54 protein-coding genes (2 of these 54 only partly in view) are annotated in these 55,750 nt (G+C 69.7%); 14 read left to right on the top strand and 40 right to left on the bottom strand.

The genetic code is table 11. The features are described from left to right. The 5 genes from ACWHMB_RS04750 to ACWHMB_RS04730 all read right to left on the bottom strand — a co-directional run. On the bottom strand, positions 1–865 hold the beginning of the coding sequence (locus tag ACWHMB_RS04750; RefSeq protein WP_377482719.1) for a 2-oxoacid:acceptor oxidoreductase subunit alpha. 965 nt of this gene lie to the left of the window's left edge; only the first 865 of its 1,830 coding nucleotides appear in the window; its start codon is at positions 863–865; its stop codon lies beyond the left edge, outside the window. Then, positions 862–2,694 carry an FAD-dependent oxidoreductase gene (locus tag ACWHMB_RS04745; protein WP_377482717.1) on the bottom strand — a complete coding sequence of 611 codons (1,833 nt, stop codon included), beginning with the start codon at positions 2,692–2,694 and terminating at the stop codon, positions 862–864. Before ACWHMB_RS04745 ends, ACWHMB_RS04750 begins: the two co-directional genes overlap by 4 nt. 129 nt (positions 2,695–2,823) lie before the next feature. After that, positions 2,824–3,300 carry a VOC family protein gene (locus ACWHMB_RS04740; protein WP_293219791.1) on the bottom strand — a complete coding sequence of 159 codons (477 nt, stop codon included), beginning with the start codon at positions 3,298–3,300 and terminating at the stop codon, positions 2,824–2,826. Positions 3,301–3,387: 87 nt separating this feature from the next. Beyond that, positions 3,388–4,665, bottom strand: coding sequence for an acyl-CoA dehydrogenase family protein (locus tag ACWHMB_RS04735; protein ID WP_377482715.1), 1,278 nt, complete (start codon positions 4,663–4,665; stop codon positions 3,388–3,390). 130 nt (positions 4,666–4,795) lie between these two features. Next, positions 4,796–5,707, bottom strand: coding sequence for an NAD-dependent epimerase/dehydratase family protein (locus ACWHMB_RS04730; protein ID WP_447648456.1), 912 nt, complete (start codon positions 5,705–5,707; stop codon positions 4,796–4,798). Between the two features lie 47 nt (positions 5,708–5,754). Here ACWHMB_RS04730 and ACWHMB_RS04725 point away from each other — a divergent pair, with 47 nt between their 5' ends. Both ACWHMB_RS04725 and ACWHMB_RS04720 read left to right on the top strand, forming a co-directional pair. Further along, positions 5,755–6,801 (top strand): CDP-6-deoxy-delta-3,4-glucoseen reductase, encoded by a 1,047-nt coding sequence (locus tag ACWHMB_RS04725; RefSeq protein ID WP_377482711.1) that lies wholly within the window; start codon positions 5,755–5,757, stop codon positions 6,799–6,801. Positions 6,802–6,974: 173 nt separating this feature from the next. Further along, positions 6,975–7,946 carry a Bug family tripartite tricarboxylate transporter substrate binding protein gene (locus ACWHMB_RS04720; protein WP_377482708.1) on the top strand — a complete coding sequence of 324 codons (972 nt, stop codon included), beginning with the start codon at positions 6,975–6,977 and terminating at the stop codon, positions 7,944–7,946. Here the strand turns inward: ACWHMB_RS04720 and ACWHMB_RS04715 are convergent. From ACWHMB_RS04715 to ACWHMB_RS04665, 11 genes are all read right to left on the bottom strand, one after another. Continuing rightward, complete coding sequence (locus tag ACWHMB_RS04715; protein ID WP_377482706.1) at positions 7,904–9,205, bottom strand: NnrS family protein; 1,302 nt, start codon at positions 9,203–9,205, stop codon at positions 7,904–7,906. The two genes, ACWHMB_RS04720 and ACWHMB_RS04715, sit on opposite strands and share 43 nt — an antisense overlap. Further along, positions 9,202–10,053, bottom strand: a complete 852-nt coding sequence (locus tag ACWHMB_RS04710) for an ABC transporter ATP-binding protein (RefSeq protein ID WP_377482703.1) — start codon at positions 10,051–10,053, stop codon at positions 9,202–9,204. The genes ACWHMB_RS04715 and ACWHMB_RS04710 overlap by 4 nt, the downstream gene beginning before the upstream one ends. Beyond that, complete coding sequence (locus tag ACWHMB_RS04705) at positions 10,050–10,862, bottom strand: ABC transporter permease (RefSeq protein WP_377482701.1); 813 nt, start codon at positions 10,860–10,862, stop codon at positions 10,050–10,052. The genes ACWHMB_RS04710 and ACWHMB_RS04705 overlap by 4 nt, the downstream gene beginning before the upstream one ends. Before the next feature lie 3 nt (positions 10,863–10,865). Further along, on the bottom strand, positions 10,866–11,900 hold the full coding sequence (locus ACWHMB_RS04700) for an ABC transporter substrate-binding protein (protein ID WP_447648455.1): 1,035 nt from the start codon (positions 11,898–11,900) through the stop codon (positions 10,866–10,868). 146 nt (positions 11,901–12,046) lie between these two features. Further along, entirely contained in the window at positions 12,047–12,757 is a 711-nt protein-coding gene (locus ACWHMB_RS04695) for an ABC transporter ATP-binding protein (protein WP_293226903.1), read from the bottom strand. Beyond that, positions 12,754–13,497 carry an ABC transporter ATP-binding protein gene (locus tag ACWHMB_RS04690; protein ID WP_293226860.1) on the bottom strand — a complete coding sequence of 248 codons (744 nt, stop codon included), beginning with the start codon at positions 13,495–13,497 and terminating at the stop codon, positions 12,754–12,756. Before ACWHMB_RS04690 ends, ACWHMB_RS04695 begins: the two co-directional genes overlap by 4 nt. Continuing rightward, on the bottom strand, positions 13,497–14,459 hold the full coding sequence (locus ACWHMB_RS04685) for a branched-chain amino acid ABC transporter permease (RefSeq protein WP_447648454.1): 963 nt from the start codon (positions 14,457–14,459) through the stop codon (positions 13,497–13,499). Before ACWHMB_RS04685 ends, ACWHMB_RS04690 begins: the two co-directional genes overlap by 1 nt. Before the next feature lie 6 nt (positions 14,460–14,465). Continuing rightward, a complete protein-coding gene (locus ACWHMB_RS04680) occupies positions 14,466–15,383 on the bottom strand; it encodes a branched-chain amino acid ABC transporter permease (RefSeq protein ID WP_293226864.1) in 918 nt (305 codons plus the stop codon). Positions 15,384–15,403: 20 nt separating this feature from the next. Beyond that, positions 15,404–16,564, bottom strand: coding sequence for an ABC transporter substrate-binding protein (locus tag ACWHMB_RS04675; protein ID WP_293226866.1), 1,161 nt, complete (start codon positions 16,562–16,564; stop codon positions 15,404–15,406). Positions 16,565–16,636: 72 nt separating this feature from the next. Beyond that, complete coding sequence (locus ACWHMB_RS04670; RefSeq protein ID WP_293226905.1) at positions 16,637–17,314, bottom strand: class II aldolase/adducin family protein; 678 nt, start codon at positions 17,312–17,314, stop codon at positions 16,637–16,639. A gap of 23 nt (positions 17,315–17,337) precedes the next feature. Continuing rightward, positions 17,338–18,201: a VOC family protein gene (locus tag ACWHMB_RS04665; RefSeq protein WP_293226868.1), complete on the bottom strand. Its 864-nt coding sequence runs from the start codon at positions 18,199–18,201 to the stop codon at positions 17,338–17,340. 166 nt (positions 18,202–18,367) lie between these two features. Here ACWHMB_RS04665 and ACWHMB_RS04660 point away from each other — a divergent pair, with 166 nt between their 5' ends. Continuing rightward, positions 18,368–19,303: a LysR family transcriptional regulator gene (locus ACWHMB_RS04660; RefSeq protein ID WP_293226870.1), complete on the top strand. Its 936-nt coding sequence runs from the start codon at positions 18,368–18,370 to the stop codon at positions 19,301–19,303. Positions 19,304–19,314: 11 nt separating this feature from the next. On the opposite strand, the gene ACWHMB_RS04655 is transcribed toward ACWHMB_RS04660, so the two are convergent. Next, positions 19,315–20,226, bottom strand: a complete 912-nt coding sequence (locus ACWHMB_RS04655; protein ID WP_377482695.1) for a LysR family transcriptional regulator — start codon at positions 20,224–20,226, stop codon at positions 19,315–19,317. A 150-nt stretch (positions 20,227–20,376) separates the two neighbouring features. Between ACWHMB_RS04655 and hmgA the strand changes: the two genes are divergently transcribed. The 3 genes from hmgA to ACWHMB_RS04640 are packed head-to-tail and all read left to right on the top strand — an operon-like array spanning position 20,377 to position 24,387. Continuing rightward, positions 20,377–21,672 (top strand): homogentisate 1,2-dioxygenase, encoded by a 1,296-nt coding sequence (hmgA, locus tag ACWHMB_RS04650; protein WP_293226874.1) that lies wholly within the window; start codon positions 20,377–20,379, stop codon positions 21,670–21,672. A 9-nt stretch (positions 21,673–21,681) separates the two neighbouring features. Further along, positions 21,682–23,010, top strand: a complete 1,329-nt coding sequence (fahA, locus tag ACWHMB_RS04645) for a fumarylacetoacetase (protein WP_447648453.1) — start codon at positions 21,682–21,684, stop codon at positions 23,008–23,010. 18 nt (positions 23,011–23,028) lie between these two features. Beyond that, a complete protein-coding gene (locus ACWHMB_RS04640; RefSeq protein ID WP_293226877.1) occupies positions 23,029–24,387 on the top strand; it encodes an MFS transporter in 1,359 nt (452 codons plus the stop codon). Positions 24,388–24,449: 62 nt separating this feature from the next. Here the strand turns inward: ACWHMB_RS04640 and ACWHMB_RS04635 are convergent, their stop codons facing one another. From ACWHMB_RS04635 to ACWHMB_RS04590, 10 genes are all read right to left on the bottom strand, one after another. Next, positions 24,450–24,647: a YgaP family membrane protein gene (locus ACWHMB_RS04635; protein WP_293226878.1), complete on the bottom strand. Its 198-nt coding sequence runs from the start codon at positions 24,645–24,647 to the stop codon at positions 24,450–24,452. Positions 24,648–24,687: 40 nt separating this feature from the next. Further along, positions 24,688–25,023, bottom strand: a complete 336-nt coding sequence (locus tag ACWHMB_RS04630; protein ID WP_293226880.1) for a hypothetical protein — start codon at positions 25,021–25,023, stop codon at positions 24,688–24,690. An 18-nt stretch (positions 25,024–25,041) separates the two neighbouring features. Then, on the bottom strand, positions 25,042–26,382 hold the full coding sequence (locus ACWHMB_RS04625) for an NAD(P)/FAD-dependent oxidoreductase (protein WP_293226882.1): 1,341 nt from the start codon (positions 26,380–26,382) through the stop codon (positions 25,042–25,044). Then, positions 26,379–26,636 carry a hypothetical protein gene (locus tag ACWHMB_RS04620; protein WP_377482690.1) on the bottom strand — a complete coding sequence of 86 codons (258 nt, stop codon included), beginning with the start codon at positions 26,634–26,636 and terminating at the stop codon, positions 26,379–26,381. The genes ACWHMB_RS04625 and ACWHMB_RS04620 overlap by 4 nt, the downstream gene beginning before the upstream one ends. Continuing rightward, positions 26,633–28,018, bottom strand: a complete 1,386-nt coding sequence (locus ACWHMB_RS04615) for a TolC family protein (RefSeq protein ID WP_293226884.1) — start codon at positions 28,016–28,018, stop codon at positions 26,633–26,635. Before ACWHMB_RS04615 ends, ACWHMB_RS04620 begins: the two co-directional genes overlap by 4 nt. Continuing rightward, positions 28,015–28,371, bottom strand: a complete 357-nt coding sequence (locus ACWHMB_RS04610; protein WP_293226886.1) for a carboxymuconolactone decarboxylase family protein — start codon at positions 28,369–28,371, stop codon at positions 28,015–28,017. The genes ACWHMB_RS04615 and ACWHMB_RS04610 overlap by 4 nt, the downstream gene beginning before the upstream one ends. An 11-nt stretch (positions 28,372–28,382) precedes the next feature. Continuing rightward, positions 28,383–28,607, bottom strand: a complete 225-nt coding sequence (locus tag ACWHMB_RS04605) for a YgaP family membrane protein (RefSeq protein WP_293226888.1) — start codon at positions 28,605–28,607, stop codon at positions 28,383–28,385. 65 nt (positions 28,608–28,672) lie between these two features. After that, positions 28,673–29,959, bottom strand: a complete 1,287-nt coding sequence (locus tag ACWHMB_RS04600; RefSeq protein WP_377482687.1) for an NAD(P)/FAD-dependent oxidoreductase — start codon at positions 29,957–29,959, stop codon at positions 28,673–28,675. Between the two features lie 13 nt (positions 29,960–29,972). Further along, a complete protein-coding gene (locus ACWHMB_RS04595) occupies positions 29,973–33,263 on the bottom strand; it encodes an efflux RND transporter permease subunit (RefSeq protein WP_377482685.1) in 3,291 nt (1,096 codons plus the stop codon). Further along, complete coding sequence (locus tag ACWHMB_RS04590) at positions 33,263–34,354, bottom strand: efflux RND transporter periplasmic adaptor subunit (RefSeq protein WP_377482683.1); 1,092 nt, start codon at positions 34,352–34,354, stop codon at positions 33,263–33,265. The genes ACWHMB_RS04595 and ACWHMB_RS04590 overlap by 1 nt, the downstream gene beginning before the upstream one ends. Before the next feature lie 108 nt (positions 34,355–34,462). Between ACWHMB_RS04590 and ACWHMB_RS04585 the strand changes: the two genes are divergently transcribed. Continuing rightward, a complete protein-coding gene (locus ACWHMB_RS04585; RefSeq protein WP_377482681.1) occupies positions 34,463–34,837 on the top strand; it encodes an ArsR/SmtB family transcription factor in 375 nt (124 codons plus the stop codon). A gap of 4 nt (positions 34,838–34,841) precedes the next feature. Here the strand turns inward: ACWHMB_RS04585 and ACWHMB_RS04580 are convergent, their stop codons facing one another. Together ACWHMB_RS04580 and ACWHMB_RS04575 are read right to left on the bottom strand one after the other, a co-directional pair. Further along, the gene (locus ACWHMB_RS04580) at positions 34,842–35,306 is read right to left on the bottom strand and encodes a universal stress protein (protein ID WP_293226896.1); all 465 of its coding nucleotides are present in this window, start codon (positions 35,304–35,306) and stop codon (positions 34,842–34,844) included. 69 nt (positions 35,307–35,375) lie between these two features. Then, entirely contained in the window at positions 35,376–36,113 is a 738-nt protein-coding gene (locus ACWHMB_RS04575) for a 2OG-Fe dioxygenase family protein (RefSeq protein WP_377482679.1), read from the bottom strand. 68 nt (positions 36,114–36,181) lie between these two features. On the opposite strand from ACWHMB_RS04575, the gene ACWHMB_RS04570 reads away from it, so the two are divergent. After that, positions 36,182–36,805 (top strand): hypothetical protein, encoded by a 624-nt coding sequence (locus ACWHMB_RS04570; RefSeq protein WP_377482677.1) that lies wholly within the window; start codon positions 36,182–36,184, stop codon positions 36,803–36,805. Between the two features lie 6 nt (positions 36,806–36,811). Here the strand turns inward: ACWHMB_RS04570 and ACWHMB_RS04565 are convergent, their stop codons facing one another. From ACWHMB_RS04565 to ACWHMB_RS04540, 6 genes are all read right to left on the bottom strand, one after another. Then, positions 36,812–38,500, bottom strand: a complete 1,689-nt coding sequence (locus ACWHMB_RS04565) for a long-chain fatty acid--CoA ligase (protein ID WP_447648452.1) — start codon at positions 38,498–38,500, stop codon at positions 36,812–36,814. 114 nt (positions 38,501–38,614) lie between these two features. Further along, on the bottom strand, positions 38,615–39,835 hold the full coding sequence (locus ACWHMB_RS04560) for an ABC transporter substrate-binding protein (protein WP_377482672.1): 1,221 nt from the start codon (positions 39,833–39,835) through the stop codon (positions 38,615–38,617). A 246-nt stretch (positions 39,836–40,081) separates the two neighbouring features. Further along, a complete protein-coding gene (locus ACWHMB_RS04555) occupies positions 40,082–40,420 on the bottom strand; it encodes a P-II family nitrogen regulator (RefSeq protein WP_293225318.1) in 339 nt (112 codons plus the stop codon). A 20-nt stretch (positions 40,421–40,440) separates the two neighbouring features. After that, positions 40,441–42,105 carry an NAD+ synthase gene (locus ACWHMB_RS04550; RefSeq protein ID WP_447648451.1) on the bottom strand — a complete coding sequence of 555 codons (1,665 nt, stop codon included), beginning with the start codon at positions 42,103–42,105 and terminating at the stop codon, positions 40,441–40,443. Between the two features lie 88 nt (positions 42,106–42,193). Continuing rightward, positions 42,194–42,520: a type II toxin-antitoxin system PemK/MazF family toxin gene (locus ACWHMB_RS04545; RefSeq protein ID WP_377482665.1), complete on the bottom strand. Its 327-nt coding sequence runs from the start codon at positions 42,518–42,520 to the stop codon at positions 42,194–42,196. After that, on the bottom strand, positions 42,517–42,741 hold the full coding sequence (locus ACWHMB_RS04540; protein ID WP_377482663.1) for an antitoxin MazE family protein: 225 nt from the start codon (positions 42,739–42,741) through the stop codon (positions 42,517–42,519). The genes ACWHMB_RS04545 and ACWHMB_RS04540 overlap by 4 nt, the downstream gene beginning before the upstream one ends. Before the next feature lie 71 nt (positions 42,742–42,812). Here ACWHMB_RS04540 and ACWHMB_RS04535 point away from each other — a divergent pair, with 71 nt between their 5' ends. Continuing rightward, positions 42,813–44,165, top strand: a complete 1,353-nt coding sequence (locus ACWHMB_RS04535; protein ID WP_447648450.1) for a GNAT family N-acetyltransferase — start codon at positions 42,813–42,815, stop codon at positions 44,163–44,165. On the opposite strand, the gene ACWHMB_RS04530 is transcribed toward ACWHMB_RS04535, so the two are convergent. From ACWHMB_RS04530 to ACWHMB_RS04515, 4 genes are read right to left on the bottom strand one after another with little or no spacing between them, the layout of a single operon-like run. Continuing rightward, positions 44,162–44,485 (bottom strand): hypothetical protein, encoded by a 324-nt coding sequence (locus tag ACWHMB_RS04530; protein WP_447648449.1) that lies wholly within the window; start codon positions 44,483–44,485, stop codon positions 44,162–44,164. The genes ACWHMB_RS04535 and ACWHMB_RS04530 overlap by 4 nt on opposite strands. A 38-nt stretch (positions 44,486–44,523) precedes the next feature. Next, the gene (locus ACWHMB_RS04525; RefSeq protein ID WP_377482657.1) at positions 44,524–46,020 is read right to left on the bottom strand and encodes a M20 family peptidase; all 1,497 of its coding nucleotides are present in this window, start codon (positions 46,018–46,020) and stop codon (positions 44,524–44,526) included. Further along, the gene (locus ACWHMB_RS04520) at positions 46,017–47,438 is read right to left on the bottom strand and encodes a DUF3482 domain-containing protein (protein ID WP_293225305.1); all 1,422 of its coding nucleotides are present in this window, start codon (positions 47,436–47,438) and stop codon (positions 46,017–46,019) included. Before ACWHMB_RS04520 ends, ACWHMB_RS04525 begins: the two co-directional genes overlap by 4 nt. Further along, positions 47,431–48,882 (bottom strand): DUF2868 domain-containing protein, encoded by a 1,452-nt coding sequence (locus ACWHMB_RS04515; RefSeq protein ID WP_377482655.1) that lies wholly within the window; start codon positions 48,880–48,882, stop codon positions 47,431–47,433. The genes ACWHMB_RS04520 and ACWHMB_RS04515 overlap by 8 nt, the downstream gene beginning before the upstream one ends. A 191-nt stretch (positions 48,883–49,073) precedes the next feature. Here ACWHMB_RS04515 and ACWHMB_RS04510 point away from each other — a divergent pair, with 191 nt between their 5' ends. Then, complete coding sequence (locus ACWHMB_RS04510) at positions 49,074–50,015, top strand: DMT family transporter (protein ID WP_377482653.1); 942 nt, start codon at positions 49,074–49,076, stop codon at positions 50,013–50,015. A 168-nt stretch (positions 50,016–50,183) separates the two neighbouring features. Here ACWHMB_RS04510 and ppa read toward each other — a convergent pair whose 3' ends face one another. After that, positions 50,184–50,711: an inorganic diphosphatase gene (gene ppa, locus ACWHMB_RS04505; protein WP_377482651.1), complete on the bottom strand. Its 528-nt coding sequence runs from the start codon at positions 50,709–50,711 to the stop codon at positions 50,184–50,186. Between the two features lie 226 nt (positions 50,712–50,937). Here ppa and ACWHMB_RS04500 point away from each other — a divergent pair, with 226 nt between their 5' ends. The 4 genes from ACWHMB_RS04500 to ACWHMB_RS04485 all read left to right on the top strand — a co-directional run. Next, positions 50,938–53,115, top strand: a complete 2,178-nt coding sequence (locus ACWHMB_RS04500; protein WP_377482649.1) for a sodium-translocating pyrophosphatase — start codon at positions 50,938–50,940, stop codon at positions 53,113–53,115. A 134-nt stretch (positions 53,116–53,249) separates the two neighbouring features. Beyond that, positions 53,250–54,719 (top strand): TolC family protein, encoded by a 1,470-nt coding sequence (locus tag ACWHMB_RS04495; RefSeq protein WP_377482647.1) that lies wholly within the window; start codon positions 53,250–53,252, stop codon positions 54,717–54,719. After that, the gene (locus ACWHMB_RS04490; protein ID WP_377482645.1) at positions 54,716–55,711 is read left to right on the top strand and encodes an HlyD family secretion protein; all 996 of its coding nucleotides are present in this window, start codon (positions 54,716–54,718) and stop codon (positions 55,709–55,711) included. Before ACWHMB_RS04495 ends, ACWHMB_RS04490 begins: the two co-directional genes overlap by 4 nt. A gap of 17 nt (positions 55,712–55,728) precedes the next feature. Beyond that, a protein-coding gene (locus ACWHMB_RS04485; protein WP_377482643.1) for an ABC transporter permease crosses the window boundary here: on the top strand, positions 55,729–55,750 show its start. It continues 1,163 nt past the right edge of the window; 22 of the gene's 1,185 nt are visible here — the first part of the coding sequence; its start codon is at positions 55,729–55,731; the stop codon falls past the right edge of the window.

Raw genomic sequence — 55,750 nt, 5'->3', positions numbered from 1 at the left:
CGGTAAAGGCGCGCGCGCCGTTCCAGCCCGCGCCCACCACCATGCCGATGGAGGCCAGCTCGTCCTCGGCCTGCACGATGGCGTACTTGTGGCGCCCCTCGTCGTCGACGCGGAACTTGGCGCAGTAGCTCATGAAGGCCTCGGCCACCGAGGTCGAGGGCGTGATCGGGTACCAGGCGCACACCGTGGCGCCGCCATAGACCGCGCCCAGGCCGGCGGCGGTGTTGCCGTCGATGAAGATGCGCTGGCCCACGCGGTGCGAGCGCTCGACGCGAATGGGCAGCGGGTGCGCCAGGTTTTCGCGCGTGAAGTCGCGCCCCAGGTTCAGCGCCTGCACGTTGGCGGCCACCAGCTTGTCCTTGCCCTTGAACTGCTCGCCCAGCAGCTGCTCGATCACGGCGGCGTCGATGTCCAGCAGCATCGACAGCGCGCCCAGCGCCATGATGTTCTTGAACAGCTGGCGCTGGCGCGGGTCGCTGTAGACGGCGTTGCAGATCTCGGTGAGCGGAATGCCGATGACGCCGATGTCGTCGCGCAGCTCCTCGCGCGGACGCACGCGCGTGCTGTCGTACAGCAGGTAGCCGCCGGGCTCGATCTCCTCCACGTCGGCGGCCCAGGTCTGCGGGTTCATGGCCACCATCATGTCGATGCCGCCACGCCGGCCCAGGTAGCCCTTGGCGCTGACGCGCACCTCGTACCAGGTGGGCAGGCCCTGGATGTTGCTGGGAAAGATGTTGCGCGGGCTGACCGGCACGCCCATGCGCAGGATGGCCTTGGCGAACAGCTCGTTGGCGCTGGCCGAGCCCGAGCCGTTGACGTTGGCGAACTTGATGACGAAGTCGTTGACCGCCGCGATCTGATTCATGGACGAGCTCCCTTGCCATTGGCGCCGATGGTGTGCGAGGCACCGCCCGCCTTGGTCATGGACAGGAACCACCGCTGCATGTCCCACGCGCCGGTCGGGCAGCGCTCGGCGCACAGGCCGCAGTGCAGGCACACGTCCTCGTCCTTGACCATCACGCGGCCGGTCTGCACCGGCGGCGACACCAGCAGGTCCTGCGTCAGGTTCAGCGCCGGCGCGCTCAGCCGGCCGCGCAGCTCGGCCTCGTCGCCGTTGCCGGTGAAGGTGATGCAGTCCATCGGGCAGATGTCGACGCAGGCATCGCACTCGATGCACAGGTTGGCGCTGAACACCGTCTGCACGTCGCAGTTGAGGCAGCGCGAGGCCTCCTTGAAGGCGGTGCGCGCGTCGAAGCCCAGCTCCACCTCGACCCGGATGCTGCTCAGCGCCTGCTCGGCCTGCGCCCACGGCACCTTGTAGCGCTGGTCGTTGCTGGGGTCGTTGTCGTAGGCCCACTCGTGGATGCCCATCTTCTCCGACACCAGGTTGGTGAAGGGTGGCGGGCGCTCGCTCACCGGCCGGTCGTTGAGATAGCGGTCGATCGACACCGCGGCCTCGTGGCCGTGCGCCACCGCGGTGATGATGTTCTTGGGCCCGAAGGCCGCGTCGCCGCCGAAGAACACCCGCGGCAGGCTCGACTGGAACGTGCTTGGATCGACCACCGGCATGCCCCATTCGCCAAAGGCGACGCCGACGTCGCGCTCGATCCATGGAAAGGCGTTTTCCTGGCCGACGGCGATCAGCACCTCGTCGCATTCGAAGAACACCTCGGGCTCGCCCGTGGGCACCAGCTGGCGCCGCCCCTTGGCGTCGCGCTCGGCGCGCACGATCTCGAAGCTCATGCCGGTCAGCCGGCCGCCCTCGTGCACGAAGGCCTTGGGCACGTGCATGTTGATGATGGGAATGCCCTCGTGCTGCGCGTCTTCCTTCTCCCACGGCGAGGCCTTCATCTCGTCGAAGCCGCTGCGCACGATGACCTTGACGTCCTCGCCGCCCAGCCGGCGCGCCGAGCGACAGCAGTCCATCGCCGTGTTGCCGCCGCCCAGCACGATGACGCGCTTGCCGATCGAGGTGACGTGACCGAACGAGACCGAGGCCAGCCAGTCGATACCGATGTGGATGTGGGCCGCCGCTTCCTGCCGGCCAGGCAGCTCCAGGTCGCGCCCGCGCGGCGCGCCGCTGCCGACGAAGACGGCGTCCCAGCCCTCGTCCAGCAGCGCCCGCAGCGAGTCGATGCGCTGGCCGGGCTTGAACTGCGGTCCGAGGGCGAAGATGTAGCCCGTCTCCTCGTCGATCACGCTCTCGGGCAGGCGAAAGCGCGGAATTTGCTGGTGCATGAAGCCGCCGGCCTTGGCCTCGGCGTCGAACACCGTCACCGCGTAGCCCAGCGGCGCCAGGTCGCGCGCCACCGTGAGCGAGGCCGGCCCGGCGCCGATGCAGGCCACGCGCTTGCCGTTGGGCTGCGCCGCCGGCTGCGGCATGCGCGCCGCCACGTCGCCCTTCAGGTCGGCGGCCACGCGCTTGAGGCGGCAGATGGCCACCGGCTCGGGCTTGGCGGCGTTGGCCTCTTCCACCCGCCCGCGCCGGCAGGCCGGCTCGCAGGGGCGGTCGCAGGTGCGCCCCAGGATGCCCGGAAACACGTTGGACACCCAGTTGATCATGTACGAATCGGCATAGCGCCCCTGCGCGATCAGGCGCAGGTATTCGGGCACGGGGGTGTGGGCCGGGCAGGCCCATTGGCAGTCCACCACCTTGTGGTAGTAGGCCGGGTTCTTGGTGTCCGTCGCTTGCATCAGCCGTCTCCTTGATTCGCATGCGCCGCCTGGAGGCGGTCTGTGTGTAACGATCAGTTTAAGACAACGCCCCCAGCGCCTGCGAGCGGTGGGGGCGTTCGGTGTCGGAACCGCACCACGTCGACGCAGTCAATCGCGCGGCAGCGCCGCATGGGCGGCAATCACCTCGGGCGGCGCCTGCACCAGCTCGATCAGCACGCCCTCGCCCGAAATCGGAAACTCGTCGTTGGCGCGCGGGTGCAAGAACGTGATGTCGTGGCCGGCCGCGCCCTTGCGGATGCCGCCCGGCGCAAAGCGCACGCCGCGCGCCGTCAGCCATTCGACCGCCCGCGGCAGGTCGTCGATCCACAGCCCCACGTGGTTCAGCGGCGTGGCGTGCACGGCCGGCTTCTTGTCGGCATCGAAGGGTTGCATCAAATCCACCTCGACCTTGAACGCGCCGCGCCCCATGGCGCAGATGTCCTCGTCGACGTTTTCGCGCTCGCTGCGAAAGGTGCCGGTGGGCGTCAGGCCCAGCATGTCCACCCACAGGGTCTGCAGGCGCTTCTTGTCCAGCCCGCCGATGGCGACTTGCTGGATGCCGAGAACTTGGAAGGGACGGGTCATGGGCGGGCTCCGAAACGGCAGGCGGGCCACGGCGTGGCCCGATCGATCAGGGCAAAGAATAGCAGCGCCCGGCGCGCCGGCGTGGCCTCACGCATCGTCCAGCGCGCCGTCGGGCGGCATCCAGCGCTGCAGGTGCAGCACGTTCTCGCCGCGGTGCGCGCGGCTGTTGGCCAGCTCCTGGCGCGCGATGGCGCGCAGGTGCACCTCGTCGGGCCCGTCCATGAAGCGCAGCGCACGGCCCCAGCTCCACAGGCTGGCCAGCGGCGTGTCCGGCGTCAGGCCGACGGCGCCGAACACCTGCATGGCACGGTCGAGCACGCGCGTCTGCAGCTGCGCGGCCACCAGCTTGATGGCCGAGACGTCGACGCGCGCGGCGGCGTTGCCCTGCACGTCCATGCGCCAGGCCGCGTGCAGCACCAGCAGGCGCGCCTGGTCGATCTCGACGCGGCTCCAGGCGATCCAGTCCTGCACGTTGGCGAAGTCCGACAGATGCCGGCCGAAGGCCATGCGCTCCAGCGCACGCTCGGCCATCAATTCGAGCGCCAGCTCGCACTGGCCGATGGTGCGCATGGCGTGGTGCACGCGCCCCGGCCCCAGGCGCGCCTGCGCCATGGCAAAGCCCTCGCCCTCGGCGCCCAGCAGCTGGTCGGCCGGCACGCGCACGCCCTGGAACACGATCTCGCAATGCCCCTCGATGGCCTGGTGCTGCATCACCGGGATGTTGCGCACCACCTGCACGCCCGGCGCGTCCATGGGCACCAGCAGCAGGCTGTGGCGCCGGTGCGCGGGCGCATCGGGCGCGGCGTCCGACACGCCCATCACGATCGCCAGGCGGCAGTGGGGATGCGCCGCGCCGGTGGTGAACCACTTGCGGCCGTTCAACACATAGCCATCGCCGTCGCGGGCGATGCGCGTGCCCAGGTTGGTCGGGTCGGACGAGGCCACGTCCGGCTCGCTCATGGCAAAACATGAGCGAATGCTCCCCTGCAGCAGCGGATCGAGCCAGCGCGCGCGCTGCGCCGGCGTGGCAAAGCGGTGCAGCAGCTCGATGTTGCCGGTGTCGGGCGCGCTGCAGTTGAACACCTCGCTGGCCCAGGGCACGCGGCCCATCGCCTCGGCCAGCGGCGCGTAGTCCAGGTTGCTCAATCGGGTGCCGGGCTCGTCGTCCTGCAGCTCGGGCAAAAACAGGTTCCACAGCCCGGCGGCGTGGGCCTGGGCCTTCAGCGGCTCGATCACGTCCAGCGGATAAATGCCGGCCTCGGCCCAGCGGCGCCAGTCGCGGTGCGAAGGCAGCACCAGGTCCTGCATGAAGCGCTGCAGTTGCGACTGCAGCGCCTGCGCGCGCGGGGAAAGGGCGAAGTCCATGACGGCACTGTAGGGCGCCGGGCCTCTGCGTCAAGTCAAACGCGGATGCGTGCGGGACAGCGTGAGTGGAGATCCAATTTCAAGCCAAATCGGCCTGCAGCGCCCGATCCATCTGCGCAAGCAGCTCTGCTTATGATAGCAATCCGGTGTCCGGCCCCGGGTAGCGCAGGCGCAGGCGCAGCTCGCGCTTGAGGCGCGTGTTGTCGATGCGGCGGGACTCGCCCATGAAGCTCAGCATCAGGGGCGACAGGCTGTCGCTCGCCGTCGCGCGGTTCACACGCGGCGGACGCGGCAGACCATACAGATCGGCCGCCAGCTCGTAGTACTCGCCCATCTTGAGGCGGCTGTCGTCGCCCGCGTTGACGACGCGCTGCGGCCGGCCGCGCCACAGCGCCAGCACGCAGGCGCGCGCCAGGTCGTCGGCGTGGATGTGGCCGGTGTAGACGTCGTCGGCCGCCGCCAGCACCGGCGTGCCCTTGAGCAGGCGTTCGCGCGCGCCGCCCGCGCGATCGGGCGCGTAGATGCCGGGAATGCGCAGGATGCCGACGCGCGCGCCGACGGCGCGGCCGAAGCCCCGCACCTCCGCTTCGGCCGCGGCGCGCGCCTGGGCGCGGATGGTTTGCGGGTGGATCGGCCGCGTTTCGTGCACCAGGGCGCCGGCGCAGTCGCCGTACACGCCGGTGGTCGAGCCATACACCAGCGCCTGCGGCGCCCCGCGCCGCGCCAGCGCGCGCAGCAGCGCGCGGGTGCGCGCGTCCTGCGGTGCCGCGCCGGGCGGCGGCGCCAGATGCAGCACGCGCGGCGCCAGGCCGGCCAGGCGCTGCAGGCTGGCGGGGGCGTCCAGGTCGCCCGCCAGCGGCGTGACGCCGAGCGCGCGCAGGCGCGCCGCGTTGGCGGCCGAGCGCACCAGCGCCAGCACGCGCACGCGCGGCAGCAGCCGGCGGGCCACTCGCGTGCCGACGTCGCCGCAGCCGACCACCAGCACGCGCGGGCGCCGAAAGCGCGCCGGCAGCGCGCCGAGAGGGCTTTGGTTTGAGGGCAAAATCGGTTGAACGACGCGACGCGGATCGCGCAAGGATACCCAAGCCCATGCCCTACACCATCACCGTGCAGCCCAGCGGCCGCAGCTTCGAGGCCGACGCCGGCGAGCCGATGCTGACGGCCGGCATCCGCCAGGGCATCGGCCTGCCCTACGGCTGCAAGGACGGCGCCTGCGGCTCGTGCAAGTGCAAGAAGATTTCGGGCCACGTCAAGCATGGCACGCACCAGAGCAAGGCCCTGAGCGCCGAGGAAGAAGCCGCCGGCTACGTGCTGACCTGCTGCGGCGTGGCGCAAAGCGACGTGGTGCTGGAGTCGCGCCAGGTCACGCACGCGGGGGCGTTCCCGATCAAGAAGATGCCTGCGCGCGTGGCCGAGCTGGAGCGCCTGGCGCACGACGTGATGCGCGTGCGCCTGCAGTTGCCGGCCAACGATGTCATCCAGTACCACGCCGGCCAGTACATCGAGATCATCCTGCGCGACGGCAGCCGCCGCAGCTACAGCATGGCCGGCGCGCCGCACACGCTCACGGCCAGCGGCGTGCCCATGGTCGACCTGCACCTGCGCCACATGCCCGGCGGCAAATTCACCGACCACGTGTTCGGCGCCATGAAGGCAAAAGAAATTTTGCGCATCGAAGGCCCCTACGGCAGCTTTCGCCTGCAGGACGACAGCCCCCTGCCGATCGTCTTCCTGGCCTCGGGCACCGGCTTTGCGCCCATCAAGGCCATCATCGAGCACATGCAGTTCATGGGCATCACGCGCCCGGCCGTGCTGTACTGGGGCGGGCGCCGCCCGCGCGACCTGTACATGGACGCCTGGGTGCGCGGCAAGCTGCTGGAGCTGCCGCACCTCCAGTACGTTCCCGTGGTGTCCGACGCGCTGCCCGAGGACGAATGGCAAGGCCGCAGCGGCTTCGTGCACCGCGCCGTGCTGCAGGATTTTCCCGACCTGTCGGGCCATCAGGTCTACGCCTGCGGCGCCCCCATCGTGGTCGACTCGGCCCGGCGCGACTTCGTGCAACAGGCCGGCCTGCCCGAGTACGAGTTCTACGCCGATGCCTTCACCAGCGAGGCGGACAAGGTGCATCAGCCCTGACGCCGCACACAGACCCCAACAGCCGAACGCAGAGGGCGCAGAGAATTCGCAGAGGGCGCAAAAGAGAAATTCAAAATGGTTTTTTCTGCGTCCTCTGCGAAACCTTTGCGCCCTCTGCGTTCAAAAATCCCAGTGACCCATCACACCCAAAGCTTCCACAACACCCAGACGCCATGAAACGACGCACCCTGCTCTCCTCCACCCTCGCGCTGGCCGCCGCGCCGGCCTTCGCCCAAGCCCCTCAAGGCAGCAAGCCCATTCGCCTGATCGTGCCCTACGCGCCCGGCGGGCCGCTGGACATCACCTCGCGCGTTCTGGCCGAGCAGGTGCAGGCCAAGCTGGGCACGGTCATCGTCGACAACAAGCCGGGCGCGGGCGGCAACATCGGCTCGGACCTGGTGGCCAAGGCGGCGCCCGACGGCCTGACGATCGGCATCGCCGCCGTGGCCACGCACGCCATCAACCCCTGGCTGTTCAGCAAGATGCCGTTCGATGCCGCCAAGGACTTCGCGCCCATCACGCAGATGGTGCGCGTGCCCAACGTGCTGGTGATGAACGCCGACACCGCCAAACGCCTGAACATCAAGACGCTGGCCGAGCTGATCGCCTACGCCAAGAAGAACCCCGGCAAGCTCAACTACGGCTCGGGCGGCAACGGCTCGGCCGGGCACCTGGCGGGCGAGATGTTCAAGCAGGGCGCGGGCATCTTCGCCGTGCACATTCCCTACAACGGGGGCAACCCGGCGCAGCTGGCGCTGCTGGCCGGCCAGGTCGACTTCAACATCGACAACCTGGCCACGGCCGCGCCCAACATCAAGGCGGGCAAGATCGTGCCGCTGGCGGTGACCACCGCCCAGCCCTCGCCCCTGCTGCCCGGCGTGCCCACCATCGCGCAGACGATCCCGGGCTTTGCCATCGACATCTGGTGGGGCCTGGTCGCCCCGGCCGGCACGCCGCCCGAGGTCATTGCCCGCTTGAACGCCGCCTTCACCGAGGCGCTGCGCACCCCCGCCACGCGCGAGCGCTACGCCCTGCTGATGGCCGAGCCCGTGCCCACCACGCCCGAAGCCTTCGGCCAACTGATGGCACGCGAGCGGGCGCGCTACGAATCCGTCGTCAAGGCCTCGGGCGCGCACGTCGACTGACGCGGCGCCGAAGCGGGCGCCGGTCGCGGCGGCGGCAGCCCGTCGCAGCCGCCGCCCCCGTCGGCGCGCGGGCGCCAGAACACCGGCAGCATGCGCATGCTTTGCAGCGCGAAGGCGGCGCACCACAGCGCCGCCGCCACGCCCATCAACGCGGCCGGCGCCAACGCATAGGCGCTGGCGCGGGCCAATGCGGCGGCCACCAGCAACGCGGCGCCCCAGGGCACCCAGGGGCGGCCGCTTTTTTCCAGCCCGCTGTGGGTGTAGCCGGCAATGGCGATCACCAGATAGACGTTCAGCCCCAGCACGCCGGTGGTGAGCACATGCAGCCCGGCGTTGGGGCTGAAGCCACCGCCCAGCAAGGCCAGGCCGGTCAGCGCGTAGCCCAGGGCCATCAGCACATACACCACATACAGCAGCAGCGGCCAGCGCCGCAGCAACGGGCGGCCCACGTGCCAGTCGTTCAGCAGGTTCAGCGCCGCCGCCGCCGCGGCCAGGGCCAGCCAGGCGCTGACGGGGCCACCGGGCCGCGCGAACTCGGCCAGCGTGTACCCGCTGATGGCCAGCAGCGCCAGGTTGCGCCGCGGCGGGCGCGCCAGGTAGGGCTCGCGCGCGCGGCCGTCGGCCGCCACCTGCGCATCGATGCTGGCGTTGACGATGCTCATCGAGATGCGGCTCATGGCGATCACGATCAGCCCCATCCAAACGCCCACCAGCGCGTGCAGCCAGCGCGTGGGCGCCACGCCCCGCAGCGCATCGACGTAGAAGCCCGCTGCCACGAAGGCCAGCAGCGCCAGCGCCCACAGAAAGGCCACGTGGCGCCGCCCGGGGTCGCGCAGCAGGCGCGGGGCCAGCAGCCCCATCAAGCCGCCGATCAGGCCCAGCTGCGCCAGCGCGGCCACGGCCAGGCCGACCAGCGGCCACCAGCCGCTGTACCAAAAGCCCAGGCGCCCCGCCAGCCACAGGCCCACCAGCACACGCACCGGGCGCGCGCCAAAGGCCGGCGTGCGGGTGAACTCGGGCACCGAGGTCAGCACGAAGCCCGCCGCGCCCGCCAGCGCAAAGCCCAGCAGCAGCTCGTGCGCGTGCCACACGAAGGGGCCGCCCGGCACCGCCGGCAGCGGCCAACCCAGCAGCAAGAAGCCGCCCCACAGGCCCATCAGCGCCCAGCCGGCGACCAGCGCGAGCATGAAGAAGGGCCGAAACGGGCACAGCCACAGTGGGTGCGCCGGCGACCAAGGCACCGCTCGCGCCGCGCTCACAGCAGCACCTCGCAGCCGTCGCGCGGCGCGCGCTGCACCGGCGCCACGGCCCGACCCGCGGCCAGGTCCTGATCGAAGCCGGGCTCCGTCGGCAACGGCGCCGGCGCCAGCAGCGGCGGCAGATCGAAGGCCCGGCGCACCGCGCCCTGCGCCAGCAACCGAGCGGTCTGCCGGTGCACCCAGGCGTCGTCGCGGTGGCCGGCTGGCACGGGCAGATCGAGCCGCCAGCGCAGGCGGGCCGGTGCGCCGGCCAGCACCAGCACGGTGTCGGCCAGGGCCACGGCCTCCATCACGTCGTGCGTGATCATCAGCACGGCCAGCGGGCGGCGCGCCTGCTCGGCCAGCAGCAGGCGATGCATCTGCTGCCGCATGCCGATGTCCAGCGCCGAAAAGGGCTCGTCCAGCAGCAGCAGGTCGGGCTGCAGCACCAACGCGCGCGCCAACGCGGCGCGGCTTTGCATGCCGCCCGACAGCTGGGGCGGAAACTGCGCCAGCGCCAGCTCGTCCAGGCCCATGGCCCGGCCCATGGCGCGCGCGGCGGCCTGGCGCGCGGCCCGCGCCACGCCGCGCGCCTTCAGGCCCAGGGCGATGTTGTCCAGCACGCTCTTCCAGGGCAACAGCTGGGGCTGCTGAAACAGCATGGCCGTGCACGCAAAGCCGTTGGCAATGCGGCCCTCGCGCACCGTCAGCAGCCCGGCGCACAGGTGCAACAGCGTGCTCTTGCCGCTGCCCGAGGGCCCCACCAGCGCCAGCGTGCGGCCGGCGGGCAGCGTCAGGTCGATGTGCTCCAGCACCGCGCGCGGGCCGAAGGCGTGGGACAGGCCCTGAACCTGCAAACCGGCGGTCATGCCGGCCCCGCGCTCACGCCGCCGGGCTCGCGCCAGCGCTCGATCTCGCGCTGGATGGGCTCCAGCAGCAAATATTCAAGTGCCAGCAGGATCAGCACCACCGCACCGATCCAGGCCAGCGTGGCCGGCATGTCGAGCTGCGCGCGGCTGGTGGCCAGCATGGCGCCGACGCCGCTGTCCGACGACAGCAGCTCGGCCATCACCACCACCTTCCAGCTGATGCCCAGTGCCACGATCCAGGCCGGAAACAGGTAGGAGACGACGTGCGGCACATAGACGTCGAGCACGCGCATGCGCCAGGGCAGCCGGTAGGCGCACGCCAGATCGCGCCAGTGGCGCTCCAGCGTGCGCGCGCCCTGCATGCCGCCGACGAAGACGATGGGAAAGCAGGCGACGAAGACGGTGAACACCGGCGTGCCGTCGCCGGTGCCGAACCACAGCATGGCCAGCACCAGCCAGGCGATGGGCGGCGTGCCCAGCAGCACCGTGACCCAGGGGCGCGCCAGCATCGAGGCCGTCATCGACACGCCGGCGGCCAGGCCCAGCGCGCTGCCGGCCGCCACCGCCAGCGCCAGCCCCACGAAGGCGCGCCGCGCGGTGATGGCCAACGTGGGCCACAAGGCGCCGCCGTGCGCCATCCAGCCGCCGAGCGTGCGCGCCGTCTGCAGCGGCGTGGGCAGCACCAGCGGCCCGTAGACGGCGGCCAGCGCCTCCCACAATGCCACCCCCATCAACAGGCTGGCGATGGCGCCCCAACCGCCCCACAGGTAGCGCGCCAGGCCGGTCAGCCCGCGTTGCGGCCAGGCCATCGGCTAGCCGTAGAACGCGCTGGCCGGCAGCTTGCCGCCCACCAGGCCGGGTTGCCGATCGAGCAGCTGCTGGTAGAAGAACTCCAGCTCGGGGCGCGCGGCGGCGGCGTCCACCCACTGCATGGTCGAGCGGGTGGCGTGGATGGCGTCGGCCACGCCGTCGGGCGTCAGCATGTCGACGTGGCGCGCCGCCATCTCGCCGCAGGCCTCGGGGTTGGCCTGGCACCAGGCCAGCGCCCTGGCGTGCTCCTGCTCGAAGCGCGCCAGCAGCGCGCCGTCGCCCTGCACGTGCTGCAGCGCGACGATGCCGGCCTGCGGAATGCGCGGCGGCCGCTTCAGCAGGCGGCCCCATTCCTGCTGCAGATCGACGCTGCGGTAGAGCGCGGGCGCGATCACCTCGATCGGAAACGAGTGCGTCTTGCGCAGCCCCATCGACACCGCCGGCTCGGCCAGCAGCGCGTGGTTGGCGCGGCGCGTGATGAGCAGCTGCATGGCGTCGATGGGCGAGGCGACATAGCGCAGCGTGATGTCCTTGCCGATGACCAGGCCCTCGTGCTCGGCCAGCAGGCGAAACAGGATGTCGGGCATGTCGCCGCGAAACGGCATCACCACCTCCTTGCCGCGATAGTCCGCCAGCGTGCGCAAACCCTGGTCGCGCGACACCATCCACAGCAGGCCCCAGGTCGTGATGTCCAGCAGCTTGAGCGGCACGCCGCGGTTGTACAGGTTGGCCGCGACGTTGCTGGGCATGGCCATCAGGTCGGCCGAAGGCTGGATCGCCAGCGCGCGCAGCTGGTCGGGACTCTTCCAGGTGCTGAACTCGACTTGCTCGGCCACGTCCTTCAGCGCGCCGCTGTCTGCGATGCGCATGAGCGGGTAGGACACCAGGGCAAACGGGCCGGACAGCACCAGCCTGGCGCGGCGGGTGGCGGACGGCTGTGCCTGCCCGCGCGGCAAGGCGCCCAGCGCGGCGGCCGCGGCACCGGCCTGCAGCCAGCGCCGGCGCGTGAAATCAGGGGAATGGGGAGCTTGCATCATCGACATCGCCGGGGTCCGACGCGGCGCGTGGCGAGATGCCGCGCAGCGCATCGTCACAGGCGACATTAATGATATTTATTCGCAATGACCTTGATCTGGTTCATCGAATTCTTGATGCAAGGCAAGCGCTCACAAGCCAGCACCGCTCACACGCCGAGATAGCGCTCCACCTCGCTGCGCTGGGCACGCAGGGCTTCGGTGTCGCCCTGCCACGGCACGCGCCCCTTCTCGATCACCACGTGCCGGTCGGCCAGCGCCATCAGCGCTTCGAGATCCTTGTCGACCACGATCATCGCCATACCCGCGTTGCGCAGTTCGCCCAGCACGCGCCAGATCTCCTGTCGAATCAAGGGCGCCAGGCCCTCGGTGGCCTCGTCCAGGATCAACAGGCGCGGATTGGTCATCAAGGCCCGGCCGATCGCCAGCATCTGCTGCTCGCCACCCGACAGCTGGTTGCCCATGTTCTGGCGACGCTCTTGCAGGCGCGGGAAGAACGCGTACACGCGTTGCAGCGTGTAGGGCTGGGCCGCCCGGTGACGGTCGGCCGCCGTCGCCAGCAGGTTCTCCTCGACCGTCAGCGTCGGAAAGATCTGGCGCCCCTCGGGCACCCAGCCCACGCCCAGGCGTGCGACCTCGTGCGCGGCCAGCCCGTTGATCGTCCGCTGGCCCAGCCGGAGCGTTCCGGCCTTGGGAACGATCAGGCCCATCAGGCACTTGAGCGTGGTCGTCTTGCCCATGCCGTTGCGCCCCAGCAGGGACACGATCCGCCCCTCCTCCAACTCGAACTGGATGCCGTGCAGCACCTGGTTGCCGCCGTAGCCGGCCTGCAGCCCCGCCACTTCGAGCCAGGCCATCAGTGGCCCCCCAGATAGGCCTGGCGCACGCCCTCATCGGCCTGGATTTCGGCCGGCGTGCCGCAGGCGATGGCGTGGCCGTACACCAGCACGCTCACGCGGTCGGCCAGACTGAAGACAGCCTGCATGTCGTGCTCCACCAGCAGCATCGTGTAGCGGCCCTTGAGTCCTTGCAGCAGGGCGATCATCTGCTGCGATTCGGCCTGGCTCATGCCCGCCAGCGGTTCGTCCAGCAGCAGCAGTTGCGGCTTCATCGCCAGCGCCATGGCCAGCTCCAGCTGCCGATGTTCGCCATGGCCCAGCGCCATCACGTCCTCGTCGGCGCGCGGCAGCAGCCCCACCTGGTCGAGCGCTTCGCGCGCGGGCTCGACCAGCACGGCCTGGCGCCGCACCGGCGCCCAGGCGTTGAACGAATGGCCTTGCCGCGCCTGCACCATCAGCATCGCGTTTTCGAGCACGGTAAAGCCTTCCAGCAGCTGCGTGATCTGGTAGGAGCGCGCGATGCCGGCCAGGGCGCGTCGGGGCGTGCTCCAGGTCGTGATGTCTTGGCCGTCCAGGAGAATCCGGCCGCTGTTGGGCATCAGCTCGCCCGTCAGCTGGCCCATCACCGTGGTCTTGCCGGCGCCATTGGGGCCGATCAGGGCGTGCGTCTCGCCTTCGTCCAGCGCCAGATCGAGACGGTCGGTGGCCAGCAGGCCGCCGAAACGCTTGACCAGTTGCCGCACCTGAAGCTTCTTGCCCATCACCGCGCGCCCCATCGACGGATCGCGCCCCAGAGGCCGCGTTGCGACACCAGCGCCACCAGCAGGATCAGCGGCCCCAGGATGGCCATCCAGTGCTGCGTCATGCCCGACAGCAGCTCTTCCAGCACCAGCAGCACCGCCGCACCCACCAGCGGACCAAAGACCGAGCCGATGCCGCCCAGCACGGCCATCAAGATCAGTTCGCCCGAAGCCCGCCAGGACAGATAGGACGGGGCGACGAACGCGGTGAGGTTGGCCTGCAGCACGCCGGCCACGGTACAGATCAGCGCCAACAGCACGAAGGCGCTGAGCTGATAGCGCACGCGCGGATAGCCGGCGGCCAGCATGCGTCGCTCATTGGCCTGAAAGCCCCGCAGCACATAGCCAAAACGGCTGTGCACCAGACGCCAGACCAGCAGCATGACGATGAGCAGCGTGGCCAGGCACAGGTAGTACAGCGCCAGCTTGCCATCCAGCGCGGGCAGCGGCGCGAGCGCACTGCGCTCATTCAGCGGCAGGCCGTCGTCGCCGCCGTACTGCTTGAGGCTCACGGCCAGGAAATAGAACATCTGGTTGAACGCCAGCGTAATCATGATGAAACCGATGCCGCGCGTGCGCAGCGACACCAGCCCCGTCACCAGCGCCACCGCAGCGGCGAATGCCAGCGCAATGGCCAGTTGGGCCCAGCCGTTGGTCAACCCATTGGCGGCGCTGATGCCGACGACGTAGGCCCCAAGGCCGACGTACAGCGCGTGGCCCATGCTGATCAGCCCGCCGTAGCCAAGCACCAGGTTGAGCCCGCTCACGGCAATGGCGAACACCACGATGCGCGTGGCGAAGCTCAGGTAGAAGCTGGAGCCGGCCCACTGCGACAGCAGCGGCACCAGCAGCAGCAGCAGCACCAAGGTGCTGGCCAGCCAGAGCCGGGGCGAGCGCCAGGAAAGGGATTCGGGAAACAGCATCGGCGCTCAGCGGTGGACGGGAAACAAGCCGCCGGGACGCACCGCCAGGATGGCCGCCATGAACAGGTAGATCAGCATCGAGGCCAGCGCCGGCCCGGCCGCGTCGGCCACGCTGCGCTCCAAGAACTGGCGCATGATCTGCGGCATGTAAGCGCGGCCCATGGTGTCCACCAGGCCCACCAGCAGGGCGGCATAGAAGGCGCCGCGGATCGAGCCGATGCCGCCGATCACGATCACCACCAGCGCCAGGATCAGCACGTCGTCGCCCATGCCCGATTGCACCGAGACGATGGGGCCGACCAGCCAGCCCGCCAGTGCCGCCAGCCCGGCCCCCACGGCAAACAGCAGCGTGTTGAGCAGGCGCGCGTTGATGCCCAGCGCCGCCACCGTGTCCGGGTGGGTGGAGCTGGCGCGCACCAGCATGCCGACGCGGGTCTTGTGGATCAGCAGGTAGATGCCCAGCGCCAGCAGCACCCCGGCGACGATGATCATCAGCCGGTACGACGGGTAGGACATGCCCAGCAGCGGCACCGAGCCGCTAAGCCACGCGGGCTGCGAGGTGAACACGGGCTGCGAGCCCCAGACCATGCGCACCGCTTCGTTGAAGAACATCAGCAGGCCCAGCGTGGCGAGCACCTGGTTGAGGTGCCCCTTGGCGTACAGGCGGCGCAGCGCCAGGCGTTCGAGCACGAAGGCCACCCCCATCACGCCGCCGACGCCCACCAGCCCGGCCAGCAGGAAGGAGCCCGAGCGCGCCAGCGTCGCCGCAGCGAAGTAGGCACCCAGCATGTAGAACGAGCCGTGGCTCAGGTTGATGAAGTTCATGATGCCGAACACCAGCGTCAGGCCGGCCGACAGCAAAAACAGCAGCATCCCGAGCTGCACCCCGTTGAGCACCTGGGAGAAAAACAGGCTCCAGACCACGCGACAGGCTCTTCGGATAGTTACTTCAGCGGACAGTCCTTGGCGTAGGCATCCTGGTAGTTGCTGAGTTCCTTGGACACCGTCTTGATGTTGGCGTTGCCCTTGGCGTCCTTCGCGACTTCGTAGACGTAGAAGTCCTGGATCGGGTAGTTGTTGTTGCCGAACTTGAAGTTGCCGCGCACCGACTTGAAGTCGGCCGCCTTGAGCGCCGCCGTGAGCGCCGCGCGGTCGGTGCTGCCCGCAGTCTTGCGCAGCGCCGAGTCGATCAGCAGCGCGGCGTCATACGAGTAGGCGGCGTACTCCGATGGCGTGCGCTTGTACTTGCCCTCGAAATCGCTCACGAACTTCTGGTTGGCCGCGCCCGGCATGTCCGGGCCCCAGGAGGAACTCAGCAGCACGCCCAGGGCCGTGTCCTTGAGCGCGGGCAGCGTGGTGCCGTCCGTCGTCGAGGTGGTGAGCAGCGGAATCTTGCCCAGCAGCCCCGCCTGCTGATAGGCGCGCACGAAGCTCACGCCCAGGCCACCGGGGTAGAACGCGTACACCGCGTCGGGCTTTTCCGACACGATGCGTGCCAGCTCGGCCGAAAAATCGAGCTGGTTGAGCGGGGTGTACATCTCGTCGAGCAGCGGCGTCTTGTACTGGCGCTTGAAGCCGACGATGTAGTCCTTGCCGGCCTGGTAGTTGGGCGTCATCGAGATGATGCGCTTGTAGCCCTTGGTGGTGGCGTACTTGCCCATGGCCTCGGCGAACTGGTCGTTCTGCTTGGACACCACGAACAGGTTGGGCGAGCACTGCGCACCCGCCAGTGGCGCCGGGCCGGCGTTGGAGCCCACCACCACGACCCCGGCGTTGGTGAACTTCTTGCCGACGGCCATCAGGATGTTGGAGAAGGTCATGCCGGTGACGAGCGGCACCTTTTCCTTCTCGATCAACTCGTCGGCGATCTGGTTGGCCACCTCGGGCTTGAGCTGGCTGTCGCGGCGAATGACCTCGACCGGCACGCCACCCAGCTTGCCGCCGTTCTGCTCCACCACCAGCATGAAGGCGTCCAGCATGTCCTGGCCCAGCGCGGCCTGCGGCCCGGACAGCACGCCCATGAAGCCGATCTTCACGGGCGTCTGCGCATGGGCGGACAACGCGAAGGTGAATGCCGCTGCGGCGGTCAGCACGGTGTGTTTCATGGGTGTCTCCTGGTTGTCAAATTGGGTTGGATGCAATGCTTGGGATGAATTGTGGTCAGTCGGGTCGTCGCATCACGCGTGCACGTCCTCTGGGTCGCCCGCCGTCAAATGTTCCCACATGCGCTCGAAGATCAGGCCGGCGGTGGTGGCACGCTGGGCGCATTCGGCCGCCGAAAGGATGACGGACGCATCCTGCAGCCCCGCGGCCAGCACCTCGAGTTCGACGCGGGCGGCATCCTCCAGATACCAGGTCAGCACGACGGCGTGCTGGATCGAGCCGGCCGCCACCACCGCGCCGTTGCCGCGCATCACCAGGGCCTTGCCGGCGCCCAGTTGCTCGGCCAGCCGCGCGGCAGCGGCATCGCTGCGCACCAGCTGCGGGTCGTCCCACAGCGCGATGCCATCGCCGAAGTAGGCGCCGAAGCCATGACGGGGGCTGGGCACGCGGCGTGCCGTGCCCAAGGCCATGAGCCTGGGCGGCATGCTGCGCACGACGGCGCCCACGTCGGGCCGTCGCCGATACACCTGCTGGTGAACGCGTACTTCGCCCAGCACGCCGTCGGGCAAGGGTCCATGGACGTGCACCACCGTTCCCGCCTCGCCCGGCGCGATCAGGCCCATGGGACGTGCGGCGCAGACCAGGAAGCGCTCGGCATCGAGCCGCAGGCTGCAGTGACCGTAGGCGTGCACCAGGCCGTGGCGACCCAAGGCGCGCGCCGCTCGGCGCAACTCGATCTGACGGGCCGACATGCCTTCCGTCGAAGCATCGGCATTCAAGTCTTGAACTCCGGGATGTCCGGACGCGAGCCCCACATGCAAAACGAGCTGTCGGCCATCGGGAACTGCCGCGGTCGATACCCCGCCTCCTGCTCGGGCGCGATGGTGCGCACGCCGCTGGAGTATTCGTACACCATGCCGTCCGGGCCCTCGAAATACAGGAACATCGCGCCCGACGTTGGGTGGCGCCCCGGGCCGAACACGATGCGCACGCCGGCCTTCTGCAGGCGATACCAGGCACGCATGATGTCGTCGATCGACTTGACCTGGTGGTTGATGTGCTGCACGCCCGCCCGCTGCGCCGGAAACAGCGCGATCTTGTGATGGACCTCGTCGATGCGCAACAGCGGCGCCGCGCCGATGCGGTCGCTCACGCGGGCGCCCAGCACCTGCGTCCAGAAGTCCTCGTCGCGCCCCGGGTCAGCGCTGCACAGCCCGATGTGGCTGAACCCGGTGATGCCGTGATCGTGCGGCGGCCAATAGGCCGTGCCACTGTGGTGGGGTTGCACCACGAGGTCGATCGAACTGCCGTTCAGGTCGCGGAAATTGATGTAGGCCTTGACCGCGCGGGCGTCGCACTCCGCGTTGGTGCCGGCGTGAACGGCGATATGGGCCGCGTCGAGCACGCTGGCCGCGTGCTGCAGCTCGGCCATGTTGCGCAGCTCGAAACCGACGATGTGGTCCTTCGGATCGCCCTCGAAATAAACCAGCGTGTGGTCGCGATCGTCCGAGCGGAAATACGCCGCTTTGCCTTCGCGCCGTCCCAGGGTCAGTCCGACGACGTCATTGGCATAACGGGTGGCCGCGTCGACGTCGCGCGTGCCGAGACGGACGTAACGGATGTCCAAGAGCTTGATCAAATGCAGTCTCCTGCCCCAAACGGGGCGCGGGTCGATGAACCCGTCAGCACACGAATGTAGGGCAAGGGCAGGAATCCAACCAATGAAGATTTATCCTGTTCGTCATTCACCAACCGAATGACGAGCGATGACCCATCGAACCCGACCGCTGACGCGCCAGCTCGACTTGAACCTGCTGGAATTGTTCGACGTGGTTTGGCGAACGCGCAACCTGACCGTCGCCGGCGAACAGCTCGGGCTGTCGCAACCGGCGGTCAGCCATGCGCTCGCACGCTTGCGGCGCACCTATGGCGACGCCCTGTTCGTGCGGCTGCCGCGCGGCGTCGAGCCGACGCCTCTGGCCGTCCGAATCGCGCCGGTGGTGAGCGACGCGCTGCGCGCGATCCGCGACACCCTGGCCAAGCCCACGTTCGAGCCGCAGGCCGCGCGGCGCCACTTCCGCATGGCGATGTCCGACATTGGCGAGCGCTTTTTCATGCCCCGACTGTGGATGCATCTGGCGCGCGAAGCACCCGGGGTGAGCTGCGAGTGCCTGTCCCCTGGCCTGGATGAGCTGCAGCAGGGGCTTGCCAGCGGCGAAATCGACCTGGCGGTCGGCTTCTTTCCCGGCCTGGGCGCCCAGATCCGCCGCCAGGCCTTGTTCAGCGAGCGCTTCGTGTACCTGGCGCAAAAGAAACACCCTCTGCTTCGGGGCGACGGCGGTGCCGCGGCGCTGCGGCACACGCCCCACGTGCTGGCCAGCCCGCCGGGCTCGCATCACCTGGCCGCGGTCGAGCGGGTGCTGATGCGCCGCGACGTGCGGGTACCCATCGTGCTGCGCGTGCGCAGCTTCCTGAGCATCGGCCCGATCGTCGCCGAGACCGATCTGGTGTCACCCATACCCAGCAACCTGGCCCAAATCATCGCCGGCCACCTGCCCTTGCGCCTGATCGAGCCGCCGATCGAGTTGCCGTCCTTCGACGTATGCATGTACTGGCATCGACGCTTCGACGACGACCCGGCGCTCGGCTGGCTGCGTCGGTTGATGGCCGAGACCTTTGGCACGCAGGCCCCGGCCAGCAGCAGGCGTGCGACCCGACAGGCGATGTCGCACGCGCACTGAATCTCCGGGCCTCAGTCCGTCGCGCCCCAGCCGTGCTCGCCGGCATACGCGATCAGGAAATCGGCAAAGCGCTGCGCGGCCGGCCCCGGCTGCCGGTCCGAGCGCGTGAAGACGTGAAAGCGGCGCGTGATCACCGGCTCGGTCAGCTGTCGCGTCTGCAGTCCATGCAGGTCGAGCAGCGATGCCGCGTAGGGCAGGCAGGTGGTGACACCCAGGCCGGCGCTCACCAGGCTCAAGGCCGTGGTCATGAAGGCCACCTCGAACGCCGGCGCGAGCTCGATGCGGCCCGGCGACGACAGCAGCTCGCTGTTCAGCATCGGGGTGTAGTCGCCCTGCAGGGAAATGAGCGGATAGTGCGCCAGGTCGGTCCACGAAACCCGGGCTTGGTGGCCAAGCGCATGCCCCGGCGGAAACACCGCCAGAAAGGGCACGTCGAGCAAGAGCCGTGCATCGAGCTCGTCGCTCGGCATGCGTTCGGGGCCGATGCCCAGATCGACCTGACCGCTCAGCACGCGCAGCGCGACCTCGTCGACCTCGCAATCGACGATCAGCACCCGGACCTTGGGGTGCTGCCGGACAAATGCGGCCACGGCGCGTGGCAACAGCGTGCACGCCATGAGTTGCGGTGCCGCGATCCGCACCTGGCCGGCATTCAATGACTTCAGCTCGGCGATCGAGTGCAGCGCACGCTCCAGATCGTCCTGAATGCGCTGGGCCAAGGGCAGGAACTCGGAACCGATCTGCGAGAGCTGGACACTGCGGGTCGTGCGATGCACCAGTTGCACGCCCAGGGCGCCCTCGAGATCCTTGATCAGGCCACTGAGCGCGCTTTGCGTGACGTGCAGGTGGGCCGCGGCCTCGGTAAAACTGCCGGTCCTGGCTACGGCGACAAAGGCGCTGAGCTGCCGGAGCGTCACATTCATCGGATCACCTCATGAATCCAAAAGAAAAAGCGGGTTGTCAAGCTGACCATGCCGTGCTCGAATGACAGTCGAGACCACCCCTTGCCCGCAGCAGGAATGCGACTCAAATCATAGACTCGACATTCACATCGACTCCTGGAGACACGAGATATGGCCGACTTGAAGTTTCAATACATGTCCGGCTTCGGCAACGAATTCGCGACCGAGGCGCTGCCTGGCGCACTGCCGGACCGGGGCAACTCGCCCCAGCGGGCGCCCTATGGGCTGTACGCCGAACAGATCAATGGGACCGCGTTCACCGTCGCGCGTGCGGCCAACCGCCGCTCCTGGCTTTACCGCATCCGTCCGGGTGCGGCCCACGATGCCTTTGCGCCCAGCAACGCCGGGGCGCACTGGCTCTCGAGCTTCAACCAGGTGCCGACGCCACCCAATCGGATGCGCTGGGATCCCATTGCGATGCCGGCTGCCGGTACCCAGGTCGATTTCGTCGACAGCATGATGACCATTGGCGGCAATGCCGGCTGCGGCATCAACGTGTACACCGCCACCGCGTCGATGCAAAAGCGCTACTTTTACGACTCCGACGGTGAGCTTTTGATCGTACCGCAGCAAGGCCGCCTGACCTTGGCCACCGAACTGGGGAACCTCGAAATCGAACCGCAGGAGATCGCCGTCATCCCGTGCGGAATCCGCTTTCAGGTGCGCTTGCCCGATGGGGCGGCACGTGGCTTTGTCTGCGAAAACTACGGCGCGCCGCTGCAGCTCCCGACGCTGGGCGTGATCGGCTCCAACGGCCTGGCGCACCCCAGGGACTTTCTCACGCCCCTGGCGGCTTGGGAAGATGTCGATGGTGATTTTGAAATCCTCACCAAGTTCGATGGGCAGTTCTGGACGGCCAAAATCGATCACTCTCCATTGGACGTGGTTGCGTGGCACGGCACGCACGCGCCCTACAAGTACGACTTGCGCAAGTTCAACGTCGCCGGCTTCATCAGCTACGACCACCCCGACCCATGCATGAACCTGGTGCTGCATGCGCCCAGTGCGACACCCGGCGTCGACACGCTCGATTTCATCGCATTTGCGCCGCGCGTGCTGGCCATGCTCGACACGTTCCGCCCACCCTGGTTCCATCGCAACATCGCCGGCGAGTTCATGGGCAACGTCCATGGCCATTACGACGCCAAGGCCGGTGGCTTCGAGCCGGGCAGCATGTCGATCCACAACACCATGACCGCTCATGGCCCGGATACCGAAACCTTCGAAAAGGCCAGTGCCGCCGACACCAGCAAACCCGACCACATCAAGGACACGATGGCCATCATGTTCGAGACTCCAGTCATCATTCACGCGACCCAGCAGGCACTGGAGTCTCCCCATCGGCAACGCGAATACGTCCGCGTCTGGGAGGGGCTGAAGAAGCACTTCAACCCGAAGCAGCGCTGAATAGCGGTCATGACGGAACTCAACGAAACCCACGACCCGGCACTGCGCAGTTGGGTGCCGAGCGCGAATGACGACGGCGCCAACTTCACGATCCAGAACCTGCCGTTCTCGGTGTTTCGCCGCCAAGGCAGCGCCGAGGCCTGGCGCGGCGGCGTGGCAATCGGTGACCAGATCCTCGATCTTGCCGCGGTCGCCGCAACGGGCATCATGGAAGGCGCGGCCGCGCAGGCGCTGCAAGCGGCCACCGGTGCGGCCCTCAATCCGCTGATGGCGCTGGGTCCCGGGGCGTGGTCGGCATTGCGGCAGGCGCTGTCGCGCGCGCTGCGCAAGGGCTCGGCCGCCCAGGCCCGACTCGGGACCTGTCTCGTGCCGCAGTCGGCGGCCGAATATCGGGTACCGGCCCGCATCGGCGACTACACCGACTTCTACACCTCGGTCTACCACGCGACCAACATCGGCCGCCAGTTCCGTCCCGACAACCCGCTGCCGGCGAACTACAAGTGGATCCCGATCGGCTATCACGGGCGCGCGTCCAGCGTCGTGGTGTCGGGGTACGACTTCCGCCGCCCGGTCGGGCAGGCGATGCCGCCGGGGGCCCAGGCACCGGTCGTGCGAGCAAGCCAGCGCATGGACATCGAGCTGGAGCTGGGGGTTTTCATCGGCACCGGCAACGCGCTCGGAGAGCCGATTGCGATCGCCGACGCCCCGGCCCATGTGTTCGGCTTCACGCTGCTCAACGACTGGTCGGCGCGCGACATCCAGCCCTGGGAGTACCAGCCGCTCGGACCCTTCCTGTCCAAAAACTTCGCGACCACGATCTCGCCGTGGATCGTGACGACCGAGGCGCTCGCGCCCTACCGTGTGGCGGCGCCGGCGCGGCCGGCGGGCGATCCGCAGCCACTGCCGTATCTCGATGCACCGGGCAACCGCGAGCAGGGCGCGCTCGACGTGCAACTCGAGGTGCTGCTGCAGACCCCGCGCATGCGCGAAGCCGGCATGCCCGCGACGCGCATCAGCGCGACGAACTATCGCCACGCGTACTGGACCTTCGCGCAAATGGTTGCGCACCATACGGTGAACGGCTGCAACCTGCAGAGTGGCGACCTGCTGGGCACCGGCACGCTATCCGGGCCGACACTCGACCAGGCCTGCGCGCTCATCGAGCTGACCGTCGGCGGCAAGCAGCCGGTCACGCTGCCGGGCGGCGAGCAACGCGCCTTCCTGGAGGATGGCGATGCCGTGATCCTCAGGGGTTGGTGCGCAAAACCCGGCGCGGCCCGCATCGGCTTCGGTGAGTGTCGCGGGACCGTATTGCCGGCACGCGACGTCGCATACTGAACAGCCCAGACCAACACCATGAGCACCCAAGCCCCCATCGACATCGCGGCAGTCATCGACTCCAACAAGGTGAGTCCATTGCAGGTGCGGCTCCTCATCCTGGTCGGCCTGACCGTCGTGATCGACGGTTTCGACGTCCAGGCGATGGGCTATGTCGCTCCCGCGATCATCCAGGCGTGGGGCATCGACAAGGCCAGTTTGGGCCCCGTCTTCGGCGCCGGCCTGTTCGGCATGCTGATCGGCTCGCTGACCCTGAGCGTGTTGGCCGACAAGATCGGCCGCCGACCGGTGCTGATCGGCGCCAGCCTGTTCTTCGCCGTCATGATGTTTGCCACCGCGCATGTCACGACCCTCGATCAGCTGCTGGTGCTGCGCTTCATCGCCGGCCTGGGCTTGGGAGCGATCATGCCCAACGCGATGGCGCTGGCCGGCGAGTTCAGCCCCAAGCGCAAGCGCGTGACCCTGATGATGTGGGTGTCCTGCGGCTTCACCATCGGCGCCGTGCTGGGCGGGCTGCTGTCGTCGGTGATGATTCCTGCCTGGGGCTGGCAGTCGGTGTTCTACCTCGGCGGGGCCATTCCCCTGGTGCTGTCGGTGCTGATGTACTTCGCGACGCCCGAATCGATGCAGTTCGAGGTCTTGCGCGGCAAGAACACCGAACACGTCGGGGCCCTGCTGCGCCAGATCGACCCCACGCTGCACATCGACGCCGACACCCGCTACCTCGTGCACGAGAGCAAAGGTGGCGCGCCGGTGGCGGAACTGTTTCGCCACGGTCGTGCCTGGGGCACCGTGCTGCTGTGGGGCATCAACTTCATGAACCTGGTGAACCTCTACTTCCTGTCGAATTGGTTGCCGACCATCACCAAGTCGGCCGGGCTGTCGCTCACCACCGCCGTGATGGTCGGCACGATGCTGCAGCTCGGTGGCGTGATCGGCACGTTGGCCATGGGCCCCATCATCGACCGCATCGGCTTCTTCAAGGTGCTGGTGCCCGCCTTTCTGATCGCCGCGGTCACGATTGCGATGATCGGCCAGCCCGGAATCTCGCTGGGGCTGCTGTTCGCGGTCGTGACCATCACCGGCCTGTGCATCATCGGCGGACAGCCGGCCGTCAATGCACTCGCCGCCGTCTACTATCCCACCACCGAACGCTCGACCGGCATCGGCTGGAGCCTGGGTATCGGCCGTATCGGCTCGATCGTGGGGCCGGTGCTGGGCGGTCAGCTGATCCGCTGGCAGTGGTCCGACAGCGCCATCTTCTTGGCGATGGCCATTCCGGCAGCGATCTCGGCGCTGATGCTGATCCTGATGGCGGTCCATTCGCGCGACAGGGCACTGACCCCGTCGCAGGCGTCGGCGTCGCTGTCGCATTGAATCCATGCGCAGCAACTCGTGCGCGCAGCCTTTGCGGATCGCTCGCTCGGCGTGGCACCGCCTCAGGACTTGCTCTTGAGCGGACAGGTGTTCATGCCCAGCAGCTTGTACGCCGGGCAGGTGCCCGCCAGGCCGGTGAGCAACGGCACCACGCCGATCCAGCCCCACCAGCCGACGCTGCCGGTGGCGGCCAGTGCGATCAGCACCAGGCCGACGACGATGCGAAGAATGCGGTCGATGCCGCCGACATTGCGATTCATGAAAGGCTCCTTGTTGACGTAAAAAAAGCAGAAAAGCGAATCAGGCCTGCCGGCGACGGCGCATGCCCGTGAGCAGAGGCCAGGCCAAGGCCGCACCCGCCACGCCGCAGGCGGCGGCGATGCCCAGCAGGTTGGCCCAGTCCACCCAGTACTTCATTTCGGCCAGGCTGGATTTGTTCCAGACCGGCGTGACAAAGAAGGCGAACACGGCCATCGCCAGCCCCAGAGCAATGGCGCCGGGCAGGCTGGCGCGCCAGCGCCCGCCCCGCGCGCGCGCCATGAGCAGCAGCCACAGCACGGCCAGCGCCAGCAGCCAGGGCCAGACGGCCAGGGCCAGTTCATAGACGATGTTCAGCATCAACCAGACTTCATACATGGTGGGTCTCCTTCGGCATCACACACGGCCCTTGAGGACGGCCAAGTAGGCCGGCTTGAGCAGGCGCACCTTCATGAACCAGGCCATGAAGCTTTCCTGCAGCGGCTCGATCATCGGCAGCGAGGGCGTGAGCTTGCCGTCGTAGTCGAACTCGATCAGCATGGCCGAGCCCTCGCGCACGATCATCGGGCACGAGGTGTAGCCGTCGAACATCTCGTCGGGCGCCTGCCCCGCCACCACCCGTGCCAGGTTGTGCGCCACGATGGGCGCGCTTTTCTTGACCGTGGCCGCCGTCTTGCCGCGCGGCGTGCCGTTGATGTCGCCGACGCCGAACACGTTGGCAAAGCGCTTGTGCTGCAGCGTGTCCTTGTTCACCTCCATCCAACCCAGCATGGGGCCGTCGCGCGCGGCCAGCTCGCTTTGGCGCACCGCGTCGACGGCCCGCATGGGCGGCACCACGTGCAGGAAGTCGTAGGCCACTTCGCTGCGCTCGCCCTCCGGGGTGGCAAACACGGCCTTGCGCGCGCCCAGGTCGACCGCCGCCAGCTTGTTCAGGTAATGCGTGCGGATGCCCTGCGCCTTCCAGCGCGCCAGCACGTTGTCGTTGACCGACTTGACACCGAACACCGTGTCGTCGGGCAGGCCGGTGTAGAAGTCGACCGTGGACTGGTCGAGCGTGCCGGCCTGGCGCAGCCGGTCGGCCACCATGAAGGTCATCTTCAGGGGCGCGCCCGCGCACTTGAGCGGACCGGCCGGCAAGGTCATCACCGCCTGGCCGCCCCGGGCGCGAAACGCATCCATGGCCCGCCAGGTCGCCAGCGCCGCGTCGGGGCCCAGGTACACGCTGCCCAGGCCGTTGCTCCCGATGGCCTTCACGTCCATGCCCTCGATCTGGTCGTAGCCCAGTTGCAGGCCGGTGGCCACCACCAGGTAGTCGTAGGCGATCTTCTGGCCGCCCACGGTGCTCAGGCTGTTGCCGACCGGATCGAACCCGGCCACCATTTCCGGCACCCACTCCACGCCCTGCGGCTGAAAGTCGGCATTGCGGTCGCGCACCTTCTCGATCGGCCACACGCCGGTGGCCACCAGGGTGTAGCCGGGCTGGTAGTTGTGCTCTTGCTTCGCATCGACGATGGTGATGCGGGCCTTGGGCAGCAGCTGGCGCAGGCGGGCCGCCACGGCAATGCCGCCCAGGCCGCTGCCGGCGATCACGATGCGGGGCGCAGCCGAGGACGTCTGCGCCTGCACGGTGGGCGCCGCCTGCAGCGCGCCCAAGGCCAGTGGTGTGGCGCCCAGGGCTCGCAGCAGCTCGCGCCGCGAAGCGGCTTGCGCGAGGGTTGAAGGGGCTCGATCGGTCATGCTCGCTCTCCTGGGTCGGGGGTGCGCCGGCGGCTTCGGCCGGCGGGCTGGCGCAGCAGGCGCACCTGCAGGGGGCGTTGGAAGTGGGCGCCCCCGGTCCCACATTCGCTCGAAAGCGCACGCGTGCGCTCGCGCAGGCCGCGCGCCAGGCGGGCCGCGCCGCAGGCCCGAGCGACGACCCGCTGCTCTTGCAAGGGCAGCCACTCGTTCAGGATCGCCCCGTCGCCGTTTTCGATGCGTGACCGGGCCGTCATGGCAAGGACTCCTGGGACGCCGGCGCTGCCAGCGTGGCGTTGACCTGGGCCAGCACCTCCTCGTCCAGACGGTCGGCCAGCGCCGCCAGCTTCAGGCGCGTCAACACCTGGTCGCTGCGTGCCTGGGCCAGGGCCAGCACGGTTTGCGCATGGTCGTTCTCGGCGTTCAGCACGTCGAGCAGGGTGCGGTCACCCACCTCGTGGCCCAGGCGCGTGGCGTCCAGCCGCGCGCGGCTCGCGGTCTGCGCCTGCTGCAGCGCGGCGATGCGCGCCGCGCCGGTCTGCAGGCCCTGCCAGGCGCTGCGCGTCTGCTGGCCGACCTCCTCGCGCGCCAGGTCGAGCTCGGCGCGCGCCTTGCCCAGTCGCTCGACCGCCTCGCGCTCCTGCGCACCGATCAGGCCGCTGGCGTCGATTGGGATGTTGAGCTGCACGCCCACCATGGCGTTCAGGTTGCGATTGCGCGCGCTGCCGAAGTCGCCATGGCCGGCAATGCGGTCCAGACTGGCCTGCGCCACCAGGTCCACGGTGGCACGGCCCGCCGCGCCCTGCTGGCGCAGCTTCTGCTCGGCCACGGCGACGGCCTCGGTCAACAGGCGCAGGCGCGGGTTGTCGGCCTGAGCAGCCTGATCCCAACCGGGCGCGTCGGGCACCGGCGCCAGGGGCTGCGCCGGCAAGCGCGCCGTGAGCCCGGCCAATCCGGTGCTGTCGACCAGGACCCGGCGGCGGGTGTCGGCCTCCAGCAGGGCGGCCGCCTGCTGCGCACGTGCACCGGCCAGCGCGGCATCGGCCTCATGCGTGTCGGTGATGGGCGAGGAACCGAGGCGGTAGCGCTCGTGCGCCTCGTCGCGCGCCTGCTCCAGTGCCCGCAGCTGCCGGCCGAGCACGCGCACGCGCTCCTCGGCCAGGGCCAGGGCCAGGTAACGCTCGGCGGTGCGCAGCATCAGTTCGCTCTGGGCGCCGCGCCACGCGGTGTCGCCCATGTCGGCGCCCAGGCGCAGCTGGGCGCGCTGGGCGTCCCGCGCGGCATTGACCAGCGGCTGCTGCGCGACAACGGCCACGCGCGTGGCGAGGCCCGCGTCGACCGAGGTGGCAAAGCGCGCCTCGTCGACCGGGCCCATGCCCGGCGCCGAAAAGCGCGCGCCGCGCATGGCAGTGTCCTGCGCACCCAGGCCCGCACCCACCGCCAGCGACAGGCTGGGGCGCCCCAGCGCGTCGGCCTGCTCGCGCAGCGTCTGCGTGGCGCCGTGCTCGGCGCGCGCCACGGCGAGCTGGCGGTCATGCCCGGCCGCGGCGCGCCACACCGTCAGCAGGTCCTGCGCCCACGCCGCGGCCGGCAGCGCCGTTGCCGCCGCGCAAGCTAGGGCGAGCAGCCGACGTGTCATGGCACCGCCTTTTCTCCGCCGAATTCCTCGTAGGCCGCCAGCGCGGCGGCGGCATACATCAGCGAGGGGCCGCCGCCCATGTACACGCACATGCCCAGCATCTCCTGCACCTCGGCGCGGCTGGCACCCAGCTTGGCCAGTGCCTTGCCGTGGTAGCCCAGGCAGGGGTCGCAGCGCGCACCGACCGACAGCGCCATGGCGATCAGCTCCTTGGTCTTGGCGTCCAGCGCGCCGCCCTTGCAGGCGGACTTCGCCAGGGTGTCGAAGCCCTGCATCACGTCCGGGATGTCGTGGCGCATCTGCGCGGTCTTGGCCGAGACGGCGGCGATCAGGCCCTTGTAGTCGTCGTGCATGGCGCGCTCCTTCAGGCTTGCGTCTGGCACTCGCCCGGGCGCGCGCCCAGCTTGCGCATGATGACTTCCATCAGGCACCACTTGCTGAAGCCGCTTTGCAAGAAATTGGCGCCGACGAAGGCGGTGAACCACAGCCAGTTGGCACTGTGGAAGATCGGGCTGCCGGGCGCGCCCAGGGCCAGCGACAGCAGGATGAAGGTGCCCCCGACGATGCGGGTGATTTGCCAGGATGTCATGTCGTTTCTCCTTGAAAATTGATGATGACGGTTGAACCGATTGCGCAAGTTGCTATTGGTCAAGGTCAAGGAGCGTCGTGGCGCTCCAGACGCACGATGCCCAGTGCCTTGAGGACGTACTTCTCGTACACCGGCTCGCTGTTGCCGGTCTTCATCTTGCGAATGAAGTACTTCTCGAAGGCCACCTTGGCCAGGTGCACCCACTTGCCCTTCTTGAACCAGTTGACGTTGCGCGGCGGAATCTGCGGCAGCGCGACGAAGGCGGCGCCTGTGTCGCCCATGTCGGCCAGGCAGATGGCGTTCCAGGTGCCCTTGGCGGTCGCCGGCTGGCCGGCCAGCTCGGCCGCGATGTTGTGAGCGATGGCACTCACCATGCTCTCGATCATGTAGCCGGTCTTGGGCGCGCCGGTGGGCACTGGCGTCGCCTCCACCGGCGGAATGGCCACGCACACGCCGGCGGCGAAGATGTTGGCGTACTTCTTGCTGCGCTGGTGCTCGTCGATCAGCACGAAGCCACGCGGGTTGCACAACTCGGGCGTGGCAGCCACGGCATCAACACCCTTGAAGGCCGGCAGCATCATGGCCAGCTTGAACGGCACCTCGTGCTCCCGGTACGACTCGCCCTTGTCGTTGAGCTCGGTGGCATGCAGCTTTCCAGCCTCGACACGCATGGTCTTGGCGTTGGTGATCCACTTGATGTCGCGGTCGCGCAGCTCGCTCTCCAGAACGCTCTTGCTGTCGCCCACGCCGGCCAGGCCCAAGTGACCGATGTAGGGCTCGCTGGTGACGAAGGTCATCGGCACCTTGTGACGGATCTTGCGTCGGCGCAGATCGGACGAGACGATGAAGGCGAACTCGTAAGCCGGGCCGAAGCAGCTGGCACCCGGCATGGCGCCAATCACGATCGGGCCGGGGTTCTTCAGAAATTGCTCGTACTCGGCGCGCCACTTCTCGGCGTGGTCGACCGTGCACACCGAGTGCGTGTGACCGGTGATCGGCCCCGAGCCGGCCACGTCGTCAAAGGCCAGCTTGGCGCCGGTGGTGATGACCAGGTAGTCGTAGGCCAGCTCATCGCCGCCGTCCAGCATCAGCTTGTTGCCGGGTGCATCGATGGCCGTCACCGGTCGACCGACAAAGTTGATCCCCTTCTTGCGCAAGGGCTCGGCGATCGGCACCACGATCTCCTCGCGCTCGCGCCAACCGACCGCGAGCCATGGGTTCGACGGCACGAACTGAAAGTAATCAACCGCGTTGACCACAGTGACGCGGTGCTCGCGGCCCAGGATGGCGTGGATCTCGTAGGCCGCGGGCATGCCGCCGAGTCCCGCACCCATGATGACGATGTGTGCCATGGTGATGCCTCCTTCAAGAGTGGTTTGCGTGAACGGGAATCGATGCGTCGTCCGCGGCCGGCGCGTCATGGCGGCCGCGGTAGGCGACGTAATAGAGCAGCGGAATCACGACCAGCGTCAGCACCGTCGACACCAGGATGCCGAAGATGAGCGAGATCGCCAGGCCGTTGAAGATCGGGTCGTCCAGGATGAACAGCGCGCCGATCATGGCCGCCAGGCCCGTGAGCAGAATCGGCTGCGCGCGCGTGATGGCGCTGGCGACGATGGCGCGGCGAAACGGCGTTCCCTGCGCGAGCTGCAGCTTGATGAAGTCCACCAGCAGGATCGAGTTGCGCACGATGATGCCGGCCAGCGCGATCATGCCGATCATGCTGGTGGCGGTGAACTGCGCATGCAGCAGCGCGTGGCCCGGCATCACGCCGATGATGGTGAGCGGGATGGGCGCCATGATGATCAGCGGCGTCAGGTACGAGCCGAAGTGCGCCACCACCAGCAGGTAGATCAGGATCAGGCCCACGGCGTAGGCGGCGCCCATGTCGCGGAAGGTCTCGTAGGTGATCTGCCACTCGCCGTCCCACTTGAGGGCGTAGCCGGCGTAGGGGCTGGAAGGCTGGCGGATGAAGGTTTCGGCCAGCGGGCCGCCGTCGGGGCCTTTGATTTCCGACAGCGGGCCGCGCATCTGGAACATGCCGTAGAGCGGGCTGTCCGTAGGGGGGGCGGCCATGTCCCCCGTCACGTAAACGACGGGCAGCAGGTCCTTGTGATGGGCCGGCTGCTCGCGCTCGGTGTCGCTCACCTGCACCAGCTCGCGGATCGGCACCAGGGCGCCCGATTGCGCGCGCACCGTGAGCTGCAGCAGCGCGTCCAGCCCGCCCTGCATTTCGGGCGGCAGCTGGATGCTCACCGGCACCGCCGTGCGGCTGGCGTCGTGCAGATAGGTGGCCGCGTCGCCCGCCAGGCCCATGCGCAGCGTGCTGGCAATGGCCTGCTGCGTCACGCCCAGCTGCGCGGCCTTGCTGCGGTCGACCAGCAGCACGGTCTCGGGCGCCCGGGCGATGCTGCTGTCGTCCACGTCCACCACGCCAGGCGTGGCTTCGAACACGCCGCGCACGGCCTTGGCCACGGCGCGACGGCCGGCGGCGTCGGGGCCGTAGATTTCGGCCACGATGGGCGCCAGCACGGGCGGGCCGGGCGGCACCTCGACCACCTTCACGTTGGCGCCGAAGCGCGCGCCGATGGCGGCCAGCTCGGGACGCACGCGCATGGCGATGGCATGGCTCTGCTCGTGCCGCTGGGACTTGTCCACCAGGTTGACCTGGAGGTCGCCCACCTCACCGCCCGCGCGCAGCTCGTACTGGCGCACCAGGCCGTTGAAGTTGATCGGCGCGGCGGTGCCGGCGTAGGCCTGGTAGTTGGTCACCTCGGGCACGGTCGCCAGGTGCGCGCCCAGCGCGCGCAGGGTGGCGGCGGTCTTCTCCAGCGGCGTGCCCGCCGGCATGTCCACCACCACCTGAAACTCGCTCTTGTTGTCGAAGGGCAGCATCTTCAGCACCACCAGCCCGAGCACCGGCAGCAGCAGCGACAGCGCGATCAGGCCGGCCACCGCGGCGGCCAGCAGGCGGCGGTTGCGCCGGCCGCTGCGCGTGGCCAGCAGCGGGGCGAACACGCGCCGAAACAGCGGCGCCAGCCGGCCCGCCAGACCATGGCCTGCATCGGCCGCTTTTGTGTCGCCGGCACCGCCCTTCATCCAGATGCGCGAGAGCCAGGGCGTGACCGTGAAGGCAATCGCCAGCGACAGCAGCATGCCCATGCTGGCGTTGATGGGGATCGGGCTCATGTACGGCCCCATCAGGCCGCTGACGAAGGCCATCGGCAGCAGGGCCGCGATCACCGTCAGCGTGGCCAGGATGGTGGGGCCGCCCACTTCGTCGACCGCGCCGGGGATGATCTCGCGCAGCGACCGGTCGGGATGATGGGCGCGGTGGCGATGGATGTTCTCCACCACCACGATGGCATCGTCGACCAGGATGCCGATCGAGAAGATCAGCGCGAACAGCGACACCCGGTTGAGCGTGAAGCCCCAGGCCCAGGAGGCGAACAGCGTCACCGTGAGCGTCAGGATCACCGCCGTGCCGACGATGGCGGCCTCGCGCCGGCCGAGCGCGAAAAACACCAGCGCCACCACCGACAGCGTGGCGAACAGCAGCTTCTTGATCAGCGTCATCGCCTTGTCGTTGGCGGTGGCGCCGTAGTTGCGCGTCTCGCTCACCTGCACGTCGGACGGGATCACCGTGCCCTGCAGTTCGCCCACGCGCCGCATCACGGCGTCGGCCACGTCGATCGCGTTCTCGCCCGGCTTCTTGGTCACGGCGAGGGTCACCGCCGGCTGTTCGGTCAGCCGGCTCTGGCCATCGGCGTGCTCGACCGCGCCGTACCAGACGTAGCGCGCGGGCGGCGGCGGGCCGTCGCGCACCGTGGCCACCTCGCGCAAATACACCGGCTTGCCGGCGCGGCTGGCCAGCACCAGTTCGGCCACGTCCTGACGGCTTTGCAGGAATGGCCCGGTCTGCACGGCGATGGCCTGGTTGCCCGCCAGCACCTCGCCCAGCGGCAGTCCCAGGTTGGCCGACTGCAGCGCGCCGCGCAGCTCGTGCAGCGTCAGGCCCGAGGCGGCCAGGCGCGCCGGATCGACCTCGACCCGCACCGCGCGGCCGGGTCCGCCCAGGGTCTTGACCTCGCGCGTGCCGGGCACGCGCTTGAGCTCGGCCTCGATGCTGTGCGCCACGCGCTCCAGGTCGAAAGCGCCGGTCTCCGGCCGCGCCGAATGCAGGGTCAGCGCCACCACCGGCACGTCGTCCACGCCCTTGGGCTTGATAATGGGCTGCCCCACGCCCAGTCCCGGCGGCAGCCAGTCGGCGTTGGCGCCCACGGCGTCGTACAGGCGCACCAGCGCGGTCTGGCGCGGCACGCCGACCTTGAACTGCACCGTGATCACCGCCACGCCGGTGCGCGAGACGCTCATCACGTGCTCCACGCCAGCCATCTGCGACAGCACCTGCTCGCCCGGCGAGGCCACCATGGCCTCCACGTCGCGCGCGCTGGCACCCGGCCAGGGCACGATCACGTTGGCCATGGTCACGTCGATCTGCGGCTCCTCCTCGCGCGGCGTCACCCACACGGCGAACAGGCCGAGCAAAAGGGCCACCAGCGCCAGCAGCGGCGTGATCTGCGCGCCCTGGAAATACGCGGCGATGCGCCCGGAAATGCCCAGGTGCGGCGGCGAATGCATGTCCTGGCCGCGCATCAACGGCTTCCGTTGGCCACGGCGCGCGTGGCGGCCTGCGGGTCGGTGATCAGGGATTCGCCGGCGTCCAGGCCGGCCAGCACTTCGATCTGGGCGCCCTGCACCGGGCCCAGGCGCACCTGGCGCAGCTGCGGACGCTGGCCCTCGCCCATCACGTAGACCGCGGTGAGCTCGGCGCGGCGCACCACCGCCGACGCGGGGATGAACACACGCGGGCGGGCCGACCGCTCGGCGCCGCCGGGCAGCTGCAGGCGCGCGAACTGGCCGGGCACGGCCCGCGTGCCGGCCGGCAGATCGGCGCGCACGGGCTGCGTCAGCGACTGAGGATCGACGGTGGGCAGCACCTGCACACGCAGCGGTGTCAACAAGGAATCGGCGCCGGCCAGCAGCACCTGCGCGCCGGCCGCGCCGCCCTTGAGGGCGCTGGCCGGCACGTTGGCCGTCACGCGCAGGGCGGCAGGGTCGTACACCGTCAGCAGGGGACGGCCCGGCATCGCCATGTCGCCGCGCTCGACCGCCAGCTGCGCCACCACGCCGTCGAAGGGCGCGCGCAGCACGTGCAGGCCGGTCTGCGTGCGCGCGGCGCCGGCCTGCGCCGACAGGGCGTTCACCTGCGCCTGGGCCGCACGCCACTGGCTCTCGGCCTGCTCCAACGCGGCCTGGCTGATGTAGCTCTTTTGCGCCAGTTGGCGCTTGCGCGCCAGTTCGGTGCTGGCCACGTCGAGCTGCGCGCGTGCCGCCGCCACCTGCGCGCCGCTGGCGGCGGCGTTTTGCTCGGCGGCCTGGGCATCGATGCGCAGCAGCAACTGGCCGGCACGCACCGCATCGCCGGCATGCACGTTCAGCTCCAGCACGCGGCCCGGCACCTGCGCCGCGACCACCGCCTGGCGCAGGGCCTCGACCTGGCCGTCGTAGCGGCTGGCCTGGGCCACGGCGGTGGCTTGCACGGCCAGCACGGGCAGTTCGGTCGCCGGCGCCGCCCGCGCCGGCACACTGGCGCCCAGCACCAAGGCGACTGCCAGCGCGCAGCGTGCGGCCAGGACGGCGTGGCGCACACGGATGGACCAATGGGACTTGCGTTCGCGGATCATTGCGTTATTATTTGCGCAATCATGCAAATGCGCAATAGTGTAATCGCAAGAATTCCACCGTCAAGCGTTAGACTGCCTGACGATCCGACCCGTCCCGACTGCCGACCGATGTCTCCGCTGACCGACCTGCCGCCCGCCGCGCTCGAGCACGTGGCGCATTACTTTCGCACCCTGTCCGAGCCCACCCGCCTGCGCATCCTCAACGCGCTGGGCACGGGCCAGCTGAGCGTGGGCGAGATCGCCGAGCAGGTCGATTCGAGCGTGGCCAACGTGTCGCGCCACCTGGCGCAGATGGCGCAGCAGGGCCTGGTGGCGCGCGAGCACCAGGGCAGCAGCGTGCTCTACCGCATCGCCGATCCGTCGGTGTACGAGCTGTGCGACCTGGTGTGCGGCAGCATCGCGCGGCGGCTGGACGCGGCCGCGCAGGCACGCGAGGCCTTCGCCGTGCCCGTACGCCGGGCGTCGGCGGGCCGCAAGAAATAGCGCGTCAGGCCGTCGCCGCCGCGGGCGCCGCGGGTGCCCGCACCACCAGCGTGCTGATCTTGCTGTGCGAGAGCACGCTTTGCGTCACGCTGCCCAGCACCAGGCGCTCCAGGCCGCGGCGGCCGTGCGAGCCCATCACGATCAGGTCGGCGCCGCACGAATCGGTGGCCTCGACGATGCCGCGCCAGACGGCATGCGACTCGATGACGCGCGTCTCGGCCTGCACGCCCGCCGCCTGCAGGCGCTGGGCGGCCCCTTCGATGGCGGCGGCGGCCTCGGCGCGAGCGGCGTTGAGGTACTGATCCTGCCCATAGGCGAATTCGCTGCCGACGCCGGTGAAGGGATAGGGGTCGATCACGTACACCGCCGTGACCACGGCGCCAAAGGCCTTGGCCAGCTCGGCCGCCTTGTCCACCGCCGCCATCGAGGTGGCGGAACCATCGACGGGAGCCAGGATGTGCTTGAACATGGAAAACTCCTTTTGGGCTGAATCAGCATCGATTGTCGGCTTGAACCACGCCCGCCGTCATGACGCACGTCAAGCCGCGGGCTCCAGAAAACCCTGCGCGCGCAACGTGACGACCAGGGTGTCGCGGTGGCCGGGCGCGCCCTCGGCCAGCGGCTGGATGGGTGTGGTCTCGTGGATCACGCCGTGGTCGTCCAGCAGCAGCACCGACCAAGGTTCGTCCAGCGTGAAGCGCTCGCCGCGCGGGCCGTCCTGCTCGAACACGCGCGTCTCGCCGCCCTTGACGCCTTCACGCGCCACCATGAACACGGCCACCAGGTCCACGCCGTCGCGGTGCGCGCCCTCGGGCGTGGGGCGGCCGATGCCGCCCGTGGTGTCGATGCGAAACGGGTGGGCCTCGCCGTACCAGGGCTGCACGCCCCACAGCGCGTCGGCCACGCGCGCCAGCCAGGCCAGCAGCGCGCGCCAGTCGGGCCGCGCCAGCGTGGCCGCATCGACCGGCGCAAACCAGCGCTGCATGCCACCGTGCAGCGCGTTGTAGGCCAGCGGCTGCCAGTGCGGGCGGTAGGGTACGTCCTGCACGGCGCCGCCCTGGGCCTTGAACGAGGCGTGGCGGCGCCGGCGATAGCGCCCGCCGTCCTTCAGGTATTCGTCCGGCGCCAGGTCGTCCCAGGCGCGCGCCAGCTGCTGCAGGTCGGCCACCGACGCGCCCGTGAGCGCACGCACGGCGGCGGCGTCCAGCACCGCGTAGCCGCGCTCGCGCAGCGCGGTGAGGTAGTGATCGGCGGTGGTGAACGGGGGCAAAAACATGATGCAAAAAAGGCGGGCGATGCGCCAAGGATAATCGCCGGCGCGCCCGTGTTGGCGCCCGCCCTGCCATGACCCTGCTGAACCTGTCGCTCGTCGCGGCCGCCCTGCTGGTGGCCCTGGCCTTTCGGCCCTGGCGGCAGTTGGCGGGCGGCGCCCTGCTCTCGCCGCTGCTGGCCGCGCTGGTCATCACGCCCTGGCTGTGGGCCCTGCCCTGGCTGCAGCACCTGCCGCTGCGCCTGCAGCTGTCGGGCGCCTGTCTGATCCTGCTGATGCTGGGCTGGCCACTGGCCATGCTGGTGTTCGGCGCGGTGGCGCTGGCCACCGGCTGGATCGCGCCCGTCACGCCGGCCGAGCAGCTGGACATGGCGCTGTGGCTGGGCATGGTGCCGGCCACGCTGGCGCTGGGCCTGGGCTGGGTGCTGCGGCGCTGGGTGGCGCACAACCCCTTCGTCTACATCCTGGGGCGCGCCTTTCTGGGCACCGCGCTGTGCCTGTTTGCCGCCGGCACGCTGGCGCACTGGAGCGGGCAGGCGCTGGGCGCCAGCGTGGAACCCGGCCTGGCCCTGGTGGCACGCTGGCTGATGGCCTGGGGCGACGCCATCATGACCGGCATGATCGTCGCCATCTGCGTGGCCTTTCGCCCGCAGTGGCTGGCGACCTGGTCCGACCGCCTGTATCTCAAGGCGCCATAGCTGCGCTCAGCCGGTTTCCTTTTCCTGCAGCAGGCGCCACATGACCTTGCCGCTGCCACTCTTGGGCAGGGCGTTGGCGAACTGCACCGCGCGCGGCACCTTGTAGGCCGCCATGTGCTCGCGGCACCAGTCGATGATGTCCTGCTCGCTCACTTGGCCCTGGTGCGTGGCGCGCAGCACCACCACGGCCTTGACCGATTCGCCGCGGTAGGCGTCCCGGGTGCCGATCACGCAGGCCTCCTGGATGGCGGGATGCTTGAACATCAGCGCCTCGACCTCGGCCGGCCAGACCTTGAAGCCGCTGGCGTTGATCATGCGCTTGAGCCGATCGGTGATGAAGAAGTAGCCGTCCTCGTCCACCCGGCCCAGGTCGCCCGAGCGGAAAAAGCGCTTGCCCTCCAGTTCGAAGAAGGCGGCCTCGGTGGCATCGGGGCGCTTCCAGTAGCCCTGGAACACCTCGGGGCCGTGGATCACGATCTCGCCGGTCTCGCCCTGCGGCACTTCCTTGAGCGTGTCGGGGTCGACCACGCGCGCGTCGGTGCTCATGAAGGGGATACCCAGGCACTGCTGCTTGGGGTGCTCCAGCGGGTTCTGGTGCGAGGGCGCGGCGGTTTCGGTCAGGCCGTAGCCCTCGGCGTAGCGCAGGCCGTAGACCTCGAACAGGCGCTGCGCCACCGCCTGCGGCATGGCCGCGCCGCCGCCGCTGATGGCCTTGAGGCTGGACAAATCGAAACTGGCGAAGTTGGGGCTCGCCAGCAGGTCGATCACCATGGTGGGGATGTTGGCCCAGGCCGTGACCTTCCAGCGCGAGATCAGGCGTCCGGCCAGCTCGCGGTCCCAGCGCGGCATCAGCACCATGGTGGCGCCAGCGTACACCGCCGCGTGCATCACCGCCACCATGCCGGTGATGTGGAACATGGGCACCACCACCAGGCCCACCGTCTCGCTGCTGCCGTTGCCCCACAGCGTGCAGGCCACGGCGTTGTGCATGATCGACGCATGGGTGTGCATGCAGCCCTTGGGCAGGCCGGTGGTGCCGCTGGTGTAGGGCAGCACGCTCAGGTCCTGCGAGCCCACGGTGGTCGGCGCCAGCGGGCCGTCAAAAGCCAGCGCATCCGCCCAGGCCTGCACCTGGCCGCCGTCGAGCACGGGCAGCGGGCGGCGCGGCAGCAGCCAGTCGCGCCAGGCCTCGGGCGGGGCGTCCTCGCCCGGCACGGCGGCGTCGAAGGCGTCGGTGTACTGCGTGACGATCAGGTGCGCCAGGCGCTGGCCCGCGGGCAGCGCGTTGGAGGCCGCCGCCAGCTCGCCGGCCAGCTCGGCGCTGGTGATGGCCACCCTGGCGTCGGGGTCGGTGATGTAGTGCTTGAGCTCTTCGGCCCGGTTCATCGGGTTGATGGGCACCACCACCGCGTCGGCGCGCAGGATGGCGAAGTGCGCCACGATCAGCTGCGGCGTGTTCTGCAGGTTCAGCAGCACGCGGTCGCCCTTGGCCACGCCCAGCGCCTGCAGCCGCGCGGCCAGGCGCTCGGCCGCGGCCTTCAGTTGCGCCCAGGTCAGTACCGCGCCGAAGAACACCGTGGCCGGCTTGTCCGGGTAGCGCAGCGCGCTGATGGCCAGGTTGTGCCACAGCGAGGTGGCGGGCACGGTGATGGCGTGCGGCAGGCGCGACGGCCAGAACTTGAAATGCGGGCGCATGGGGGGCTGTCTCCGGTGGCTTTGGCGCCATGCTAGCGCGGCCGGAGCCGGCGACCGCAGGGCGCCTTGTCGCCGGTGCGACGGGCGCCGCCCAAAACTACAAAAATCGCAGCATCAAGCCAGCTTGCAGCCGGTGCCGGCGTCTTCCAGCGCGCGCGCGGCCACGCCGATCAGGCGGTTTTCGCCGGCCGACGCGGTGCGCAGGTAGATGTCCTGCACCGGGTTGTGCGCGCGGCCCATGCGCCATTTGCCGCGCGGGCTGTCGATGCTGGCCGACTCCAGCGCGCCATAGAGCCGATTGCGCTGGCTCATGTCGCCCTGCACGGCCTCCAGCCCGTGACGCAGCAGCAGGCCGGTGTCGTAGCCCTGCATGGCGTAGACGTCGGGCTCGTGCTTGAAGGCGCGGCGGTAGTTGTAGCGGAACTCGCCGTTGCGCACGGTGGGCAGCAGGTTGCTGTAGTGCAGCGTGGTGACGATGCCCTCGGCCGCCACGCCGGCGCCGTCCAGCACGCCCTCGGTCAGAAAGCCCGAGCCGTACAGCGGGATGCTGTACTGCAGCCCGGCCTTGGCGTAGTCCTGCATGAACTTGGCGGCGCCCGCGCCGGCAAAGAAGCAGGCCACGGCATCGGGCTTGAGTTGGGCGATCTCGGCCAGCACGGCGCTGAAGTCGGTGCTGGGAAACGGCACTTTCAGCTCCTTCACGATGGTGCCGCCGGCCTTGACGTAGCCCTCGCGAAAGCCTTCCAGCGAGTCGGCGCCGGCCGAGTAGTCCCAGGTCACCCACACGGCGCGGCGCGCCTTGCGCTCGATCATGGCCTGACCCAGCGCCACCGTGGGCTGCGCCATGGTGAACGAGGTGCGGAACACGTTGGGCAGGCAGGCGCCGCGCGTCACCGCGTGCACGCCGGCATTGGGGATGAGGGTGAGCGTTCCGGTCTCGGCCACCACCTTCTGCATCGCCATCTGCACGCCCGAGTGCACGGTGCCGACGATGACATCGACCTTGTCCTGCACCGCCAGGCGGCGCGCGTTGGCGTCCGCCTTCTTCGGCTCGGACTCGTCGTCCAGCTTGATCCACTCGACGTCGCGGCCCGCCAGGCGTCCGCCCTTTTCGGCCACGGCCATGCGCATGCCGTTCTCGATCGCCTCGCCCAGCTTGGCGTAGGTGCCGCTGTAGGGCAGCATCAGGCCGACCTTCAGCTTGTCCTTCTCCGCCGCCGCCGGGCCCTGCGCCAGCGCACGCCCCGAACCCAGCACGCCCGCGGCGGCCCCCACCACCGACACACCGCGCGCCAGCACCCGACGGCGCGACACGCCATTTGAAAACATCTTCATGTCCACCTGCTCCTGAAAAAAAATGCATCTCGACCGACCATCTCGGCGGTGCACACACGTAATTTTTGTAATTATGTTGCACTTAGGGAGCGGGAATACCACAAAGTTGCGACAACGCAACGCATGAACATGCAAATTAATTCATGTGCTCACGCCTCCAGGCACAAAGACAAAAGGGGTTGGCCAGCAACGCCGGCCAACCCCTTGCCATGCATGAACCGCGACGCGCGCGGATGTGGGATGGGCTCAGACCGCTTCGTCGCCCTCCTCGCCGGTGCGAATGCGCACCACGCGCTCGACCGGGGTGACGAAGATCTTGCCGTCGCCGATCTTGCCGGTGCGCGCGGCCTTGACGATGGCCTCGACGCAGCGCTCGACGGCCTCGTCGGCCACCACCACCTCGATCATCACCTTGGGCAGGAAGTCCACCACGTACTCGGCGCCCCGGTACAGTTCGGTGTGGCCCTTCTGGCGGCCGAAGCCCTTGACCTCGGTCACCGTCAGGCCGGTGACGCCGACGTCGCCCAGCGCCTCGCGGGCCTCCTCCAGCTTGAAGGGCTTGATGATGGCGGTGATTTGTTTCATGCAGGGTGCTCCAGTGGGGCTCAGGCCCGGAATCGATTGGTCATAGGATAACGCCAGTCCTTGCCAAAACCGCGCGGCGTCACGCGCGTGCCCACCGGCGCCTGCTGGCGCTTGTATTCGCTGCCCTTGATCAGGCGCGTGACGCGCTCCACGTTGGCGGGGGCGAAGCCCTCGGCCAGCAGTTCGGCAATGGCGGCGTCGTGCTCGACGTAGCGGACGATGATGGCGTCCAGCACCTCGTAGGGCGGCAGGCTGTCCTGGTCGGTCTGGCCTTCGCGCAGCTCGGCGCTGGGCGGGCGGGTGATGATGCGCTCGGGGATCGGGTTGGCGCCCGTGCCGTAGGGGTCGTGCGCGTTGCGCCAGCGCGCCAGCTCGAACACGCGCGTCTTGACCACGTCCTTGATGGGCGCAAAGCCGCCGCACATGTCGCCGTACAGCGTGCAGTAGCCCACGGCGTACTCGCTCTTGTTGCCGGTGGTCAGGATCAGGTGGCCGAACTTGTTGGACAGCGCCATCAGCAGCAGGCCGCGCAGGCGCGCCTGGATGTTCTCCTCGGTGGTGTCCTCGGCGCGGCCAGCGAACAAAGGCGCCAGCGCGGCCTTGACGGTCTCGAAGGCCGGGCGGATCGACAGCTCGTCGTGCCGCACGCCCAGGCGCCGCGCCATCTCGTGCGCGTCCTGCACGCTGATGCCGGCGGTGTAGGGGCTGGGCAGCATCAGCGTGTGCACCTGCCCGGCGCCCAGCGCATCGACCGCCAGCGCCAGCACCAGGGCCGAGTCGATGCCGCCCGACAGGCCCAGCGCCACGCTTTTGAAGCCGTTCTTGCGCACGTAGTCGCGCAGGCCCAGCACCAGCGCGTCCCACAGCTCGCGTTCGGGCGTGGGCGGCGGTGTCGTCGTTGCTATTATTTGAATAGCTGCTTGCGCTTGCTGCGCCTGCGCAAACCACAGTTTTTCTTCAAAAGCCGGGGCGCGGCCCGCCAGCGTGCCGTCCGATGCGACGGCAAAGGACTGGCCGTCGAACACCACCTCGTCCTGCCCGCCCACCCAGTGCGCCCACACCAGCGGCAGGCCGACCTCGCGCGCGCGCGCACGCATCACGGCCTCGCGCTCGACGCCCTTGCCCTGGTGAAAGGGCGAGGCGTTGATGACCGCCAGCAGTTCGGCGCCCGCCGCCTTGGCCTGGCGCGCGGGCTCGGCGTACCAGGCATCCTCGCAGATCAGCAGGCCCACGCGCACGCCGCCGGCCTCGAACACGCAGGCACCCTGCCCGGGCACGAAGTAGCGCCGCTCGTCGAACACCTGGTAGTTGGGCAGGCGCTGCTTGGCGTAGGTGGCCAGCACCCGCCCGTTGCAGATCACGCTCGCGGCGTTGTGGCGCTCGCTGATGGTCACGCTGGGGCCGCGCGCGTCGTGGCCCACCGGGTGGCCGACCACGATCACCAAGTCCTGCAGCGCCGCCGTTTCGCGCGCCACGGTCTGAACCGCGTCATCGCAGGCCGCCATGAAGGCCGGGCGCAGCAGCAGGTCCTCGGCGATGTAGCCGCAGATCGCGCCCTCGGGCGCCAGCAGCAGGCGCGCACCCTGCGCATGCGCGCTGCGCGCCGCGTCGATGATTTTTTGCGCGTTGCCCGGCATGTCGCCGACGACGAAGTTGAGCTGGGCCACGCAGATGGAGAGGGACATGTCGATGCGGGAAGATGGGCGTCAGGAGCGAATGGTAGCGAACGCGTCGCGCGGGGCGACAGCCGGCGGCCAAGGCCTGCGCCGCGGCCTACTTGGCAATGCCCAAAAACACCGCCAGGCAACGCTCGACCTCGACCAGGGCGTCGGCATCGATGCGGCCGATGACCCGCCCCAGCTTGTCGCGCCGCACGGTCATGGCCTTGTCGACCATGACCTGCGATGGCTTTTGCAGACCGTTTTCGGCGCTCGGCGCAAGCAGGATGCGAAGCAAGGGGGCCTGCACCAGCGCGCTCGACACCGGAAGGATCGTGACGCTGGGGTGAGCGCTGAATTGGCTGGCCTGGATGATCAAGGCGGGCCTGGGCTTGCCGAAGTCGCCCTGCGTCGCCACGGTGACCAGATCGCCACGGTTCATGCCGTCCAGCCGTCCATGTCCGCCAAGGCCGCATCCATGAACCGCTGCAGCTCGGCATCGTCCAGTTCGGCCTGTGCCACCAAGAGGGACTGGCGGCGACACTCGTCAGCGAAGTCCGGACGGCGCGTATCGGGCACCCAGATCTGAACCGGGCGAAGCCCGGCTTCGCGCAAGGCATCCCGATGCTTCTGAACCCTGGCGTTGACATGCGTGGCGGTCATGAAAGGCACTCCTCTCGTTACATGGAACACTTTAGCCTGGTTGCATGTAACGGTCAATGTCTCGCCTGCCGATGATTCTCAGCCTCTCGCCCAATAATCCGGCAGTACCCGCATCCTGTTTTCGCCTTGCTCCAAGCCGCCCCCCCTTTCGCCAACAGATCGTCACCGACCCCGGCACCGTTGACGCGCAGGCCTGGAACGACCTGCTGGCGCGCCAGCACGCGCCCACGCCCTTCATGCGCCGCGAATACCTGGCGGCGCTGCACGCCAGCGGCAGCGCGGTGCCCGAGACCGGCTGGGCGCCGCGCTTCATGCTGCTGTGGGACGGGGCGGCGCTGGCCGCCGCCTGCCCGCTGTACGTCAAGGCGCATTCTTATGGCGAGTACGTGTTCGACTGGGCCTGGGCCAACGCCTATGCCGAGCACGGCCTGCGCTACTACCCCAAGGCCCTGGTGGCCGTGCCCTTCACCCCCGTGCCGGGCTCGCGCCTGCTGGCGCGCGATGCGGCGGCGCGCGCGGCGCTGGTGCGGGCGCTGCTGGCGTGGTGCACGCAGCACAAGCTGTCGTCGCTGCACGTGCTGTTCGGCGATGACGAGGATGTGGCGGCGTGCGCGGCGGCCGATTTGATGCCGCGCCACCAGGTGCAGTTCCACTGGAAGAACTTGAGACCCCCACGCTCCCCCGCTGCGCGTGGTGCGCTGCCCCCCGAGGGGGCGCTCGCCGCCTTGGGGCGGCCCGGCGGCGGCTCGGAGCACGAGCTTGGCCCCTACCGCGACTTCGAGGACTTCCTGGCCGCGCTGACGCAGGACAAGCGCAAAAAGATTCGTCAGGAGCGGCGCAAGGTGGCTGCGGCCGGCGTCAGGTTTCGCAGCGCGCGCGGCGCCGCCATCACGCCGGCGGACTGGGCGTTTTTCTACCGCTGCTACGAGCGCACCTACCTGGAGCACGGCAACGAACCCTACCTGACGCCCGCCTTCTTCGAGGCCATGGCGCGCGACCTGGCGAGCCACTGGGTGCTGTTCATCGCCGAGCGCGCGGGGCAGCCCATCGCTTGCAGTTTGATAGCTGTCAGCGCAGATTTGGCGGGCGTTGGGGGCCAAAACGACTCAGAAATGGTGGCCTACGGCCGCTACTGGGGCGCGCTGGAGCGCGTGGACTGCCTGCACTTCGAGGCCTGCTACTACCAGCCCATCGACTGGTGCATTCGCCACGGCGTGGCGCGCTTCGAGGGCGGTGCGCAGGGCGAACACAAGATGGCGCGCGCCCTGCTGCCGGTGGCCACCACCAGTTGCCACTGGCTGGCGCACCCGGCCTTTGCCGACGCGGTGGCGCGCTTTCTGGCGCGCGAGGACCAGGGGATGGAGCGCTACCTGCACGATCTGCAGGAGCGCTCGCCCCTGCGCCACGCAAGCGCCCCCGCTTAGCCCCGGTCGGCCTTGGGCTTGCGCCGGATGACGCGCTTGCCGCCGACCTGGTGCACCACCGGCGTGAGTTGCGCCGCCTCGAAGGGCTCGGCCGGCGGGCCGCAGTTTTCGTCGGCCACGCCGAACACCATGTTGGCGCCGGGGCCGAAGCGCTCGGGCACGGTCTGGTGCAGCTGCAGCGACATGTCCACCGGCGGGGTGGAGGTCTGCGAAACGATCTGCCCCTTGCCGTCCAGCACGGTGTAGCAGCTGGCCTGCGCGCCGGCGGCGGCCAGCAGGGCGAGGGTGGCGACGAGAAGGGGCTTGCGGGCAGAGGTCATGGGCCTATTGTTGACCGACAACGCAATGACGGCAAGTATCACGCACCCGGCCGCGCGGCCGCCATCTGCGTGATCAGCCGGTGATAGAAGCGGATGGCGTCCGCGTAATTCTTCACGGCCAGGCGCTCGTTGGTGCCGTGAAAGCGCTTCAGGTCCTCGCTGTTGGCACGCACGGGCGAGAACTTGAAGATGTGGTCGCTGATGGGCTCGTAGTGCACCGAGTCGGTGCCGCCCACCATCAGGCCGGGGGCCACCAGCGCGTCCGGAAAGACCTCGCGGATGGTCTGGTTCAGCAGCTTGTATTGCGCCGAGCCGGTGGGCGCCACCTTGGACGCCTCCCTGGCGCCGGGCAGGGTCTCCAGCTTCAGCTGATCGGCCGGCACCGCCGCGTCGATCGCGCCGTGCACGTGCTGCAGCACGCCGTCCTCGGTGTCGCCCGGCAGCATGCGGAAGTTGACCGTGGCCTCGGCGCGGCCGGGCAGCACGTTGTCCTTGTTGCCGGCGCTCACGATGGTCAGCGCCGTGGTGGTGCGCAGCAGGGCGTTGGTGCTGGCGGCGCCCTCGAGCTGCCTTTGCACCAGCGGGCCGAACAGCCACAGGTTGGACAGCGCCACGCGCGAAAAACCACTCATCTCGGGCGCCAGGGTGTCGAACATTTCGCCCGCCACGCCGCGGATGGCGGCGGGCATCTGCCGGTTCTCCAGCTTGGTCAGGGCGGCGGCCATCATGGCGATGGCGCTCGTGCCCTGGGGCGGCGGCATGGACGAATGGCCCGGCGTGGCCGACACCGTCAGCTGCACCGACAGGTAGCCCTTCTCGGCAATGCCGATCACCGCCGCCGGCGGCTTCAGGCCCGGCAGCACGCCGTCGAGCACCAGCAGGCCTTCGTCGATGACGAAGTCCAGCTGCACGCCGCGCGACTTGAGCAGCGCCGCGATCTGCGCCGCGCCGCGCTGGCCGCCGACCTCCTCGTCGGCGCCGTAGGCCAGGTAGACGGTGCGCGGCGGCTGCCAGCCGCTTTGCAGCAGCAGCTCGACCGCCTCCAGCTGCGACAGCAGGTTGCCCTTGTCGTCCCACGAGCCGCGGCCCCAGATGTAGCCGCCCTCGACGGCGCCGGAAAACGGCGGCTGCTGCCAGTCGCCCTCGGTGCCGGGCGCTATGGGCACCACGTCCTGGTGCGCCATCAGCAGCATGGGCTTGGCCTGCGGGTCGCTGCCGGGCCAGGTGTAGAGCAGGCTCAGGCCGCCCACGGTTTCGCGCGTGAGCTGGGCGTGCACCCGCGGAAACTGCTGCTGCAGCAGCGCGTGCAGCGCCTCGAACCGATCGGCATTGAGCTGCGCGTCGGTTTGCGAGGACACCGTCTGCAGGCGCACCGCCTGCCCCAGGCGCTGGGCGACGGCGCCCTCGTCGATGGCCAGCGGCGCCAGCGGCGGCACCTGCAGCTGGCGCGAGCCCTTGCGCACGGTGTTGATGGCGACAAAAGCCGCCAGCGCCACCACCCCGGCCAGCACGGCCCACAGAACTTTCTTGATCACGATGCCTCGTCCTCCTCCGGATCGGGCGGCAGCAGCCGCGCCACGCGCTCCACCAGCTCGGTGCGCTCGTCGTCGTCGCGCGCGCCGCGCTGGCGCCGCTCCCACTTTGGATGGCCACGCGCCGGCGCCAGCGCCTGCACGGCCCGCAGCACGCCCTCGGACACCGGCGCGCCGACCGCGTCCGTCGGCAGCGCCACCGTGCCGACACGCAGGCGCTGCTGCGCGGCGTGGCCGCGCCGCGCCAGGGCCGTGGCCAGCGCCGACAGATGCTCGGCCAGCAGCAGCAACAGGGCATCGTCGGCGGTCAGCTCCTGCACGCCGTCCAGGCGGTTTTTGGCCTTGCGCCACAGCGGCCGCCAGCCGCCCGACAGCGCGCCGCCCACGGTGGCACCCAGGGTGGTGGCGGCGCCCAGCGACAGGCCGGCCAGCGCCACGTCGGCCACCGCGCCCACGCCGGCGCCGATCATGGCGCCCAGGCCCAGGCGGGTGCCGGCGCGCTTGAGCAGCTCGGGGTTGAACAAATCGTCCTCCCAGCGCTCGGCCAGCGCGGGCAGCTCGGCCAGCTCGGCGTCGCCTTCGCGAAAGCCGAACAGCGCCAGCAGCTCGCTCACCGCGTGGCGCGCGTGGCCGCGCACGTCGTCCTGAAAGGCACGCACGAAGGCCTTTTGCCGCAGCGCGTCGGCAAACTCATCGGCCGGCAGCGCGCGGCGCATGGCGGCGACGTCGACCAGGTGGCTGGCCACCACGCGGGCGGCGGCCTGGCGGCGCTCGCGCGCCTGCAGCGCCAGCGCGTCGACCAGGTCCGCCAGCTGCGCGCGCCGCTGCGGCAGCAGGCTGGCCAGGTCGGTGTACAGCTCGCGCTCGCTGCCGTTGAAGGGGGCCACGACGTCGAACTCGGCGCGCGCGTGCAGGCCGCTTTCCTGCAGCGCGCGGTGCCAGTCGGCCACGCGGGCGGCGCCGTCGCGCACGAAGTTGAGCACCGGCATGACCGGCTTGGCGCAGGCGGCGAGGATCTCGATCTCGGCGCGGTACTTGGGCAGCACCGGCTGGCGCGTGTCGATCACCAGCATGGCGCAGTCGGCCTGCTCCAGCAGCGCGCGCAGCACCTTGGCCTCCTGCTCGAAGGCGGCGCGCGCCTCGGGCCCGGCCAGGAAGGCGCGCACGCGCTCGGTGCGCGTCTCCCCCGGCTGGCGGCCCAGAAAGTCCAGCAGCGCCACCGAATCCTCCAGCCCCGGCGTGTCGATGAAGCGCGCCGCCACCTGGCCGTCCAGCCGCAGCGCCAGCGCCTCGGCGTGGCGCGTGGTGCCGGGGCGCTCGGACACCTCGCCGAAATCGACCTGGCGCGTGAGCGTGCGCAGCAGCGAGGTCTTGCCCGCGTTGGTGTGGCCGACCACGGCGACGATCAGCGGCTCAGGCATCGGCGACCTCGTGGTTTGCTATCCAATCGAGAGCTGCCGGCGCTGACTGGACAAGCGCTACAGCGTCAAAATGCTCGGATTTCAACCAGTCGCGCCAGCGTGCGCCCTGGTCGTCGCCCGCGCCCAGCGGCCACAGCGCCGCGCGCTGCGCCAGCGCGGCGGCCTCGCGCACGAAGCGCGCGGTGCCGCGGTCGGGGCTGGCCGGCGCGTGCACCAGCAGCAGCAGCGACTGCGGGCGCGTGGCGGCCAGCTGCTGCAGCGCACTTTGACGTTCGGCCTGGCTGCCGCTGACGTGCAGGGGCGGCGCGGCCGGGTCCGGCGGCAGCGGCCAGGCCTGATCGGGCGGCAGCTCGAAGCCAACCGCGCGCCACGAGCCCGGCGCGCCGGGCGCGGCCGCCGGCCAAGCAGGGGCGGCCGCGCCGGCACCCGGGTGCTCGGCGTCGATCACCGCCGGCGGCGGCTCCAGCGCGTCCAGCCGGCGCACGATGCGCTGCACCTCGGGGTCGGCCATGTCCACGCCTTTCAAGCGCGCCACGCCGGCACGCCAGCGCCAGGCGCTGAGCAGTGCCAGCAGCGCGCGCGGCAGCAGGCCGTAGACCGCCACGCAGCCCATCAGCCACCAGGCCCATTCGCGCTGGCCGGCGGCGGGCGGCACGAAGCCGGCCCCCGCCTGCCCGACCTGCGCCACCGCCTGCGCGTCGGGCACCGGAAAGCCCAGCGCCGCCGGCAGCGCGCCGGTGATCTGCACGAAGCGCTGGAAGAACTCGGCGCTCAGGATGGTGGTCTGCCAGCTCAGCCGATAGGTCTGAAAGGCAAAGCCGAAGGCCAGCACCGCCAGCGTCAGCACGAAGGCGGCCGTCCAGATGCCGTGGCTGATCAGCCCGGTCAGCCAGGGCCACAGGCGCTGGCGCTGCATCACCGCGCCGAAGCCGCGCCACAGGTCCAGCGCGTGCGGGCCGCGGCCCTGCGGCCAGCGAGCCACCAGGCCCAGCGCCAGCCGGCCCAGCGACCAGTCGCCCAGCCGCACGTGCAGCCCCGCCAGCGTGGCCAGCAGCCCCAGCAGCCAGACCGTGAGTGTGAGCGCATGCAGCCCCAGCAGGCTGACGAAGGCCGCCACGGCGTTGATGCTGCGGTCGGGCGCCAGCACGCTGCGCCCGGCGGCCAGGCCGGCCAGCGCGATCAGCACCGCCAGCGCCAGCGCCACCCAACCGCCCCACTGGCGCCAGCGCGCCAGCTCCTGCGGCAGGCCCAGGCGGCGGCCCAGCAGCCAGGCGCGCGCCTGCACCTGCGCGGCGCGCGTGGGCTGGGCGGCAAAGGCCTGGCGCAGCTCGGCCGCGTCATCCAGCGCGCCAGCGCTCTCGATGTGCTGCACGGCGGCGCCCACCAGCGCCCGCGCCAGCGGGCTGGCGTGCTCGAATGCAAGGGATGGGCTGGGCGGCGTCATGGGTCGCGGCTCATTATCCTTGCCCAGCCGCAGCGCGTGACGTCGGCGCCAACGCCGCGCATCAACTATTATTTTGATAGCTATTCGCGCTTGTTCAACGCCGGCTGTACCGCGATTTGGCTTGAAAATTCGCATCCCCCTGTCGCCCGCCCGACCGACGCCTCCGCGCCCGCGCTGCTACGCTCGCCGCCATGCCTGCCGCGCCCGCTCCGTCACCATTCGCCGCCTGGCGGGCCTGGCTCGACCGTCGGCCGGCGCTGCTGCTGATCTTCACCACCCTGGTGTGGGGCAGCAACGTGGTGGCGGCGCGGCTGGCGGTGGGGCAGGTGTCGCCCATGATGCTGACCACCGCGCGCTGGTCGGTGGCCTGCCTCGCGCTGTGGCTGGTGGCGCGCCGGCAGGTGGTGGCGGCATGGCCGCTGCTGCGCCCGCGCTGGCGCTACCTGACGGCCATGGGCGTGGCGGGCTTCACCGGCTTCAACGCGCTGTACTACACGGCCGCGCACCACACCAGCGCGGTCAACCTGGCCATCATCCAGGGCGTGGTGCCGGTGCTGGTGCTGCTGGGCGCGGCGGCGGTGTTTCGCCTGCGCGTGTCGGCGCTGCAGGCGCTGGGCGTGGCGCTGACGCTGGCGGGGGTGACGGTGGTGGCCGCGCGCGGGCAGTGGGCGGTGCTGCGCGCGCTGGACCTGAACGTGGGCGACGTGGGCGTGCTGGCGGCGTCGGTGCTGTACGCGGGCTACACGCTGGGGCTGCGCGCCAAGCCGGCGGTGTCGCCGCTGGCCTTCTTTGCCGCCGTCGCCGGCATCGCGGCGCTGGCCTCGCTGCCGCTGCTGGCCTGGGAGGCGGCGGCGGGCGACTTCTTCTGGCCCACGGCGCGCGGCTGGTGGATCATCGTGTACGTGGGGCTGCTGCCCTCGTTCGTGTCGCAGATCACCTACATCCGCGCGGTCGAGCTGATCGGCCCGGCGCGCGCCGGCGTGTTCTACAACCTGACGCCGGTGTTCGGCCCCGCGCTGGCGGTGCTGCTGCTGGGCGAGCCGCTGCGGCCCTACCACGCGCTGGGCCTGGCGATGGTGCTGGGCGGCATCGCGGTGGCCGAGCGGCGCGGCGCGCGCCCGGCCGGCGCCTGAGAGGCTGAGAGTCTTTTGTTCATGCCCGCTGATCACGCCAAAACACGCCCACTCGTCGTTGCAAATGCTCGCCGTAGCCCGAGCTACGTCTGCGCTTTGCGCCTCGATTGGCCGCGTTTTGACGCGCCCCTCGGGCACGCCCAAAAAACTCCCAGCCTCTGAACCGCCCTACTTCTTGTAGGCGGCGATGCCGTCGGTGATTTCCTTGCGCGCGGCCTCGGGGCCTTCCCAGCCCAGCACCTTGACCCACTTGCCGGCCTCCAGGTCCTTGTAGTGCTCGAAGAAGTGGCTGATGGCCTGCAGGCGCATCGGGTTGATGTCGTCGACCTTCTTCCAGTGGCTGTAGATGGGCAGCACCTTGTCGATCGGCACCGCCAGCACCTTGCCGTCGATGCCGGCTTCGTCTTCCATCTTCAGGATGCCCAGCGGCCGGCAGGTGACGCCCACGCCCGGCTGCAGCGGATAGGGCGTGATGACCAGCACGTCCACCGGGTCGCCGTCGCCCGACAGGGTCTGCGGCACGTAGCCGTAGTTGGCCGGGTAGTACATGGCCGTGGTCATGAAGCGGTCGACGAACAGGGTGCCGGTGGCCTTGTCGACCTCGTACTTGATGGGGTCGGAGTTCAACGGGATTTCGATGATCACGTTGAATTCGTCGGGCGCGTTTTTGCCGGGGGAGACGCTATCGAGGGACATGGTGTGGCTTTTTCCGCAAAAAATGACCCCGTCGGGGCCGGCTGAAATCGGGCCTGATTTTACGGTTTGGGCGGGCCGGCCCGTTTCGCGCTAAATTTCAGGGGTTGGCCAATCGGTGCCCGCAAGGGGCACGAGGAAGCAACGCAGTGGATGAGCCGGCTGCGTTGCACCACAGCACGGGCCTGCTCCTCCGAAGCGCAATGACGACACAAGAGGAGAGCTTTTCATGACAGGAAACTCGGCGCTGATCCTGGCGCTTGTCTGCGGCGTGATCGCCGTGATCTACGGCTTCTGGGCGCGCGGCTGGATTCTGGCGCAGGACGCCGGCAACGCCCGCATGCAGGAAATCTCGGCCGCCATCCAGACCGGCGCGGCGGCCTACCTGGCGCGGCAGTACCGCACCATCGCCATCGTCGGCGTGGTGCTGGCGATCCTGATCGGCGTCTTTCTGGACGTCAAGACGGCGGTCGGCTTCGTCGTCGGCGCGGTGCTGTCGGGCGCCTGCGGCTTCATTGGCATGAACGTGTCGGTGCGCGCCAACGTGCGCACCGCGCAGGCGGCCACCAAGGGCATCGGCCCGGCGCTGGACGTGGCCTTTCGCGGCGGCGCCATCACCGGCATGCTGGTGGTGGGGCTGGGCCTGCTGGGCGTCACGGGCTTCTACTGGTTCCTGGGCGGCACGGCGGCCGACGCGCATGCGCTCAACCCGCTGATCGGCTTTGCCTTCGGCTCCTCGCTGATTTCGATCTTCGCGCGCCTGGGCGGCGGCATCTTCACCAAGGGCGCCGACGTGGGCGCCGATCTGGTCGGCAAGGTCGAGGCCGGCATCCCCGAGGACGACCCGCGCAACCCGGCCGTGATCGCCGACAACGTGGGCGACAACGTGGGCGACTGCGCCGGCATGGCGGCCGATTTGTTCGAGACCTACGCCGTCACGCTGATCGCCACCATGGTGCTGGGCGGGCTGATGCTGACCAACGCCGCCACGCAGGCGGTGCTGTACCCGCTCGCGCTGGGCGCGGTGTCGATCATCGCCTCCATCATCGGCACCTTCTTCGTCAAGGCCAGCCCCGGCATGAAGAACGTGATGCCGGCGCTGTACAAGGGCCTGGCGATTGCCGGCGTGCTGTCGCTGATCGCCTTCTACTTCGTCACCGCCTGGATCATGCCCGACAACGCACTGGGCGGCAGCGGCGCCGTGATGAAGCTGTTCGGCGCCTGCGTGGTCGGCCTGGTGCTGACCGGCGCGCTGGTGTGGATCACCGAGTACTACACCGGCACGCAGTACAAGCCGGTGCAGCACGTGGCGCAGGCCTCGACGACGGGCCACGCCACCAACATCATCGCCGGCATCGGCATCTCGATGAAGTCCACCGCCTGGCCGGTGATCTGCGTGTGCATCGCCATCCTGGTGTCGTATGCGCTGGCCGGCCTGTACGGCGTGGCCGTGGCCGCCATGTCCATGCTGAGCATGGCCGGCATCGTGGTGGCGCTGGACGCCTACGGCCCGATCACCGACAACGCCGGCGGCATCGCCGAGATGGCCGAGCTGCCCTCCAGCGTGCGCGACATCACCGACCCGCTGGACGCCGTGGGCAACACCACCAAGGCGGTGACCAAGGGCTACGCCATCGGCTCGGCCGGCCTGGCGGCGCTGGTGCTGTTTGCCGACTACACGCACAAGCTGGGCACCTTCGGCCAGACCATCAGCTTCGACCTGAGTGACCCGATGGTCATCGTCGGCCTGTTCCTGGGCGGCCTGATCCCCTACCTGTTCGGCGCCATGGCCATGGAAGCGGTGGGCCGCGCGGCCGGCGCGGTGGTGGAAGAAGTGCGGCGCCAGTTCCGCGAGATCAAGGGCATCATGGAAGGCACGGCCAAGCCCGAGTACGGCCGCGCGGTCGACATGCTGACGGGCGCCGCCATCAAGGAGATGATGATCCCCAGCCTGCTGCCGGTGGTGGCGCCGATCCTGGTCGGCCTGCTGCTCGGGCCCAAGGCGCTGGGCGGCCTGCTGATGGGCACCATCGTCACCGGCCTGTTCGTCGCCATCAGCATGTGCACCGGCGGCGGCGCCTGGGACAACGCCAAGAAGTACATCGAGGACGGCCACTTCGGCGGCAAGGGCAGCGACGCGCACAAGGCCGCCGTCACCGGCGACACCGTGGGCGACCCCTACAAGGACACCGCCGGCCCGGCCGTCAACCCGCTGATCAAGATCATCAACATCGTGGCCCTGCTGATCGTGCCGCTGGTGGTGAGCGTGCACGGTGGCAAGGCGACGGCGAGCCTGTCCCCGGTCGATGCACCGCCCGCCGTCACGGCCCAGGTGCAAACGCAAACCCCCGCCCCCGCGGAGAAGGTCCTGGTGTCGGTCTCGGCGCCGCCGACCCTCCAACGCTGACCCCCGCGCGGCCAGCAAGCCCAGCCCGCTTCGGCGGGTTTTTTCCGTACGGCAACCATCATTTCCACAACCGACCGCCGTGAAACCGCACAATCACGGCCATTGCACGTCACCCTCCCGTTGCCCGCCTCGCCATGACCTTGCCGCTGTCCAAGCCCCACGCGCTGGCGCGCCCTGCCGGCAGCCCCCGTCTGGCATCGCTGGTGGCCGCCCTGCTGCTGGCGCCCGGCGCCTGGGCGCAGGGCGCCACCGCCCTGAGCTTCGACGCCGCGCGCGCCAGCCTGCTGGCGCACTCCGAGCAACTGGCCGCCAGTCGTTCCGCCCAGCAGGCCAGCCAGCTGCAGGCCGACGCGCTCAAGCGCCTGGGCGGGCCCTCGGTGGCGCTCACCGGCATGGCCTATGCCTACAACGCCAACCTCGATCTTGACCTGGACCCGCTCAACCAGAGCCTGGGTCAGATCAACGCCGCCCTGCCCAACTGGGCGCAAAACCTGGTGGGGCGCGTGCCCATTCCGCAACTGCCCGGCAGCTACACGCTCAACCGGCACGCCAGTGGCACGCACGCCGCCATCGCCGCCGTCTGGCCGATCTATACCGGCGGCGCGCCCGAGGCGGCCCGCGGCCTGATGGCGGCCCGCGAGCGCGAAGCCGAGGCCGACAGCCAGCTCACCGGCCAGCAGCTCGATACCTTGCTGGTGCAGCGCTACTTCGGCGCCCAACTGACGCGCCGCGCGGCCGAGTTGCGCGCGCAGGCCGAACGCACCATCGCCGAGCACGACCAGGCCGCCGCCAAGATGCTGGCCGGTGGCGTGATCGCCCGTGTCGAGCGCCTGCAAGCCAGCGCCGCGCTGGACGAGGCGCGGCGCAATGCCAACAAGGCCGAAAGCGACGCCGAACTGGCCGCCACGGCGCTGGCCCGCACGGTGGGCATTCCGGGGCCGGTGGCACCGCAAACGCCCCTGTTCGTCAACAGCCAACCCATCGAGCCGCTGTCCTACTTCATCGACGCCGCGCTCACGCACCACCCCGGCATCAGCAAGGTGGCCGCCAAGAAGGCCCAGGCCGAGCGCCTGCACGAAGGCGAACAGGCGCTGCGCCGCCCGCAGGTCATCGCCTTCGGCTCGCGCCAGCTCAAGACCGGAAACGCCGACTGGGCCGCCGGTCTGGGCGTGCGCTGGACGCTGTACGACTCGCTCGACCGCGACGCGCTGGAGGCCGCCTCGCTCAAGCAGATCGAGCAGGCCGAGCACGCCGACGCGCAGCTGCGCAGCGACCTGGCCCTGCTGGTGGAGCGCCACTGGCGCGCGGTGGACACCGCCCGCCGCCAGTACCTGGACATGGCGGGCGCGGTCGCTCTGGCCGCCGAGGTGCTGCGCCTGCGCACCGCCGGCCTGCGCGAAGGCACCAGCACCACGCTGGAGCTGATCGACGCGCAAACCAACCAGGCCAAGGTGCTGACCGAGCGCGCCCAGGCCGCCAACGACTACGTGCAGGCGCTGGCGCAGCTGCTGGAAAGCGCCGGCCTGTCGGACCAGTTTTCCGCCTACATCGCCCGCGCCGACATCCGCGTGCCCGCCGCCGCCACGACCCCGACCGAAAAATGAAGACCGCCTTGCGCAAACCCGTCGCGCTGCTTGTATTGCTGGGCGTACTGGCCCTGCTGGCCTGGGGCCTGTGGCAGGCCACCCGCCCCGCCCCCGAAGTGCTGCAAGGCCAGATGGAGGCACGCGAGACCGACGTGGCCGGCAAGGTCACCGCCCGCGTGCTGGAAGTGCCCGTGCATGAAGGCCAGACCATCGCCGCCGGCGCGCTGCTGGTGCGCCTGGACAGCCCCGAGGTGCGCGCCAAGCTGCAGCAAGCCACCGCCGCCGAGCAGGCCGCGCAAGCCGTGGCGCAAAAGGCCGAGCACGGCGCGCGCCCGCAAGAAGTGGAGATGGCGCGCATGCAATGGCAGCGCGCCGAAACCGCGGCTCAGCTGGCCCACACCTCGTATCAGCGCGTGGCCAATCTGGCGCGCGAGGGCCTGGTGGCCGAGCAAAAACGCGACGAAGCCGAGGCCAACTGGAAAGCGTCGCGCGACGCCGCCGCCGCCGCCCGGGCGCAATACGACATGGCCCGCGCCGGCGCCCGCCCCGAAGACCGCCTGGTGGCAGACGCCCAGGCCCGCCAGGTGGCCGGCGTGGTGGCCGAAGCCGAGGCCGCCCAGGCCGAAACCGAGCTGCGCAGCCCCGTGGCCGGCGAGGTGGCCAAGGTGCTGGCCAAGCCCGGCGAGCTGTGGCCGCAGGGCGTGGCCGTGGTCAGCGTGGTCGACCTGCAGGACCAGTGGGTGGTGTTGAACGTGCGCGAGGACCGGCTGGCGCGCTTTGCGCCAGGGCAGAGCTTTGACGCCACACTGCCCGCGCTGGCCGACGCCGCGCACCCGGCGGGGCGCCCGGCCCGCTTCACGGTGTTCTACAACGCCGTGCTGCCCGACTTTGCCACCTGGCGCGCCACGCGCGGCGGCGCCGGCTTCGACGTGCGCACCTTCGAAGTGCGCGCCCGGCCGGCCGCGCCGATCGCCGGCGCGCGCCCCGGCATGAGCGTGCTGGTGCAATAGCCGCCGCGCCGCAAGCCATGCCAGCGCCTGCCGGCATCC

It is taken from the genome of Ottowia pentelensis (assembly GCF_964341695.1).
Note: the sequence above shows the minus strand (reverse complement) of the source record. Positions and strands in the feature narration are given on the sequence as shown.

Coding starts and splice junctions, on each gene's coding strand:
- ACWHMB_RS04580 (WP_293226896.1), bottom strand. CDS start 35,306: ATGTTCAAGCACATCCTGGCTCCCGTCGATGGTTCCGCCACCTCGATG.
- ACWHMB_RS04590 (WP_377482683.1), bottom strand. CDS start 34,354: ATGATCCGCGAACGCAAGTCCCATTGGTCCATCCGTGTGCGCCACGCC.
- ppa (WP_377482651.1), bottom strand. CDS start 50,711: ATGTCCCTCGATAGCGTCTCCCCCGGCAAAAACGCGCCCGACGAATTC.
- ACWHMB_RS04510 (WP_377482653.1), top strand. CDS start 49,074: ATGCCTGCCGCGCCCGCTCCGTCACCATTCGCCGCCTGGCGGGCCTGG.
- ACWHMB_RS04635 (WP_293226878.1), bottom strand. CDS start 24,647: ATGAATCGCAATGTCGGCGGCATCGACCGCATTCTTCGCATCGTCGTC.
- ACWHMB_RS04685 (WP_447648454.1), bottom strand. CDS start 14,459: ATGCTGTTTCCCGAATCCCTTTCCTGGCGCTCGCCCCGGCTCTGGCTG.
- ACWHMB_RS04540 (WP_377482663.1), bottom strand. CDS start 42,741: ATGACCGCCACGCATGTCAACGCCAGGGTTCAGAAGCATCGGGATGCC.
- ACWHMB_RS04700 (WP_447648455.1), bottom strand. CDS start 11,900: ATGATGCAAGCTCCCCATTCCCCTGATTTCACGCGCCGGCGCTGGCTG.
- hmgA (WP_293226874.1), top strand. CDS start 20,377: ATGGCCGACTTGAAGTTTCAATACATGTCCGGCTTCGGCAACGAATTC.
- ACWHMB_RS04630 (WP_293226880.1), bottom strand. CDS start 25,023: ATGTATGAAGTCTGGTTGATGCTGAACATCGTCTATGAACTGGCCCTG.
- ACWHMB_RS04625 (WP_293226882.1), bottom strand. CDS start 26,382: ATGACCGATCGAGCCCCTTCAACCCTCGCGCAAGCCGCTTCGCGGCGC.
- ACWHMB_RS04670 (WP_293226905.1), bottom strand. CDS start 17,314: ATGTCGGCCCGTCAGATCGAGTTGCGCCGAGCGGCGCGCGCCTTGGGT.
- ACWHMB_RS04555 (WP_293225318.1), bottom strand. CDS start 40,420: ATGAAACAAATCACCGCCATCATCAAGCCCTTCAAGCTGGAGGAGGCC.
- ACWHMB_RS04655 (WP_377482695.1), bottom strand. CDS start 20,226: ATGAATGTGACGCTCCGGCAGCTCAGCGCCTTTGTCGCCGTAGCCAGG.
- ACWHMB_RS04565 (WP_447648452.1), bottom strand. CDS start 38,500: ATGCGCCCGCATTTCAAGTTCTGGCCGTCGCGCCTGCCGCACGCCATC.
- ACWHMB_RS04710 (WP_377482703.1), bottom strand. CDS start 10,053: ATGACCGCCGGTTTGCAGGTTCAGGGCCTGTCCCACGCCTTCGGCCCG.
- ACWHMB_RS04515 (WP_377482655.1), bottom strand. CDS start 48,882: ATGACGCCGCCCAGCCCATCCCTTGCATTCGAGCACGCCAGCCCGCTG.
- ACWHMB_RS04720 (WP_377482708.1), top strand. CDS start 6,975: ATGAAACGACGCACCCTGCTCTCCTCCACCCTCGCGCTGGCCGCCGCG.
- ACWHMB_RS04520 (WP_293225305.1), bottom strand. CDS start 47,438: ATGCCTGAGCCGCTGATCGTCGCCGTGGTCGGCCACACCAACGCGGGC.
- ACWHMB_RS04535 (WP_447648450.1), top strand. CDS start 42,813: ATGATTCTCAGCCTCTCGCCCAATAATCCGGCAGTACCCGCATCCTGT.
- fahA (WP_447648453.1), top strand. CDS start 21,682: ATGACGGAACTCAACGAAACCCACGACCCGGCACTGCGCAGTTGGGTG.
- ACWHMB_RS04725 (WP_377482711.1), top strand. CDS start 5,755: ATGCCCTACACCATCACCGTGCAGCCCAGCGGCCGCAGCTTCGAGGCC.
- ACWHMB_RS04620 (WP_377482690.1), bottom strand. CDS start 26,636: ATGACGGCCCGGTCACGCATCGAAAACGGCGACGGGGCGATCCTGAAC.
- ACWHMB_RS04595 (WP_377482685.1), bottom strand. CDS start 33,263: ATGCGCGGCCAGGACATGCATTCGCCGCCGCACCTGGGCATTTCCGGG.
- ACWHMB_RS04705 (WP_377482701.1), bottom strand. CDS start 10,862: ATGGCCTGGCCGCAACGCGGGCTGACCGGCCTGGCGCGCTACCTGTGG.
- ACWHMB_RS04500 (WP_377482649.1), top strand. CDS start 50,938: ATGACAGGAAACTCGGCGCTGATCCTGGCGCTTGTCTGCGGCGTGATC.
- ACWHMB_RS04490 (WP_377482645.1), top strand. CDS start 54,716: ATGAAGACCGCCTTGCGCAAACCCGTCGCGCTGCTTGTATTGCTGGGC.
- ACWHMB_RS04600 (WP_377482687.1), bottom strand. CDS start 29,959: ATGGCACACATCGTCATCATGGGTGCGGGACTCGGCGGCATGCCCGCG.
- ACWHMB_RS04545 (WP_377482665.1), bottom strand. CDS start 42,520: ATGAACCGTGGCGATCTGGTCACCGTGGCGACGCAGGGCGACTTCGGC.
- ACWHMB_RS04615 (WP_293226884.1), bottom strand. CDS start 28,018: ATGACACGTCGGCTGCTCGCCCTAGCTTGCGCGGCGGCAACGGCGCTG.
- ACWHMB_RS04570 (WP_377482677.1), top strand. CDS start 36,182: ATGACCCTGCTGAACCTGTCGCTCGTCGCGGCCGCCCTGCTGGTGGCC.
- ACWHMB_RS04640 (WP_293226877.1), top strand. CDS start 23,029: ATGAGCACCCAAGCCCCCATCGACATCGCGGCAGTCATCGACTCCAAC.
- ACWHMB_RS04735 (WP_377482715.1), bottom strand. CDS start 4,665: ATGGACTTCGCCCTTTCCCCGCGCGCGCAGGCGCTGCAGTCGCAACTG.
- ACWHMB_RS04740 (WP_293219791.1), bottom strand. CDS start 3,300: ATGACCCGTCCCTTCCAAGTTCTCGGCATCCAGCAAGTCGCCATCGGC.
- ACWHMB_RS04745 (WP_377482717.1), bottom strand. CDS start 2,694: ATGCAAGCGACGGACACCAAGAACCCGGCCTACTACCACAAGGTGGTG.
- ACWHMB_RS04530 (WP_447648449.1), bottom strand. CDS start 44,485: ATGACCTCTGCCCGCAAGCCCCTTCTCGTCGCCACCCTCGCCCTGCTG.
- ACWHMB_RS04690 (WP_293226860.1), bottom strand. CDS start 13,497: ATGGGCAAGAAGCTTCAGGTGCGGCAACTGGTCAAGCGTTTCGGCGGC.
- ACWHMB_RS04550 (WP_447648451.1), bottom strand. CDS start 42,105: ATGTCCCTCTCCATCTGCGTGGCCCAGCTCAACTTCGTCGTCGGCGAC.
- ACWHMB_RS04610 (WP_293226886.1), bottom strand. CDS start 28,371: ATGCACGACGACTACAAGGGCCTGATCGCCGCCGTCTCGGCCAAGACC.
- ACWHMB_RS04495 (WP_377482647.1), top strand. CDS start 53,250: ATGACCTTGCCGCTGTCCAAGCCCCACGCGCTGGCGCGCCCTGCCGGC.
- ACWHMB_RS04675 (WP_293226866.1), bottom strand. CDS start 16,564: ATGAAACACACCGTGCTGACCGCCGCAGCGGCATTCACCTTCGCGTTG.
- ACWHMB_RS04605 (WP_293226888.1), bottom strand. CDS start 28,607: ATGACATCCTGGCAAATCACCCGCATCGTCGGGGGCACCTTCATCCTG.
- ACWHMB_RS04585 (WP_377482681.1), top strand. CDS start 34,463: ATGTCTCCGCTGACCGACCTGCCGCCCGCCGCGCTCGAGCACGTGGCG.
- ACWHMB_RS04560 (WP_377482672.1), bottom strand. CDS start 39,835: ATGAAGATGTTTTCAAATGGCGTGTCGCGCCGTCGGGTGCTGGCGCGC.
- ACWHMB_RS04575 (WP_377482679.1), bottom strand. CDS start 36,113: ATGTTTTTGCCCCCGTTCACCACCGCCGATCACTACCTCACCGCGCTG.